This window comes from Sphingopyxis sp., from assembly GCF_035944815.1.
Lineage (GTDB): Bacteria > Pseudomonadota > Alphaproteobacteria > Sphingomonadales > Sphingomonadaceae > Sphingopyxis.
In genome coordinates this window covers 115,344-173,014 of the sequence record NZ_DASZAU010000004.1, presented here as the reverse complement: position 1 = coordinate 173,014, position 57,671 = coordinate 115,344, and the positions used below count along the sequence as shown (strand labels likewise).

Here is a 57,671-nt window from a genome sequence, read left to right as displayed (position 1 = left end):
TGGCCGCAGCCGACCGAGTTGCAGGCGATGACATGATCTCCCGGCACGAGCGACGTGACGCCGCTTCCGACGGCCTCGACGATCCCGGCGGCCTCGTGCCCCATGATCGAGGGACAGGGACTGATCGGCATCGAGCCCTGCTTGAAATGAAGATCGCTGTGGCAGACGCCGCACGCTGCAGTGCGCACGAGCACTTCGCCCGGGCCCGGATCGTCGACGTGCAAGGTTTCGATTTCGACCGGCTTCCCGAATTCGCGCAGCACGGCAGCTCTGGTGACGCCCATCGAATCTCTTCTCCCATTCGAGTCGCTCGAAGCAACTTCGTAATTTGGAAACACCTATGCTTCCAAATTATCATAGTCAATCGCCGTTTTTCGCTATTCCACAAATTATCGGTGCAGATTATTGGAAGCATATATGACCCCTGATAAAGCAGAGATCCGATCCTTGGCTGCGGCGCCGTGCGCGGCCCGCGACATCGCCGCCGAAGACGCTCCCCCCATCCTTGCCAACCGCGCGGCTTGCGCCCCCGCACCGTCTCGCCTTGCCGAGAGCAAGACGAGGGTGGCGGCCATCGAAATGAGTGCCACCGGCTCTCGCGGATCGCACGCCGAAAGAAGGCGCTCGACCCGTGCGCGCGCATTCGCTGCGGCCATCGAATGCCTGCACGAAGCCGGATATGCGGGCGCGTCGATGGTCGCGGTGACCCGCCGGGCGGGCCTCAGTCGCGGCGCCCTCGCCAAGCAGTTTCTGACCAAAGCCGATCTCTACGCGGCGCTGGTGGAACAACTGCTCGACGAGATGCGCGAAGATACGCTGGCTTATGTCCGCACCTTTCCGCCGGGCCTGCCAAGAGCGATGGCGCGGATCGATTATCTGTGGACGCTCTACAAGGAACCTAGGGCGTTCGCCTTTCTCGAGGTCATGCTCGGCTCGAGGGCCGATCCCGAACTGTCCGAACGCCTCGAGAAGGTCGGCGAATCGCGAAACCTCGTCGAGAAGCAGCTTCTCTCGCTCGAGTTCGATGACATGGGCATCGTCGACAGACGGGCGGCCGGCCTCGCCGGAATACAGATGCTGGCCACGGTGCGTGGGCTCGCGCTCGAACGGCTCCTCAACAAGAATGACGATCTGCTCGACGCGGCCTTCGCGCGGCAGCGCCGCCAGCTCGAAGACAGCTACCGTGCGCTCATGTCGGATTGACGCGGCGAAAGCCCCCGAGGGTTCGAAACTCAGATGCTGCGTCCCGCATCGACCCAGAAGGGATCGCGCAGCTTGCGCTTCATGATCTTTCCGGAATCCTCGCGCGGCAGGTCGAAGCGAAACTCGAAGCGACGGGGAATCTTGTAGCTGGCAAGCCTCGTCCGCAGGACGGCGCTCAGGGTGGCCGCATCCAGCGTCGCGCCGGGTTCGGGCTCGACCACTGCGCAGATGCGCTCCCCGAACTCTTCGTCCGGAATTCCGAACACCGCGCAATCTTTCACACCTTGAAGCGACAGGATTTCGCTTTCGATCTCTGCCGGGTAGATGTTGACGCCTCCCGAAATGATCATGTCCGACGCGCGGCCCGTCAGAAACAGATAGCCATCCTCGTCGAGATATCCCCGATCGCCGAGTGAAATGAGGCCATGGCGCTCAGCCGATTGCCGCTTGGCCGCGTCGCCGAAGTAAGTGAAATCGGGGAACAGCCGGCGTCGGCCGAATATCTCTCCCGTCTCGCCCGGAGCGCATTCGGAGCCGTCGGGGCGGAGAATGCGCAAGTCGACTTCGGGCATCGCATGCCCGACCGTCCCCGGGTGAGCGAGCCAGTCTTCGGACGAGCAGAAGGTGAGAACGCCGGATTCGGTTCCGCCATAATGTTCGGCCACGATCGGCCCCCACCAGTCGATCATCGCGCGCTTCACATGCGGCGGACAGGGGGCAGCCCCGTGCATGACGAAGCCGAGGCTCGAGAGATCGGCCGCGGCGCGGGTTTCGGCGGGCAGAGCCAGCAGGCGGACGAACATCGTCGGCACCGCGAGCATATGCGTAACGTGCTCCTCCTCGATGAGCTGCAGCGTGCGGGCGGCATCGAATTTGGGCTCGAGGACGATATTTGCCCCGAGTTTCAGATAGAAGCTGGTCCAGGCGGACGGGGCAGCGTGGTAGAGCGGGCCCGCCGCGAGTGCCACAATCTCTCCCGGGCGTTCGCGATGCGACCGGGCACCATAGGCCTTCATATAGCCCTCGAAGGTGGAACGCGCCTCCTCGGGGCGCGGCGGCTCGCGCCGCACGGCCTTCGGCTTGCCGGTCGTCCCCGATGTATAGATCATCGTGCCGCCCGAGGCGCGCGGCGCGATATCGATCGGCGTGAAAGCGGCGACCCACCCCTCCCAGTCGTGCGCGTGACCGGCGATCGGCCGATCGGCCGGCGGCAAGCCATATTCGCGGCGCAGTTCGGCGGAGGCGCGGACCGAAAACAGCTCGATGCCTTCGGGAACCGACGCCTCTATCGCCTGAAGAATATCGTCATGGACGACGAGGATCTTCGCGCCGCTGTCGGCAAGCACATAAGCGGCCTCGGCCGCCGTGGCGTGCCAGTTGAGCATCGTGACATAGGCTCCGAGATGCTGTGCGCCGAGCGAGGCCTCGAGGAACGCGAAGTCGTTCCGCAGGCAGATTGCGACGACATCCCCCTGCCCGATCCCGAGCATTTCGAAACCCGCGGCCGCTTGGCGCGCGCGCGCGCGGACCTCGGCATGGGACCTGCGTTCGCTCCCGATCTTCACCCACGGCTTCATCGGACATTCTCCTCCCGGCAATCGGATCTCAAACGGTGGCGACCGGGCTCACCGGCGAGCCGACCGCGCCCGGCAGGTTCAGCGGCGGCGCCGTCAGCAGAAAGCGCGAGCGCCCGGCGCTGCGGAGCCAGCGGGCAAGTTCGCCGAGCCGCCAAAGCTCGCCGAGCGGTATGCCGAGATGGAACAGGCACAGCTCATGGAGCGGCAGCGCGGCGCAGCAGTCGCCGCCATCGGCCGCGGGGAAGGCCTCGACCGCGAAATTGTCGGCGACGATCGCGACCACGCCCGAGCGCCGGATCCATGCCTTCAGCGCCGCGTCGCGGCCGTCGAGGACGGCGCAGGACGCGTGGAGCCGCGCGCCGTCGGGCGCGCCCTTCATGCCAATGATCATGTCGGCAAGGCCCGTGTGGAAACACATCATGTCGCCGGGCTCGACGGTCACCCGGTCCGCCTCCATCACCGCGGCGAGTTCGGCCATGCCGACGAGCATGCGCGCATCGCCGAAATGCGCGTGAAGATCGATCATCACAGCGCGCCCCTGAATCCGATGCTCGGCGATATGCTCGACCCCGAGGCGGCGCGCACGGGATCCCTCGAAGGGTGCCTCGCGCGCCGGATCGCAGATATGCTCGCCCGCCTTCCACCCATTGTAGTAGACCCTCTCGGCCACGCCGTCGCCGTCGGCGTCGAAATGTCCGCCGACATGCGAAAGCGCGTCCCACTGCGTCGAATATTGAAGCGTGAGCTGCGCGACATCGTCCGAGATGATGTCGGTCCAGCTTCCGCGGCTGCGTGGCAGCGACAGGTTGAAGGTCGGCTCGCCGCCGCGGTCGACCGCGAACAGGCGCGGCGGCAGCCGCCGCGGGTTGAGCGCGGTGCCGCCCGGCAGATCGAGGGGCAGCGACAGGAGAAAGGTCAGGCCCTCGCGAACCTCGCGCACACCCTTCAGCACCTGGTCGGGGCCAAGCTCGTTGAGCCGCCCCAGCTCGTCATCGGGGCCATAGTCCCCCCAGTTCGAGCCCTCGGGGCGGCGGCTCCAGCGCGGCGACGGACTTGCCGTCATTGCGCATGCTCCGACGGGGCGCCGCGCGATGGCGCGGCGGAGTCGACGAGGCCGCCGAACAGCTCCCAATGCGCGCCGTCGAATCGCATCATGCGGGTCGAGCTGATCGGGGCATGATCGGTGGGACTGATCGTCATCCTCACCCCGGGCAGCAGCATCGGAATCTCGACGTCGCGAAGGCTCTCGGTCCGCGCCATGATATTTTCGGCCGAAAAATCGTCGCCGCAGCGCGACAGGACCGCGACCAGGCTGCTCGCGGCCGCATAGCCGATCACGTTGAAGGCCGATTCCGGGTCGCCGCCCGGGTTCCATTCCGCCATGAAGCGCCGGTAGGCGATGAGGTCGGGCGAGCGCGCCCATGCCTTGTCACTGGGGTCTTTGAGCGAATGCGCCGAGATCAGCCCGCGCGCTGCCTCGAGCCCGGCAGGTCGCAGCACCTCGGCGAGCGAGGTCGAGACCGCCGACAGGTAGCGCCTCGCGCGCCAGCCCAGTTCGTAGGTCCGCCGGATAGCCTGCGCCGCGAACTTGGGCGTTGCCGCTATGATGAGGACATTGGCGCCGCTCGCCTTGAGCGAGCTGATGGCGCCGTCGATCGTGGCATCGGTGACGGCATAGGAGACCGCAGCGAGCCTCGCCGCCGCGCCGGGACCGAGGACCTCGCGCACGCCCGAAAGATAGTCGCGGCCGAAGTCGTCATTTTGATAGAGGAGCCCTATGCGCGCGCCCGGAACGGTCGCGAGCGCGTGGCGGGCATAGGTTGCGGCTTCCGACGCATAGCTTGGCCCCCAGCCCATCAGCCGGGGATAGCGGGCGGGGTCGTCCCACTTGGAGGCGCCGGTCGCGACGAAGAGCGTCGGTATTCCCCGTCTCGTGACATAGTCCGAGATCGCCTTGATATTGGCGGTCCCGGATTGATGAAACAGGAGATCGACTTTGTCGAGTTCGACCAGCCGGCGCGTGTGTTCCACCGTCTTCGAGGGACTATAGGCATCGTCATAAGTGATGAAATCTACGGGACGCCCATTGATCCCGCCCTTGGCGTTGATCATCCGGAAGAAGGCGATCTCGGTGCGCCCGATCGTGCCATAGGCCGAGGCCGGCCCCGAATAAGCGGTCGTGTGCCCGACGCGGATGCTGCGCCGCTCGGACCGGAAGCCGTCGAAGAGACTGCTGCGCGATGCCACCATCAGGGCGGCGGCGGAGATCACGAAGCGCCGGGTATAATCTTCAATCATGATCGATGCTCACATGCTGGCAACGGGGCACTTCAGTGCCGACCGAGCGCGTTCCGGTTCGAGAAGATGATCGCGATGAGAAGGAGGCCGTAGATCGCCCCCGCCAGCCCCTTCGATACGCTCTCGGCGATGTTCGGGACGAAAACCACGAACACGCCGCCGGCCAGCGCGCCGGGTAACGAGCCGATGCCGCCGATGACCAGACCCACGAGGAGCGCGATCGAAAGCTGGAAGGGAAAGCTGTCGGGCGCCACGAACTGCACGACGAGCGCGCAGAGGCTGCCGGCGATGCCGGTGATCATCGCGGAAATTGCGAAGGCGACCGCCTTGTAGCGCGATGTCGCAACGCCCATCGATGCCGCGGCCACCTCATTCTCGCGAAGCGCCTTCAGGGCCCGGCCCGTACGGCTGTCGGCGAGGTTGCAGCTCATGAGATAGAGGCCGAAGCCGATTCCCAGCGTGAGGAAATAGAGCCACTGATCGACGCCGATCGCCTGCTTCAGCACCGGGGGCACCGGCGGCACGCCGACGAGGATGCCGTGGACACCGCCGGTGACATGCTCGAAGATCGACAGCTTCACGATTTCGGGGATCGCGATGGCGAGCGCGAAGGTGGCAAGCGCCAGATGCACGCTCTTCAACCGCAGAGCGGGAAGCCCGATCAGATAGCCCGCGACGAGGCAGAGAATAGCCGCGGCCGGGATCGTCAGGAGATAGGGCATGGCGCCCGCCTCGAGCAGGATGGCCGTCGCGTAGGCGCCGAGCGCGAAGAAGGCGCCATGGCCGAGCGAGAACTGGCCGCTGATGCCGGTGAGCACATTGAGGCCGAGAATGGCGATCGCATAGATCAGCACCATGGTGAGCTGAAAGAGCGAGAAGCTGTCCACGGCGAACGGAAGCGCGAGCGCGACCATGGCGATCAGCCAGGGCCATAACGGCGCGAGCCGGCGGCGAAGCGACACACGGGCGACACCGGACGGGAGCGCATCTTCCATGATCATACCCTCTGCACGATTTTCTGACCGAGAAATCCGCTCGGACGGAAGAGCAGTACGGCGATGATGACCGCGAGCGCGATCGGCAGTTTGAGCTGCTCGCCGACCACGGGGACATAGGCCTCGACCAGCTTCTCGAATATTCCGACAGTCAGGCCGCCCAGCACCGCCCCCAGCGGACTGGTCAGCCCTCCGAGGACGGCCCCCGCGAACCCGTAAAGGAGGACCGACATCATCATTCCGGGGTCGAGGAAAATGATCGGGGCGATCAGCATGCCGGCCACCGCGCCGATCGCCGAGGCGAGTCCCCAGCCGAGCGCCCCCACGCGCTCGACAGGGATGCCGACAAGCCGCGCGCTCCGGGGATTGGCGGCGGCGGCCCGCATCGCAAGTCCCACCCGCGTGAGGCGGAGGAAAACCCACAGCGCCGCGACGAGGACGAGGGTGACCACGAGGATGCCGGCCTGGTGCTTTCCGAGCAGCGCGCCTTCGAACAGCGGTCCTTCGCCGAACGGCGACGGGACGCTCTTGACGCCGAAGCCCCAGATGAATCCCGCGGCGCTGTTGAAGATCGAGAAGAGTGCGATGAACACGACCACATGGCTGAGCTCAGACGCGCCGCGCAGCGGATGGATCGCGGCGCGTTCGACCGCATAGCCGATCGCGAAGGACGCCGCGACGATCGCCGGGAAGATGACCCAGTAGGGCAGTCCCCATTGGAGCAATTGCCAGGCGAGATAGGTCGAGAACATCGCCATCTCGCCTTGCGCGAAATTGAGATGGTTGATCGCCTGGTAGATCATGACCACCGACAGGGCCATGCAGGCATAGATGCTCCCAGCCGAGATGCCGTCGATCAGCTGCGTGACCAGTTGTTCCATCGTCAATGCCCCAGATAGGCGGCGCGCACGCCGTCGTTGCTGCCGATTTCGTCGGCGCTCCCCGAGAGGATGATTTCGCCGGACTCGAGCAGGCAGGCGCGATCGGTGAGTTCGAGCGCGAGCGCCGTATTCTGCTCGACGAGCAGCATGGCGGTGCCCGACCTGCGGATCTCGGCGAGGACGTCGAAAATCTGCCGCACGATGATCGGCGCGACGCCGAAACTCGGCTCGTCGAGCAGGATGAGACGCGGGCGCATCATCAGCGCCCGGGCAATGGCGAGCATCTGCTGTTCGCCGCCCGACAGCGTTCCCGCCTGCTGGGCGCGCCGTTCGCGAAGGCGGGGAAACAGGTCGAGGCAGCGTTCGCGGTCCGCGTTGATCGAGGCATCGTTCGCACGCGCCATCGCGCCGAGCGCCAGATTCTCGTCGACGCTGAGGCTCGCGAAGGTTCCGCGGTCGTCGGGAACATGCGCGATCCCGAGCCGGGCGATTGCCTCGGGCGCCGCGCGGTCGATCCGCACGCCGTCGAACCGGATCTCACCGTCTCGCCGCGAAATCCCGCTCAGCGCGCGCAGACAGCTTGTCTTGCCCGCCCCGTTCGCGCCGAGCAGCGCGAGCACTTCGCCTTCGCCGACCGTGAAATCGAGCCCGCGCAGCACGTCGATCTGGCCGTAGCCGGCGCTGAGACCCCGCACCTCGAGCAGCGGCTTCATGCCGCTTCCCCCAGATAGGCCTCGACGACGCGCGGATCGTCGCGAATGGCGGAAGGGATTCCCTCGGCGATCTTCCGGCCGAAGTTCAGCACGACGATGCGGTCGGATACGCCCATGACGAGGCCCATATTATGCTCGACAAGCAGGACCGAGACGCCGCTCTCGGCGCGCACGCGGCGCAAGAGCAGCGCCAGCTCGTCGACCTCGGCACGGTTGAGCCCGGCCGCCGGTTCGTCGAGCATGAGCAGCTTCGGCCCGCTTGCGAGCGCCCGCGCCATCTCGACGCGCTTGCGCGTTCCGAAGGGAAGATCGCCGGCGAGGATGTCCGCGACGGCGCCAAGCTCGAGCCACGCAAGTATCTCGTCGACCTTGCGATCGGCCACGGCCGTGCGGCGGCGCACCCAGGGGCCCCGGAGCGCGTCCGAGAGAGGGTCCGACCGCGATACGCTGTGCGTGCCGATCCGCACATTGTCACGCACGCTGAGGCCGTCGAACAGGGCGACATTCTGGAAGGTCCGCCCGAGACCAAGCGCCGCCATCCGGTGCGGCGGCAGCCCGAGGATCGAGCGTGTCTCGACGCGAATGTCGCCCGAGCTCGGGGTGTAGAGACGGCTGAGGCAATTGAAGAGCGTCGTCTTGCCCGCCCCGTTGGGACCGATCAGCCCGAGCAGTTCGCCCGGCCGAATATCGAAGGAAATGCCGTCGAGAGCGACGATACCGCCGAAACGGACCGTCACGTCGCGCACTTCGACGAGCGGCTCGGCTCCCGTCATGCGCGCCCCCTTGCGCTGCAGCTGCCGCGCAGCGGCAGCCGCGCCCCCCTCATGTCTGCGGCGTGAATTGCCCGTGCGCCCATTCCCATGCATCTCTCCCTTGCCGGTCTTCCCGGTCATTTTTCGCCATCGCGCCGCTCGGGCTAGTATCGCCCCCCGGTCACATGGAGGACTTCGCCGCTGATGTAGCCGGCGCACGACGACGCCAGGAATGCCGCCGCCGCCGCTATGTCCCCGGGCTCGCCCATGCGGGCGATCGCGACCGTCTTCGCCGCATTGTCGCGGATCGATTCGAAGTGAGGCAGTGCACGCACGGCCGGCGTATCGATGATCCCGGGCGCGATCGCGTTCACCGTGATCGCGTGGCGGCCGAGCTCGAGCGACATGGCGCGGGTAAATCCGATCAGCCCGGCTTTCGCGCTCGAATAATTGGCCTGTCCGGGATTTCCGAGATACGCCCGCGACGAGATATTGATGATCCGTCCCCCGCCCCGCGCCTTCATCGGCTCGACCACGGCGCGGGTGCAGTAGAAGGCGCCTTTCAGGATCACGTCGACGACCAGGTCCCAGTCGCTCTCCGCCATCTTCCCGATCCGCATGTCGCGCGTGAAGCCGGCATTGTTGACGAGAATGTCGATGCCGCCCGCACCCGCGGCCAGCGCTGCGACCGACGCTTCGGACGTCACGTCGCATAGTGCCGGCGCCGCGCTGCCGCCAGCGGCGCGGACGCGGCCGGCGGCCGCCTCTGCCGCCTCCCCATCAATATCCGCCATGATCACATGCGCGCCCTCGTCCGCAAGCAGGCTCGAAATGGCTTCGCCGAGGCCGCCGCCCGCGCCGGTCACAATGGCGCATTTCCCTGCCAGTCCCAGATCCATCCTGCTCTGCCGCTCCCGTCTTTCCTAAAAATGGAAATTATTTTCAGATTTTTTTGTTGTCAATGGAAATCATTTCCATATTTTGAGCGAGCAACGAAACGCTCGTCGCCGCGCGATGCGCGGGGCGAATAGGGAGGAGGCAAGCAAGCGGATGGACGCGACCGACGATATGGCCGCCCGAGCCTCGCGGCTGCTGGCTTGGCAGGTTCCCGACGCCGAAATGACCGTCACGCCGCAGCGCGCGGCGCTCTATGCGCTTTCCATCGGGATCGGCAGCGATCCGCTCGATACCGCAGCGCTGCGCTTCGTCGATCCCGCCCGGCGCGACTTCACCGCCTTTCCCTCGATGGCTCTGATCCTCGGCTATCCCGGCTTCTGGCTCGGCGAGCCGGCGCTCGGCATCGGTAGCGCCAACATCCTGCATATCGAGCAGAGCTTCGAGCTGCTGCGTCCGCTCCCCGTCGCCGGACGGGTCAGGGGGACGACGCGGATCGACGGCCTACGCGACCGCGGCGCGGGCCGGGGGTCCGTCCTCAGCAGTTCGCGCGAAATTTTCAACGACACGGGCGAGCTTGTCGCAAGGGTCAGCCAGAAGCATCTGCTGCGCGGACTCTCCGGCTATGCGCCGGGGGATGCCCAGCCGGCGGCACCCCGTACCGGCCCCGAATCGTCTGCCCTCGCCGCTTCATCCTTCGCGACCCGCAGGGACCAGGCGCTGCTCTACAGGCTCAACGGCGACATGAACGCGCTTCATGCCGATCCCGAGGTGGCGCGCGCCGCCGGTTTTCGCGCGCCGATCCTGCACGGCATGTGCAGTTTCGGCATCGCCGCCTGGGCGCTCGCCCGTCATCTTGCGCCCGGCGATCCGGCGCGCCTCGTCTCGATGTCGGCGCGCTTCACGGCGCCTGTCGTGCCGGGCGAGACGCTCGTCACCGAGATATTCGAGGAGAGCCGCTTCCGCACCCTGATCGGGGAGCGCGACGTCCCCGCGCTCGATGCGGGCCTCGCGCGCTTCGCGCCCGCAGCAGGAGAAACGGTCCAGTGACCAGAGCGGACATGATTTATGGCGAGACGCTAATCCCGGCGGCCCGTCTCACCGAGAGGGTGCAGCGCGCGGCGAGCGGGTTTCGTGCCCTCGGAATCGCCCCCGGATCGCGCGTGGGCTTGCTGCTGCGCAACGACCCCGTCTTCCTCGAGGCTTCGCTCGCAGCGCAGATGCTTGGAGCCTATCCGGTGCCGATCAACTGGCACTTCGAGGCGGACGAGATCATGCATGTGATCGATGACAGCGCTCCCGCGGTGCTCGTCGCGCACGCAGATCTTCTCGACAAGATTGCGGACCGGCTCCCCCCGGAGCTGTCGATCCTCGAGGTTGCGCCGGCGGAAGCGCCGAGCGGCGCCGGATCGCCCGAACGCGGCCGTGGCGCCCCTACCGGAGCGCCGCGCCGCGAACCGCAAATCTGGTCGGTGTGGATCGAGGGCCAGGAGCGGCACCTCGGCGAGCCGCTGCCGGCGACCGAAAGCCTCATCTATACTTCGGGCACCTCGGGCAAGCCGAAGGGCGTCCGGCGGGAACTCGCGACAGCGGAGGTTGCTGCCGCGGGCGATCGCATGCGATCGCAGATTTTCGGCATCGAGGCGGGCTCGCGCGTTCTCGTCCCCTCCCCCGTCTATCACACGGCACCCAACTTCTTCGCGCTTCGCGCGCTCAGGCTCGCCGAGCTGCTGGTCCTGTCGCCGAAGTTCGAGCCCGAGGCCTTTCTGGCCGATATCGAGCGCCACCGGATCACGCATGTCTACGCCGTGCCGACGATCTTCGTGCGGCTGCTCGAACTTCCGGCTGACACCCGCGCAGCCTATGATCTGAGCTCCCTGCGCTTCATCCTCCACGCCGGCGGCCCCTGTTCGCCGAGCGTCAAGCAGCGGATGATCGACTGGCTCGGGCCCGTGATCTGCGAATATTATGGGTCGACCGAACATGGACCGCTGACCTTCTGCGACAGCTTCGAGTGGCTCGGGCACAAGGGCACCGTCGGCAAGGCGGCTTATGGCGTGACGCTGCGGATCGAGGATGAAGACGGCCGCCCCCTGCCCACGCGGCAGATCGGCGAAATCACCGCGCGCAATGCCGCTCATCCGGATTTCACCTATCATAATCTCGAACAGGAGCGCAACGCGCTGCGCAGCGGCGACCTCATCCGGACCGGCGATGTCGGATATCTCGACGAGCAGGGATTTCTCTTTCTGTGCGATCGCAAGCGCGACGTCGTCATTTCGGGCGGCGTCAACATCTATCCCGCCGAGATCGAGGCGGTTCTCGCCGCCTGTCCCGGGGTACGCGATGCCGCGGTGTTCGGCATTCCGGACGAGACCTATGGCGAGGCGCTGGTCGCGGTCGTGCAGGCGATAGAGCCGGACTCGCTCGACGAGGCCATGATCGCGGACTTTCTCGCCGGACGCCTCGCCCGCTTCAAGCTCCCGCGCCAAATCGCCTTCGTGGCGGCGCTGCCCCGCGAGGAATCCGGCAAGATCCGCAAGCGCCTCGTGCGCGAAGACTATCTCGCGCGTCGGCCGGCAACGCAGGCCGGGCCCGACGGCAACGATCCCACCCTATCTGAACAGGAAAAAGCATGACCCGACACGCACGCAGCGCCATCCTGCGGACCTTTGGCGGTCCCGTCTCGATCGAAGAGGTCGAGGTCGACGACCCGGCGGACAATGAGGTGCTCGTCCGTACCTGTGCCTGCGGGATATGTCACAGCGACCTTCATTATCGCAACGGGGCGGTGACCCATTTCCCCGTCCCGAGCGTCATGGGCCATGAGGCGGCGGGCATCGTCGAGAAGGTTGGCAAGGCCGTCACCACGGTCCGCGAAGGCGACAAGGTCGTCGCCTGCAACTCGATCGCGTGCGGGACCTGCAAGCAGTGCATCGTCGGGCGCCCGCACCTCTGCCGCAACCGCTCTGCGGTGCGCCGTCCGAAGGGCTCGCGCGGCCGGCTCGCGCAGGGCGATGCGAAGATGCTCGCCTTCTCCGATCTCGGCGGCCTCTCGGAATATATGCTGCTCCACGAGCGCGCGGTCGTCCGGGTCGACGACGACACGCCGCTCGACCGGGCCGCGCTGCTCGGATGCGCCGTCCTCACCGGGATGGGCGCGGTTCTCAATACCGCGCAGGTGACCCCCGGTTCGTCGGTCGTCGTGTTTGGCTGCGGCGGGGTCGGAAGCGCCATCGTCCAGGGCGCGCGGATCGCGGGCGCGCGGACGATCATCGCGGTCGACGTCAACGCGGACAAGCTGGCCGCCGCACGCAAATTCGGTGCAACGCATGTCGTCGACAGCAGCCGCGACAATGCACTTGAGGCCGTGGCGGACATCAGCAGCGGAGGCACCGATTATGCGTTCGATGCCGTAGGCAGGAGCAGTCTGCTCGCCGATTGTTTTTCCGCCCTCGCCCCGCGCGGGCTCGCGGTGCTGGTCGGATCGATCGGACCCGGCATCATGCTGGAAATCGAGGCCCGCGGGCTGCTCGCCGAGAAGCGGCTCACCGGCTCCTTCATGGGTTCGAACCGCTTCCAGATCGACATCCCATACTATCTCGATCTCTACCGGCAGGGCCGCCTCGATCTCGACGGGATGATCAGCGAGCGCATCGGCCTCGACGGGGTCGAGGATGCCTTCCGGAAGATGGAGAAGAATGACGGCCTGCGTTCGGTGGTCGTCTTCGACTGATGCCCCTGCCGTTCTCTTTCACCGAATTGCCGGTCGGCCCGCCTGCCTATACGGTGCCCGCGACATGTCGCGGCCGCCGGCCTCGGCGGACGGATTTTGAGGAAGAGCAGACGCCATGACGACGACAGGACACTCGCGCGACAAGATGACCTCCGAGGGGCGGTCCGGTCCGAGGCAATCGGGCGATCTCGCGCTTCTCCCGGAGAATGAGGATCTCGACAATGATCCCCAATATATGAAGTCGCTCGGCCGCGCGCTCGACGTTCTGCGCGCGTTTCGCGCGGGCGACAGCCTGCTCGGCAATTCGGATCTGGCGGAGCGCACCGGCCTTCCGGCCTCGACGGTCTCGCGGATCACCTACACGCTCGCACGGTGCGGCTTCCTCCAGTTCAACCGGCGCTTCCGCATGTATGAGCTCGGGGCCGAATCCTTCGCCGTCGGGCAAGTGGCGCTCGCCAACCTCGACGTGCGGCGCCTCGCCCGCCCCCGTCTCCAGCAGTTTGCGGCCAGTGCCGGGTTCAACGTGGGGATGGCGACGCGCGACCGGACCTCGATGATCTTCACCGACGCGTTCGAAAGCGAGGCGCTGGTCGGCCTTCGGCTGTTTCCGGGCGCGCGGCTTCCGATCGCGCTTTCCTCGATCGGCCGGGCCTATATCGCCGCGCTGCCGGGCGACGAATATGCGGAAATTCTCACCGAGCTCGAACCCAGATATGCCGACTGGCCGAGGGTCGCGGAAGGGATCGAGAGCGCGAAGGCGCAAGTGGAGGAAAAGGGTTTCTGCGTGAGCCTCGGCGACTGGCAGGAGAATGTCTATGGCGTCGCCGCCCCCATCCGTACGCCCTTCGACGGCCAGCTGTTCGCAATCAATATCGGGGGGCCTTCGTTCATGCTCGAGGAAGAGCGCCTCTGGACCGAGTTCGGACCGGCGATCGCCGACATCGCGCGCGAGATCGAGGCGATGATGGCCGTTTCCTGACCGACCTGATGGTGCCGGGACCGCCCCGGGCCCGGTCCCCAACCAGAGGATTTCCGACATGGATGTGACGATAATCGGCGCCGCCTCGACGCGCCTGGGCAAGCATCTCGACCGAAGCGTGAAGAGTCTCGCTGCCGAAGCGATCGATCTTGCCCTCGCCGATGCCGGCATCGAGCGCGGCCGTATCGACGCGGCCTGGTTCTGCAACACGCGCCAAGGTGCGCTCGAGGGCCAGCACGGGGTGCGCGGCCAGGCCGCGCTGCGTGCCGCCGGCTTCTCGGGCATCCCGATCTTCAACACCGACAATGCCTGTGCCAGTTCGAGTTCGGGGCTTTTCCAGGCCTATGCCGCGGTCAAGGCGGGCCTCGCAGAGGTCGCGCTCGTCGTCGGCGCCGAAAAGATGAACTATCCCGAGAAACGCCAGGAGATGTTCGAGGCGTTCAAGGGAAGCTGGGACCGCGAGCTTGCCGACGAGCATATGGCACGCCTGCTCGCGATGGGCGACGCGCTCGCCCCGCCGCCCGACGCGCCGCCGAACGCCGCCGAGCGCTCGGTGTTCATGGATATCTATGCGGCGCAGGCCCGCTTCCACATGGCGCGCTTCGGCACCACCGCCCGCCAGATCGCCGCGGTGGCGGCGAAGAACCATAATCATTCGGTGCACAACCCCATCGCCCAATATCGCTTCCCGATGACGGTGGAGGAGGTCCTCGCCGACAAGATGGTGAGCTGGCCGGTGACGCGTGCGATGTGCGCACCGATGAGCGACGGCGCGGCCGCGCTCATTCTCGCATCCGAGGGCGCGACAAGGCGCATGCCGGCGGCGAGACCCGTCCGCCTGCGCGGAGTCGCGGTATCGAGCAGCAGCGACCGCGGCCCCGAGGACTATGACCGCCATCTGACGCGCGCCGCCGCCGACGCCTGCTACGCCCGTGCGGGCGTGTCGCCCGACGATATCGATGTCGCCGAACTTCACGACGCGTCGGCGATCGCCGAAATTCTGCACAGCGAGAATGTGCGCTTCTGCGACTATGGCGACGGCGGCCGGCTGGCCGAGAGCGGCGACAGCGCGCTGGGCGGCCGGCGACCGATCAATGTGTCGGGCGGACTCTTGTCGAAGGGCCATCCGATCGGCGCTACCGGCGCGATCCAGATCGTCGAGCTGGTCACCCAGCTGCGCGGCGAGGCCGGCAAACGCCAGGTCGAGGGAGCACGGCTGGCGCTCGCCGAAAATGGCGGCGGCTTTCACGGTATCGAGGAGGCCGCCTGCGTCGTGACCATCCTCGAATCGATGCGCTAGCTCGCCTCTCCCGGCATACGCCTGCAGATCGAAGGCTCTCCCGCGGCCCTCCCGCCGCGAAGCCGCCGTCCGCCGGGAAAGCGCAGAGAGGGGCGGTCGCCGGACCTATCCCACCGGTAGTGGCGGGCACGCCGGCCGGGCGCAAGGAGCATGATGGCAAGCTTTACGGGCGCCCTTCCCATCACGACGTCGGCGATGCTGGCCTTCAGCGCCGTTGTCGGAATCTCGGAATTCTTCGTGGGCAACATGGCCCTGTCGATCGGTGCCGCCGCGGTTGCGGGCAGCACCCTCAAGGACGTGATGCTCTAGAAGGATGTCGCAAAATCCTGATTGGCCGGCTGGCGAATGTCAGGTCTGAAGAGTAAATGTGGCGATAGCCGACATTCGCACACCGTCGCTCGCGCCGACCTTCACAGCGCCGCGCGGATTTTCATCGCGAACGGCTCGTTGATGAGGTCATGACTTGCGAGACGCGGGGCGTCAGGTCGCCGAACAATCCAGTGAACCCTTTGACGAATTCCGGTTGCACGGCCCCCTTCTTCACCCGTGTGTCTCCCACCTCGAAGGCCTGATGATCATATTCCCAGTCGTCCGCCACATAGCCTTCGTACCCGTTGGCTGCGGTCACCAGAATGGTGTGTTGAAAGGGAGATGTTTCCCGCACCGCCTTGCCGATGGACGTGACGACCTCCGCCGATATGCCTTGAAATGCGATATCCCCCAGCGTCAGCAATCGCAGTTTGTACGGCTGCTTCTTGCCAGCATCGATCGTGTCCACCAGCGCAGTCGCTTCTGCGGTGTGAATCTCAGGCGCGGTTTGGGTGGCCTCGAACCCGGCATTGGCCTTCAGGATATCGCGCACATGCTCATCGGAAAGATATTCCAAAATTGCCGATCCTGCACTTCCCAGCATCCTCCTGACCGGCTCTCCGTCCTTGATCGGGCCGGTATACTGCGTCATGAATCTCGGGTTCTGGTCTCCGGCCGCGGCCATGGTCCAAAGGACGACCGCATCGCCCCATTGCCCCTCGATCTTGGCGCTGGTCCTGCCGGCGATGTCGCCCGTAATCGGCGTTCCGATCCCGGAGAGCGACCCGTTCATCACGACGGAATGCACCGCATAGTTCACGATCAGCGAAATCACCTTTCCATTCAGGTCCTCGATGCGGACCATTCTGATCGTCTTGTCGCTCGGTCTGTCGAAATTGCTGCCGAGCTCGGACTTTTTGCCAACCACGATATCTCTGTTGACGTTGATCAGCGACTGGCCTTCGCCGTATCCATAGCGGGCGGGCACCATGTTGGACCGGGCTTTCGCGATGGTGGACACAAGCGTTCGCTTGATCTCCTCATACCATTTGCGACTTTTCCTTCTGTCGGCGGGGTTCGTGTAGTCGATGAGGGAAATAGGCGTCGTTCCATGGGTGTGGGTAGCGGAAATGAAGATGTTCCTGATCGGAATGCCGGTCTGTTGATGGATGAACTGCAGCGTTTCTTCGGCCTCGGGCACAAGGGTCATGTCCAGGGTGATGAACAGATACTGCTGTGTACCGTCCGACATCGCGAGAACCCTTGCGTAGACGGGGTCGTTGACCCACCTGAACTTGAGTATGTAGAGGAGCGGCATCGGCATCAGGTAGTCAGACGGCGTGATCTCTCCTCTTGCTGCCCCAGCCATGAATAGAGGCCCGGCAGGGATTGGACGCGAAGGTGACGCGACCTGTGCCGCGTGCGAACGATCGGATGTCGTTCCGTCCCCGCCGAACGCAAAGGCGATCGCGTTGATCAGAACGCTGACCACCGCCAAAGCGGAGAGGATCGCCAAGATCTTTCTCGGCCGCGTTCTTTTCTTCGACACGAGGTAAAGATTGACCAGCAGCAGCACGACGACGACCGCGAAGCAAGCGAATGGCCATTCCGCAATATAGAAGGTCCCATCCGAGAGATAGGGCAGGTTGCGGAAGGCAAAAATCGACAAAATGCTGATATATGCGCCCACTGCCCCGACGATGATCGTCGAGCGCCGAGACGTCAGCCACTTTGCGGTGCGGTCGCTTTTCACTCTCTGATTCCTGTCTTCGCGGCGCACCGTGCGCGGCTCATTTCCGATCACGCTTGACCGTTAGCCGCTTGCCCGTCAACTCGCATCGTTTCGGATTTCTCTCAACGCATCGGCGTGGCTGACCCCGGCGCCACATGGGCAGGCCAGACGCCTTTTAAACGACGGTAGCGGATGCTCGCTTCAAATGATCGCACGGCAGTCGAGAATGCCCGATGCAGTGCTCACGCGGAGCCAGCCGGCGCCGATCTCGATCCCGTCGGACCAGATACGATAGTCTGGCTGCACATCGCCGCTCTACTGGCGATCGCACCGAACCGCGATCGCGGCCTTGATCGATAGTGTTCGCAGCTGTCCGGAAAAGCCCCGATCGAGCGTTCCGTTGACGAGTCCAATTGCGGCCATTGCCATGCTCCTGCTCGCGCGGGCCGATCCCGGCGCGTGCCCCGCCCGGCGGCGGTGCATGAGGCCCGCGCGCACCTGGAGGGCCGAAGCGCAGCGGAGGACGGGCGAAGCCCGTTGCGTGGGCGGCGCACTGCCGCAGGAATAGGGGCAGCGGCGAGGACGGCCCCTTGTGCCGGGCCGGCCTGGATTGCTGCAAGGGCAAGCGGCTGCGCCGCGATCATGGCACTCTACGAGCTCTGGGAACTCTGCAGACGATGATCGACGGTGCCGCGCGAAGCGTGGTTCGACGGGATGCCGACGTCGTTGGCGGGATCTATCGCGGCATCACCGATGCCGCAGTGCTCGCCGTCCCCCGGGGTACGGCGACAGGCGCCTGGTTCCCGAAAGACAGCGAGGGCTCGCAGAGCTCAATAAACGCCCGAGGCGCCTTGCGCTCCTCGAGCGATTTTCGATCATGGGCGAGGGTCCGACCTCAGATCTGCAAGATCATGCTTGTTCACCTCGTCGATGATTTTTGCGTAGGCCCGCGTCGATGCTTCCAGTCCGGTGGCAGGAATGATGTCGGCGGTGTCCGCACTCGAATGATAGGGCCATGCGCCGGAAATTATCTGTACCATCGGAGCATCGCGCCAGATCTTGCCGACTTCGCCGGGCGCGTGGCCGTCGGGCTGGGCGAGAAGCGGTACGCCGAATTCGCGGAACGCCATCCAGCTTATGTCCACCATCTTCTTGCTGCCTCCGACATACCAGTTATACGGCGGAATGGCGTTTGACGGCCTGAGCTTGCCGAGGAAGTCCGAGGCCTCGACATAAGCGGTATGTTCGGCGTTGATGAGCAGCGCTGTCTTCGCGAAGACCTGCTCCCTGTTATCGTGCATCCACGCTGTTCCAAGATAATTCGGATCGTGATGCCCTGGCGTACCGACGAAGATCATCTTGCGGCGACGATCCTTCTGCGGCACCGCTGCATAATATTCGGCCAAACCGAGCATCGTTGCAACGCCCGAGGCGTTGTCCAGGCCGGCTTCGAAATAGCCATCGCGATGGGCGAGGACGTAAATCGTCTCGTCGCTCTCTCCGGGAAGTTCTCCCCAGACCTGATAGGTTTTGAGGTCGGAGCGCGTTTCGGTCACCAGCGAATAGTCGATCGAGGTCTTTCCGCTTTCGATCCTTTCGCGGACCCGGTCGCCGTCTTCCTTCCCGATAACGAATGCGGGGATTTTCTGCGTTTCAATCAGCAGATGACCAGTGATGTTGCCGGGCAAGCCGAAAATGATGAACACCGCGCTCGCGCCGGCGTTCTCGGCGCGGGTAACCGCTCCGTTGAGCGCGGCCGAGGTGAAGAATGAACTGGGTTCGGGAATGGCATATATGAAGACGGCCTTGCCCTTGACGTCGCGGCCCATGAAGTCCGCCGCTTCGCCAAGACCTACATAGACCGCCTCGGCCGATGCCTTGATCGGGTCTGCGCTGAAACGTGCGATCGGAAGCGCGCTCGCGAGGCTTGTGCGCGTTCCCGATCCGGCGATGTCGACCGACCATTGCTTCGGCATGATGGTTGTCGGCACATCGAATGGCTGGAGCCGAACATTCGAGAGCCCGAGCCTGCGATAGTGGGACGCAAGCCATTCTGCGCCGATAAGGTCGACCGACGTTCCCATGATGCGCCCCCAATATTGGTTCCCCTCGTCGCGGTAGTCGCGAGAGAGCTGCGCAAGTTCATCGACATAGGGCTTGAGCTTTTGTCCGTCGATGCGGCCATAGCGCTCCTCGCCTGGCGGAAGCGGCCAGCGCAACATGGAATCCTCGAGACGAAACGCCTCCTTGCCCGGCGCCATCACTTCGAGAATCCGCTTGGCCCGCGGATCGAGGTTTGTCCTCTCGCGGGGCTGGGTTTCGCCGTCCTGCGCCTGAACGGGCAGCGCGATGCTCATTGCGAGACCAAGGATGGCAGAAAGCCCGTAACCGATGGGGCCAAAGTGCCTTTTATTCATATCACCTCTCCTTCTGCCGTTCGCCACACGAGACGAATGGTCTGTTTATTTTCGGCCTCAAGCCGACGCGGTGCGGCCGTATTTCTCGCGCAGCGCCTTCTTGTCGATCTTCCCCACGCTGGTTTTCTCGAGAATGTCGGTGAAGACGAAGTCGCGGGGAACCGCATAGGGGGATATCATACCGCTCGCGGCGTGCTCCTTCAGCACGTTGCAGATGTCCGCCTCGGTGGGGCGCGGCCCTTCGGCGCGCGCAGCAACGATTGCCAGCGGCCGCTCGCCCCATTTGGCATCGGCAATCCCGATTACCGCAGCCTCCATGACGCCCGGACAGCGGGAGATGAGATCCTCGATTTCGATCGAAGAGACCCACTCGCCACCCGACTTGATGACATCCTTGATCCTGTCCGTGATCTTGAGGAAGCCATCGGGACCGACGACCCCGATGTCGCCCGTGTGCAGGTAGCCGCCGCGCCATAATTTTTCGGAGTTCTCTGGATCCTTGAAGTAGCCCTGGGTCAACCAAGGCGCCCGGACAGCGATTTCACCGGCGCTGCCGTCGTCGGGCAATATCCGGTCTTCCCCATCGAGGATCCGAAGCTCGACGAGCGGCAGAGGCATGCCGGCCTTGAGCCGGATCGCCAGCTGCTCCTCGCTGGACAGGGCGCACATTTGAGGCGTGAGCTGCGCGATCGTCATGATGGGACAGGTCTCGGACATGCCATATCCCGTAAACAGGTCGATCCCGCGGCCGATTGCGGCTTCCACCAGTTTTGCCGGCGTCGCGGCGCCGCCGAGGATGACCTTCCAGCGTCCAAGATCGACCGAGTTCGAGGGATCGCTCTCGAGGAGCATGTGGAGGATCGTCGGCACACAGTGGGAGAAGGTTACCCCCTCCTTCTCGATCGACCGGAGCAACCGGTCGGGTTCATAACGCCCGGGATAGACCTGTTTCATGCCGAGCATCGTGGCCACAAAGGGAAAACCCCACGCGTGGACGTGGAACATCGGGGTGATCGGCATATAGACGTCTTCGCGGTCGAACCTGCCCTGGACCCGCGCTGTCCCCACCGTCGCAGCAGCTGCAAGCGTATGGAGCACGAGCTGGCGATGGCTGAAATAGACGCCTTTGGGGTCGCCGGTTGTGCCGGAGGTGTAGAAGGTCGTCGCGCGTGTATCTTCAGGAAGGTCGGGGAACATATATTCATCGCCACCCTTTGCGAGAAGGCTTTCATATTCGCCTGCGATGGGAAGTTCGGAAGAGAGCGGACAATCGGTACCATCGCCGATCACGACGATCTTGACCTGACGTTTGATCCCGGAATGGATCGTCTCGACCAGCGGGAGGAAATCCACATGCACCAGCAGAAGATCATCGTCCGCGTGGTTGATCGTGTAGAGGATCTTCTCGGCCGATAGCCGGATATTGACCATATGGAGGACCGCGCCCATCCCGGGGATCGCAAAATAGCATTCGAGATAGCGGTGGCTGTCCCAGTCAAGCACTCCCACCGTGCTACCGCGACCGACGCCGAGCGATTCGAGTACGTAGGCGAGCCGAGCAACCCGCGCGGCGAACGTTCGATAGTCGTGCCGGACGTCTTCGCGGTAAACAATCTCCTGCCGCGGTGCCCGGCGAACACCCGACGCCAGCAGCTCCTTCAGCAGCAAGGGGCTGTCGTGCGCCGAGGGCGTGCGCTCAATCATGAAAGTCGCCGGGTCGGCAAGCGAAGTGGTCATCTGGATTCCTAATTTGCCGCTACAAGTGTCCGGGTGCGGCCGGTCCGGCTTCTGCCGGTGACCGGCCGCAAGGGTTTCCGGTCAGAAATTGACGCGGACAGAGGTGGAGAAATATCTCCCGACAATGTCGTAAAGATTGGGATTGGAGGGCGAGAAGGCGCCTAATGTGCCGGTGGGCGCATTGGGCGGCGACTGGTTGAAGAGATTGTTCACGGTCACGCCCCACTCGAACTGGTGGCCGTTAAAATCGATCTTCTGACTGATTGTCGCGTCGGTGTACCAGACGGCGCCGATCCTGTTATCGGCAATCGTCACGCCCTCGATCCTGCTCGCATCATATTTGCCTGGACCGATGTAGCGTTCCTGAAGGAACAGGCTGGTGCCCCCCTCCGTGCTGAACTGCAGATTGGCGGTAGCAGTCCACCGCGGCGACGCCGAAAGCCCGACCTCGCCGGTCCGCACAAGGGGCGTACCTCCCGCAACCTGCGTTGCACTCTTCATCAGATGGGAGACAATGCCCCTGAACGCTAGCCTGTCCGCTCCAATCGACGTGCGATAGTTGAGCTCGAAATCCATGCCGCGGGTTCTGGAGCGGCCCAGATTGAGCTGCGGCGCCCGGATGAGAATGATCGCGCCGGTCTCGTCGCGAGAGATGTTCGAACAGGCAACGGTCGTTCCCTGCGCGCATTGGTCAACTGTCTGTTGCGCGGTGAAGGAGGCAATCATGCCTTTCAGGTCGATATCGAAATAGTCGGCCGACAGACTGAAGCCCGGGAGGAACGACGGGCTGGCGACCGCACCGATCGTCCAGGTGTCCGCCTTTTCCGGTTTCAGGTCGGTATTGCCCAATGTACTTACGCGCGCGGAAAACTGGGCATTGCCTCGCTGCGGATCGGTCACATTGTTGATGCCCTGCACCGCTCCCGAATAAAGTTCGGCAATATTAGGCGCGCGAATATCTCTCGACCGGGAACCGCGGAACCGCAGGCCATCGACCGGCTCGTACACAAGCCCGAGCTTCCACGTGGCGACACCGCCGCTGGTGCTGTAATCGGTATAGCGCACCGCGCCATTGAGTTCGAGCATCCGGGCAAAACCGACATCCCTCGCGAGCGGCACGAGCGCCTCAGCAAAGGCTTCCTTCACATTGTAGGAACCGGCCACCGGCTGAGCATTCGTCATCAGGAAACCGCCCGGCGCCGTCGTGAACCGCGACGGAAAGCCCCGAATGCCGATGCCTGCGTTCAGGCGCTGCGATATGGGGTCCGAGACCTGCCGTACCGACAGCTTCCGCCATTCGCCACCGATGCTGAAGGCAACCGGGCCAGCCCATGTAGAAAAGGGTTCGCCCCGAAGCGATACCGCAGCAACATCCTGTTTCACCCGTGTCACATATTGGGCGGTTCCGAACGCATAATCGACGGCGGCATCACTCGGCGAACCGCTACCGAAGGGGTTGAGCGGTACACATCCCGGATAGAGTTCCGGGTTTGTCAGTGTCACGCGGCAGACAGGCGTCCCGTCGGGTCCCTCCACGGCGTCGAAGGCCGCATAGATATTCTCCATGACAGGATTGTTTTCGGTCCGGATCCGCTGGCGCGTCTGGCCATGACCATAGTAGGCGTCAACGGACCAACCGCCGCCGAGTTCACCGCTGATTCCGGCAGTGACATCCCACGACCTGCTACTGGCGTCAGCCGTCACAGGATCGAGGTCGCTGAACAGTCTTCCCATCGTGAAGGTGGGAATGGCTTGTGCGGTCATGACGTCCTGCACGGCTTCCGGAAGGAACGGGTTGCCGCTGAATATTGTAATCGGATTGTAGACAGCGAGGTTGAAGGGCTGAACCTGTGCATAGCGGTTGTGGACCGAGCCGTAGCCACCCTGGACGTAGACCTCGAGACTGTCGGTAACGTCGTAGCCCACCCGGCCGAACAATGCTTTCGAGTCCACGAGGGCGCGAATGTTGGTCTCGAAGAAGGCGCCGTCACCGCCTGTCGCCGTAAAGGCGCCGACATTGGTTCCGAAGCTGTAAGGTGCCGTTGTCCCGTCGGGACCGAACTGGATGCCGCGAAGGGGACCGGGCGAAGTGATGACGCCTCCGGCGCTCATATTCGGAGAGTGCACGTCGGTGGTGATGATCAAGAGCGCCGGATTTGCAGGATCGTTGACCGTGCCGCGGCGCTCACGGCCCCATGGCCGCGACGAGACATTGCTGATGGGCTGGACATTGTTGTAGGTGCCGCTGACGACGATGCGGCCGCGGCCATCGCCGAACCCGGTGCCTGCGGTAACCGAAGCCTTGAAGGTTCGGCCATCGCCGTAATTGGAAATCCCCCCGACGACCTCGCCCCGCAATCCTTCAAACCGCGTATCGAGGATGAAGTTGACCACGCCGGATACGGCGTCGGATCCGTACGCCGCAGACGCGCCGCCGGTCACGACGTCGACGCGCTTCACAAGGTCCTGGGGAATGAGATTGGTGTCGGTCGCGCCGATCACCGACGACGGGGCAATGCGGCGGCCGTCGACGAGAAGCAGGGTCCTTTGCGGCCCGAGGTTGCGAAGGTTGAGAAAATTCCCGGCGCGCGGTTCGTTCGACGATACCGTTCCGGTCGTCGAGTTCGTCGACCCGCGGAACACCGGGAGTTGTTGCAATGCCTCGCCAATCGGCCCCGGCGACGCCTGCTTCAGCTGATGGGACCCGATCACCGTCACCGGCGTCGGCGCGCGCGTCCCGTCGTTGATGGTCCTCGACCCTGTCACGATGATGTCGCCCGCCCCCGCGGCATCTTCCGGCGCTTCGGCCGCCTGATCGGCTTCCTGGGCATGAACCGAAAGCGGGACGGCGATCATGCTTATCAGGCTGACACCATACAGATATGGCCGCACGGTTCTTGCGAAAGGACCTTTCATCTCATCTCTCCCTAAAGTCCCGGCGATTGTTCGCCGATGATCTTGCAGCTTCGCTGGGCCCGCGGCCGTTCCGCAGCCGAGCGATCTCGTCCCGCAAAGCGCAGGAAGATGCCGGCTCGAATGGCGGTCAGACGCTTGCGGAGTCGCGAAGCCCAATAAAATTCAGTCAGGCCTGTCTCAATGTCAAATCTTATTTATTGACGGATGAATGAATATATTGGAAGGCTCGACAACGCGGCTGCTTTGAAGGATGAGGAACGATGGCTTCGACAATTCCAGACGAGACACCGCCGCGGCGAAGGTCGCAAAAGGAGCGGCGCGAGGAGACATCGACCCGCATTCTCGACAGTGCCGAGAAGCTGTTCTCCGAGCATGGGCTCCACGGCGTGACGCTCCGCGACGTCGCCTATGAGGCAAAGGTCGATACATCCCTCGTGCACTATTATTTTTCGAACAAGGACCAGCTGTTTCGATCAGTGTTCACGCGGCGCGCGAGCGAGGCCAATGTCGCCCGCATCAAGGCGCTTGATGACTATCTCGAGAAAAGCGGCGACAATCCGACGCTGCACGGGATTGTTGATGCCTTCACGACCCCTGCCCTCCGCCTCGTCGGCAGCGGGGATCCGGGGTTTCGGAACTTCGGCGCATTGGTGGGGATCGTGAACAACACCCCCGGCTGGGGCCAGGCGATGATGTCCGAGTTTTTCGATGACGTGTCGAGGCGCTTCCTTGAGATATTCAAACAGATCCTGCCCGGCGCGCGTGAGGAGGATGTTTATTGGTGCTACCATTTCCTGACAGGTGCCTTCACTTTCTCCCTGGCGCAGACGGGCCGCATCGACAAATTGTCTGATGGGCTGTGTCACTCCACCGACATGGATTCGATCGCCGAGCGTCTTCCCATGTTGTTTGCTGCCGGCATGGCCTCGATTTGCGAAAAGCGGCTGGCCTCCGCTCAACCTTCTTGAGTTGGAACTCGCCGAATATAGCCGCGCGACAGAGAACGCCGAAGTTGCAATCCGTGACCATCGCAAAGCCAGCAAGGACCATCGACCTGTCTGGCAGGATGTGACCGGTAAACGCCTTCAAGCGCTACGGAATAAGGGGCGTGCTTGTGACCGGCGCATCGCCGATGGGCGCAGACGCTAGCGCTCGCTCAGTAGTTTGCGGGGTTCGGTTTCGTACTAATGAGACGTCTTGGCGGACCAGCAACAGCGCGTCCGGGGCATCGGGTTTGCTCTTCGTGATCGTCGCCCGAGCCTGGCGACTTTGAATTCGGGGGGCCACCAAACGACATTCTGGTCAGCGAGATGGTGGTAATGGACTGACTTCATATAGAGCACGTCACAGGTCGCGGCGTCTACGCCGCAGCCTCATGCTTGTGGCCTCCGGAGACGAGAACAGCGGCGGGGCGGCCAGGACAGCGCGGTCCGACACGACGGCAGTTTCGAGGTTGCGCTTCCCATCTGCAAACCCGTCTCGAGTGCTCCAAGCCTTGTCCAAAAGCCTTGCCAGCCGGCCGAAGCACGTTATCCTTGGCGTGTGGAAACCAGACCAATGCAGCCCTCATCTATCCGGCCGGCCAAGCTCGCCGATGCGATCGCAGAGCATATCCAGCAAATGATCCTTGAGGGCGCACTCTATCCGGGTGAACGCCTCCTACCGGAACGCGAATTGTCGGCGCGGCTCGACGTTTCGCGTCCCTCGCTGCGCGAGGCCCTCGACAAACTGGTCGGTTCGGGACTGCTGACGACCGATGCGCGCGGCGTCGCGCATGTCAGTCAGGATATCGGAAAGAGCCTCCGCGACCCGCTGTCGATGCTGATGGAAACGCCGGAAGCAAGAGTGGATTTTCTGGAACTGCGCTCGGTGATCGAAGCGGCGGCATCGACCCTCGCGGCCGAACGCGCCTCGGAAATAGACCGCGACACACTCCGGTCCTGTTACGAGGCGATGGTTTCGGCGCAGCAACTCGAGGACGCAGATGCCTTGGCGCGCGCAGATGCAGAGTTCCACCTGGCAATCTATGAGGCAAGTCATAATCAGATGCTTCTGCATCTGATGATCAGTCTCGAGAACATGTTGCGTTCCAACGTCTACCTCAACCGGAGAACCTTGTATGAGAAGGCTCCGCGGAAGGAGGCGTTACTCGGAGAGCACAAAGCGATACTCGACGCGATCCTGGCACGGGACGGTCTGGCGGCACGCGAGGCCGCCTCGCACCACATGACAAGCGCGATGCACGCACAAAAAGAGATCTACGACGCAGAGCGACGACACGAAGCATCGATCCGTCGCTTGTCCCGCTCCGATCTCGTCGCGTCGCGAAGCCAGCGCAGCAAGGCCTCCTGACACTCTTTGCGATCAGGCGGAGAACGCGCCGTTCATCGCGAATTCGATCACTCCCAATGGCCCGAAATCGGCGCGATAACTGCCTGCTTGCGCGCGAAGGACACCTCCGAGCGCACCCGTTATGACGAGGCAGCCCTTGGCGAGCCTACCGCGACGCCGAACGGCATTGTTGACGATCCAGAGGAGCGCATCCCACTGGCCACCGAAAGTTCCGCTGGCCGACGCGCTATGGATTTCCTTACCATCGCGCGACAGGCGAACCGTGATGGCGTCGACATCGAGGTCGCTGGAAAATCGGCGCGTTCCGACAATCTGACAGCGAGCCAGTACATTGGCCGCTATCAGATCCCGGGAAGTAAAGGACGCATTGCGCTCGAACATATTGTCCGGCAGTTCGATGACGGGCCGAACTCCAGCAATGGCACCGCGCAGACCTTGCATGTCGAGTTCATTCGATACGGGTCTTCCGAGCTCGAAGCCAATCTCGGTTTCCAGCACCAGCTCTCGATAGGCATCGAGATCGATCGCTACTCCCGATCGCATCGTTCCCGACGGTAATAGAGCACCGAAGAATGGGCCGCCTCCCAAGCGCGACTGGCTTGCGGCGGTCATCCCACCGCCCTTGATCCCGGCAATCTCAGATCTGCCGGCCAGCCTGCGCACGACGGCGTCCTGATATTCATAAGCACGATCCTCGCTCATGGCGGGCTCGAACGATGTTGCCAGCGCAACGCGCCTGCGATTCTTGACTGCGGAGGCGACCAGTTCGGCGAATTGCTCGGGCGGTGCCGGGCGCGATGTCGCCGTCGCCTTGGAAGACATGAAAGCGAACGGCGCAACGCCAGCCCACCCCAAGACGTGACGCCGCGTCACGGACACTTCGGCGACCCCTGCGTCACTCTGCCGACACTTCATGGTCATGCTCCTCATTCACGAAAAGTCTCGCATGGCTATTAGAATGATCCAAACCAGCCTAGGCCCTGCTTTGAGACCACCTCACTAAATGCCTTTAAAATATAGACTTTAGTCCGACAACGCTCAAGGCCGAACGATTGCCCCGCGAGATGATTGACTTGCCTTCCGCTCTTGGTCAATAGATTTTACCAAAGCCACCCAGAGTGGCATCATCAGGGAGAGTAGCATGGAATATCGAGGTCTTCTCCAGGCGTCGCTGATCGCGTTGGCTTGGGCCGGGAGCGCCGCCCCCGCGTGGGCCCAGGACCCCGGGTCACCAGCGCCCGCAACGGATGCCAGTCCGGAGACTGTGTCGTCCGACTCGGAGATCGTCGTCACCGGCAGCCGCATCGGCCGCTCCACCTTCGACACCGCAACGCCAGTCACCGCGGTATCGTCGGAGCAGCTGCAAACGCGCGCCGCCGCAAGCGTCAGCGATCTCCTCGTCAATATCCCGGCAGTTCGCCCCAATCAGAATGCCGCGATATCGGCGAATGTCGGCATCAGCACATTCGACCTTCGCGGTCTCGGCGCCTCCAGGACACTGATCCTCCTTAACGGACGACGCCTTCTCTCGACCTCCCCCTTGTCGGGCTTCGACATCAACAGCCTTCCGGCGCAGATGATCAGCCGGGTGGAGGTCGTGACTGCAGGTGCATCCTCGGTCTATGGTTCCGACGCGGTGAGCGGCGTGGTCAATCTGTTCGTCGACGAAAAGGCACGTGGCCTGCGGCTCGAAGGCCAGGCGGGAATCTCCGACAAGGGCGACTATGCCCAATATGCCCTGAACGCGACCTACGGCACCACCTTCGCGGGGGGACGGGGACAGCTGCTCGTCGCGGGATCCTATTTCACTCGTCCCGACATCCTGTTCCAAGGCTCTCGCGACTGGGGATCCAAGGGCTACACCCTGATCAACAACACCGCCTACACGCCGTCCAACGGCCAGCCGCAACTGCTGATCGTCCCTAATGTTCGGCTCTCGCGGATGACCGAGGGCGGCCTCATCACAAGTCCCGGCCCCCTGCAATATATCCAGTTCGGCGAAAACGGCGCCCAAAGCCGCTTCACGCCGGGGACGAATGTCGGCAGCATCTGGATGCAAGGCGGCAGCGGCCTGATGACGCAGCCCGGCTATGGCGCAATTGCACCTGCATCAGAGCGGGGCAATGTCTTCGCACGGCTTGGCTACGAAATTTCACCCTCGGTGGAACTGTTCCTCGAAGGCCTCTACAACAACAGCGTCGCGAAGCTCACGAACGTCCCGAATTACAACAACGGCGACATCACGATCCGGCGCGACAACGCGTTCCTGCCCGACAATATCAGTCAGATCATGATCGCCAACAACATCCAGTCGTTCAACCTGGGCCGGCTGAACTCCGAGCTCGGAGTCAATCTGAACCGGACGAAGTATGATTATTTGCGTGGCGTGGCGGGGCTGCAAGGTACGTTTTCCAACGGGCTCAAATGGGACATCGCCGGCGTCGCAACACGTTCGATCAACATAGCGACCACTGAAAACAACAGGCGCAATGCCGCCTTCACGGCCGGCCTCGACAGCGTGATCGGACCTGACGGAACCCCGATCTGCCGTTCGACCCTCACCAATCCCGCAAACGGCTGCGTCGCCATCAATCCGTTCGGTGTCAATGCGATTTCAGGCCCTGCAACTGCCTATGCCTCGGGGACGTCCTGGGCGCGCACCGAACAGAAAGGGATCGATCTTACCGCTAATCTGCGCGGCGACCTCTTCACCTTGCCGGCAGGACCGGTCGGCTTCGCCGCCGGGCTGGAATATCGCCGCGAGACCGTACGGGTGACGACGGATCCGCTTTCGGCAACGGGCGGCTGGCGCCAACGCGCCTCGCAGCCATATGACGGAAAGATCGAAGTCAAGGAAGCGTCCGCTGAACTGGCGATCCCGCTCCTGTCGGATACGCCGTTCTTCCAGCGTCTGGAACTCGATCTCGCGGGACGGGTCGTTGATTATAGCACGAGCGGATCGACCTTCGTCTGGAAAGCCGGCGGCACGTGGGCGATAAATGATGGCATAAGGCTGCGCGCAACCTACTCGCGCGATTTTCGCGCCCCCACCATCAGCGAACTGTTTGCCGCCCCGGTCGTTGCCGCCGGATCGACAGTCACCGATCGTACCACAAACTCGACGGTCGTGATCCGAACCTCGAGCGGCGGAAATCCGTCTCTCGACCCCGAAGTCGGCAAGACGTTCACGGCCGGGGTCGTCTTGACGCCATCTTTTGCGCCGGGACTGAAATTTTCGGCCGACTATTATGATATCCGGATCTCCGACGCGATCACCAATCTCTCCGGGCAGGAGATTATCGATCGCTGCTTTGCCGGTGATACGGCACTGTGCGCCGCGGTCGAGCGCGACGGCGCGGGGATCATCCAGCAGATCAACACCTCGCCCTATAACGCCACCCAGCTTTCCACGCGGGGAATTGACTTCGAACTCTCCTACAGAATGCCGGTCGGCCGCGGTACCCTCGCCTTCTCCGCTCTCGCAAACTATGTCGATGAAATCATCGTCTATCTGAATGGCGTTCCGCAAGACAAGGCAGGCCAAGTTACCAGCCGCACACCTGCGGGAAGTGCGACCGTCATTCCGTCTGCACCGCACTGGAGAGGATCGACGACGCTCACATACACCGACGAGGCGACCACGCTCCAGCTCCTTGGCGACTTCATCGGCAAGGGCAAATATGACGCCACCTATACCACCGCCATCCTTCCGCAGAACAATATCCCGGCCTATTTCTTTCTGGGCGCATCCGCTCAGTTCCGCGTCGGCGACGGATATGAGCTCTTTACGCGAATTGACAATCTGCTCGACACGGCTCCGCCACTTCTCGCAGAGAATACGATCATCAGGGCCCAGGCGTCGGTGAACTACGGCGTTGCGCAATATGATCAGGTCGGCAGGCGCATTACGGTCGGCGTCCGTCTCAAATTCTGATCTTCCGGACTGCCCGTCAAAAAAGAGGGGCCGGAAGTTCTTCCCGACCCCTTCTTCTTGTCGATCGCGACAGCGCGTCCTCTCACGGCGCTGGCGGAAAATCCATCAGAAGTATGCCGCGGCCCGTGCCGGACTCATCGCTGGCATAGCCAAATTGAAACGCCACGAGCTTCCCGTCCGGGCTAACTGTCGGATTGGAGAAACGATAATTTCCGAAATCCTGCGCAAAAGTGATGCGCGTGTAGCGAGGATTTCGAGGGACGAGTTCGAGCAAGCAGAGATCCAACCCTTCGGTGTGCTTGTTGCCACATTCCACGAATGCCCGCTTCCCATCGGGAAATACGCCTTCGACCTCGCCATATTGATCCGCCGGGACAGGATAATCGGTGACCCTGCCGTCGGCGAGCGCGACAGAGAGGACCTTGTGCCCCACGAGCGAGCCATCATTGTTGTAGCAGGGCAGCACGACGGCGGCATCGCCCGGCAGGAAGTCCTGCGCCTCGAGAACGCACTCGTTGAACTGCCGCGACATGAGCGTCCGAGCCCCCGCAAGCCTGGCGCGGCCATTTTCCACGACGACTTCGCCCACCTTCAGCGTTGCGGTACCTTGAGCATCAGGTGACAGCGGGTACACATCCCGCGGCGTGTTCTCGGTCCAGGCGATCCGATTGGAAATGCGGCTCGTCGCAACACCCTCGAAGACAGGCTGCCCGAGGGGCTGCAGCGGTCCAGACGCCTGAGCATCAAGCCAGAAGAGTTCGAGCTTGGTCCGCCGTGTCTCGCGCGGCGAAGCTCCCAGTTCCCTTGGCGCAACGATGAGGTAGCTGCCGTCGCTGAGATAATGAATGCGACTAATGCCCAGGTGCGGCGTGTGCGCCGTAACACTTCGCGTCGTGCGGCTCGCGATGTCGTACTCGAAAGCATTTCCGAGAAAATGGTCCACGAAAACGAACTTGCGCCCGTCCGGCGAGATGACCGCGCGCTCGCCGAACGCCGTCGCCAGACGGACACCCCGGGGCAGGTGATCGAGAGGACTGCCCTCCTTTGTTCCGATCACGAATCGTTGCGGCACTGGGGTGCCGGGCATTGAAACCGGCTCAAGCGCCCCTGCCGACAGCGGCGACAGAATGGCGCCCGCGGCAGAAATCAGCATCAGATAAGTCTTGGTCCGCATTCTTGTCTCCCGTTAAGTCTCTTCGTCCCAGCTCAAGACCGGGCGGCTCAGTGGCGCCCCCGCCTGCTAACAGATTCCCCGCTCGCTATGGTTAATTATTTTGTCCAAAAGACACCAGACCGTTGACCGCCCTTGCAGAAAATGGCCGAATACCGTTTCAATGAGCCGAAATGCAGTCAGTATTCTGGAGCAACAATCTTACCAGACCTCAATTGCGATGTGTTCCGACGCGCGCACGGACGCGGCTGCGATAGGCCTGGGATTTATTGGCGAGCCTTGCGTCGAAACTTGCTCCCCGGCGCCTTCTGCCGAGGAGTGGACGCCTTAAAATCCGGTGCTCGGGAATCGAGGGGGATGCGAGAGAAAGCCCGGCAGCTGATCTATTCCAGCGCCGAAGCTCCCGCGTCGGTCGGAGCAAGTGCGGACAATCTCGCCCCCCGCAGGTCGGTTCCTTGTCGCCGTGACGATGCTTACAGATAGCGGACCGGATCAGAGCCGTCCCAGTCGCGTGCAGCCTCGCGCGTAACCGTGGACATGCCGAGCGACCCCGGTGCCGAGCACACGATTTCGAGCATTGTACCGTCACCGCCATGGGTATCGAAATATGCCCATTCGGCGCCGCGATAACCGGCTTCGTGAAGGAGGGTGAAGCCATTGTCGATGCATTGGCGACGTGCGGCGGCAAAGTCGCCCACGACGATGCAGACATGGTGCACCCCCTCCTTTCCTCGGGCGCGCCAGTCCGAGTAGATTGTGCGTGCATCACTCTTTTGACGGATGATCTCTATCTGCATATCGCCCCAGTTTCCGAGCGCGACATCGAGCGTGAGGTCAATGCTCTCACCATAAGCGCGGCACCAGTCGGACGTCTTGTCGAGCAGCACGAAAAATGGTCCTGCACCCATTTTCAGCCAATATTGAAGCGACGCCTCGAAATCCTGCGGCACGAAGGCCATCTGCATGATTTCGCCCAGGGCGGTTGCCTTCGCGATCTCGGTCATGTTGGGTCTCCCTTCCGGTGCGGACGAAGCCGCTAATTGCCTGGCAGCGCAAAGGCGACATAGGCCGTTCCTTGCGGCCCCTTCGAATTGCGCGCATTGCTCGTCGCGATGAGAATGAACTGCCGCCCCTTCACGCGATAGGTGATCGGGCTGGCCATCCCCGCAAACGGGAGCGCCGTTTCCCAGAGCCGGGTGCCTGTCGCCGTGTCGAAAGCCCGCAGCTTGCTGTCGAAGAGGGTCGCGCCGATGAAGAGCAGCCCGCCCGCCGTCACGAGCGGCCCCCCGTAGTTCTCGGAACCCGTATCGCGCATCCCGCGCGCGGCCAGTTCAGGATATTCGCCGAGCGGAACCTGCCATAGGCGGCGGCCGCTGTTCATGTCGATAGCGCTCAACGTGCCCCACGGGGGCGCGATCGCAGGATAGCCTTCGGGGTCCAGAAACTTCTGGTAGCCAGTGAAGCGATAACGCGCCTTGCCCTCGGCATCCTCGCCGCCGACCTCGGTGCGGGCCTGGGGCGCCTGCGCCGGGGCAGCCCCCGCGAGATACGCCGCTATCGCGCTGCGGTCCGCCTCGCTGAACTGAGGAAAGCCGGGCATGCGGCCCACCCCCCCCTGTATCACCGCCGAAATCTGCCCGATCGTGAGGCGCGAGCCGATATTGCGAAGGTCGGGAAAGGCTGGTGGGGAGCCGCTTCGATCGTCGCCGTGACACATCGAGCAGCTGTCCTGATAAAGCGTCTGGCCGCTGCGGACACCTTCGGCACCCGCCGTGCGGACCGCGAGCGCTCCGCGCCAGGCCATTTCGTTGCTGTTCACATAGAGAATACCTTGCGGGTCTACTGCCGGCCCGCCCCACTCCGCCCCGCCGTCAAAGCCCGGAAAGATGAGCGTCTGCTGTCCGATCGTGAGCGGCGTGAACGGCCCTTCGTGACGCATGGCACGAAAGGCCTCGCGCGCTGCCGCTGCCGCGGATGGCGTCCGCGTCGTCAGATCTGCCTCGGTGAGCGACTGGCGCGCGAAGGGCGCAGGGAGCACGGGAACGGGCTGCGTCGGCCACGAACTTTCGCCGGGAACGTCGCTGGCCGGAACCGGCTTCTCGTCGATTCGGAAGAGGGGTTTTCCGGTTTGCCGCTCGAACAGAAAGACATAGCCCTGCTTTGTCGTCTGGGCGACAGCATCGATACGGCGCCCCTTGTGGGTGACCGTCATAAGCACCGGCGGCGAGGGAAGGTCCCGGTCGAGGATGTCATGATGCACGATCTGGAAGTGCCAGAGCTTCCTGCCCGTCCGAGCATCGAGTGCGACCAGACTGTTGGCGTAGAGGTTCGCGCCGGGGCGATCGCCGCCGTAGAAATCCGCGACCGCGGAACCGGTCGGGACGAAAACAATCCCGCGCTTCTCGTCGACCACCATTCCGGCCCAGTTATTATAGCCACCCGCCTCGCTGTTCCGCGATTCCTCGCCTACGAGGTCGAAACTCCAGCGCAGCTGGCCGGAGCGGACGTCATAGGCCCGAACCTTACCGGGGGCGGCCGGGCGCGACTCCCCAGTTCGGAAACCGGTGATGATGACGTCGCCGAAAACCACGCCGGGCGATGTAAGATAAACCGGAAGCTTGCCCGACCTGTCTCCAAAGCCTTCCCTCAAATCAATGCGCCCGTTCGTGCCGAAGCCCGGGGCTGGCCGTCCGCTCGCGGGGTCCAGCGCAATGAGGTCCGACCCCTGGCTTGCGAACAGACGCCTTTCGCGGCCGCGAACCCAGTAGGAAAGCCCTCTCACGGGCTGGGTGCCGGCAATCGCAGCGGCATGTTTCCAGAGAAGCCGGCCCGTAGCCGCATCGAGCGCCACGACATCCTGCGTCGAGGTCATCGCGTAAATCTTGCCGTCGATCGCGAGCGGTGAGGTCTGCAGACTCCCCTCGCCGCCCTCGAACCGCCATATCTCGCGCAATCGCCCGACGTTCCGCCGATCGATCTGGGCAAGCGGCGAATAACGCTCTCCGCCCGGAGCACCGCCGTACACCGACCAGTCGCGATCCTGTTCTCCGGCATCGCGAACAAGATATTGCGAGCCGATCCCTGCCGCCACGAGGCAGGTGGCGAGCGCGCAAATCCCGACCATACGCATCGTCATTCTCCTACCCTCGCCGCGGCAGTCCCCGAGCAATTGCATCTCCGCCACTCCGGCAAATGGCCATGGTTCATCTACGACCGCCCTTCTCCGCGATCGCCGCGTGCAAGGCCTCGACGACTTCTTCGGTTCTTGCCGTTGCCGCGCGCTCGAGGATCTTCGAGATGCTGGGAGACGCCTCGCGGCCAGTAACCCGAAGGACCGGCGCGTCCAGCCAGTCGAAAAAACGCCGCTGGATTTCGTCGGCGAGCCACCCGCCATAGGAAGTCCCAATCGCGCCCTGCTCTACGAGCAGGACGCAATTTGTCTTGCGGATGCTGGTCTCGATCGTTTCCCAGTCGAGGCTGGCTCGATCGAGCCACCGCAAATCGACGATCTCCGCGTCGATCGACGACTGCTCGACAGCTTCCAGGCTGTGCGAGACCATGGACAGATAGGTCAGCACCGTCACCGCTTGTCCGCTTCGGCGAATTGCCGCGCGCCCGAACGGGAGTTGGTAGTCGAGATCCGAAACCGGGATTTCGCAATCGCGGGCATAAAGATCGACATGTTCGATGATCAGAACGGGATCGTCGAGCGCAATCGCTGTGTTCATGAGGCCGACATAGTCGAAGGCCGTGGAAGCGGCGGCTATTCTCCAACCCGGTGCCGTGGCGAATATGCCGGCCGGGTCCATGGAATGCTGGGATCCATAGCCGGTTCCCATGGCCACCTTGGTACGAAGGACCAGCGGAACGCCGTCGTCGCCGCCGAACATGTGCCTTGCCTTGCCGATCTGGTTGAAAACCTGGTCTGCGGCGACCCACAGAAAGTCGGGGTACATGAATTCGACGACGGGCCGGCACCGCCCGTCCATCGCAGCGCCGCCCGCGAGACCGACGAAGGCGTTCTCCGAGATCGGTGTGCCAAGGATCCGGTCGGGAAAGCGCTCGGCCAGTCCGCGGGTTGCGCCATTGGTGCCACCCTTCAGACGGTGGACGTCCTCTCCGAGGACGAACACGCGCGGGTCGGTTTCCATGCGCCGTCCCATCACTGCCGATACGACATCGATGAACTTTCCCGCTCGCACGATGCCATTATATGTATCGCGCTCGCAGATCGCGGCGCCGGCCAGCTCGGCCAGATCGCCGCGAACCCCCACATCTGCAAAGCCCGGGTCGGGCCAAAATGCCGGCCGTATGCGGCGCTTTCCGCCCTGCGCAGGGTCAAGTTCGACCAATGCCGCCTCGGCGCGGGCCATCGCCTCGGCGCATGCAACGTCGAGCCGATCGAGCTCATCGCGCGCCGCGAGATTGCGTACGAGGAGACTATGCTCGACCATCGCGATGGGATCGCGGTCCTTCCAGGACTGCTCTTCCGCCTTCGGCCGGTACCCGAATGCACTGCCGGGGAGAGGACCGTTCTGGTGAAAATAGCGGTATACCTCGGCCTCCACGATGGTCGGGCCTCCACCCGCGCGCATGTGGGCGACAGCAGCCTCCATCGCCTTGTAGACCGCGAGACTGTCCATCCCGTCCACTTGCCACGACGGAATCCCGAAAGCGAGGCCGCGAGCGGAGAGACGATGCTCTGCGGTTGCCTCGTCGACGGTTGTCGATACCGCATAGCCATTATTCTCGATGAAGAAGCAGACCGGCAGTTTCCACGCCGCCGCAAGATTCATCGATTCCAGCACCGACCCGATGTTGACGGCGCCGTCGCCGAAATAGCTTACGGAAACCGCATCGCTTCCCGACCATTTCTGCGCCCAGGCATTGCCCATGGCGAGCGGCACCCCGCCACCGACGATCGCGTTCGTCCCAAGTGCCCCCGCAGCCTTCCACTGGAGATGCATCGAGCCACCGCGACCCCGACAATAGCCCGGCGCGAGTCCGAGAATCTCCGCAAGCGTCTTGTAGAGGATCTCTTCGACCCTGAGACCAAATGGTTGCGCCGGGTCGAAGCCACCCGGGAGCGCAAAACCGAGAGCCTTGGCAAGAAACTGGTGATGCCCCCGGTGCGATCCGTTGACCGCATCGTCAGGGCGCAGCGCGAGGATCGAACCGACGGCCCCGCCTTCCTGCCCGATACTCGAATGCGCCGGACCATGCACAAGGCCCTGCCCGGCAAGTTCGAGCACCTTCTCCTCGAATGCTCGTATCAGACGAAGCTGGACAAGCATCGTGCGAAGGAGCTGCGGATCTGCCTCTTCCCAGTCACTGCCCGAGGCATCGAGACGAACCCATGGCGCCGCCGGCAAAAGCTGGTGAACGGTCGTCACATGATGCTCCGGAGCGTTTGCGCGGTCGACGACTGAAGCACGCTATTCATCCTCTTTTCGATTCAGCAGACCCTGGCAGGAACACCCGACCGGGGCATCGATTGTATACATTGATTCCAAACTTCGGCAATCCCGTCTCGTGCCAGAAGATTGGGATGCCCCATTTTTCGATCTATATATTTGTTATATCATGGTTTTATCCGACCTTGCCATTTCCCATTCCGTGGCATCGCCTTTTCCCTCTCGGCATTGCAAGCTTTAATGTATCCATATATGACGCTGCGGCAATAATGTAGAGTGAACCACGGGAGATGGAGATGACAGGCAGTCTTGGTACGCGACGGGCGCTGGTGACGGGTGGCGGCAAAGGGCTTGGACGGGCCATCGGTGAAGCGCTGGCGGGTGCGGGCGCTCGGGTTGCTGTCCTCGACCTCGATATCGGCGCCGCGGCTGAAACGGTCGCGGCGATCGGCTCGGCCGCCACCGATTCCTTTGCCATCGAAGGCTCGGTCAGCGATCCCGACGGTCTGTCCGATGTGTTCGCGGCTCTCGACGCCCGATGGGGCGGGCTGGACATTCTCGTGAACAATGCAGGGATCAACATGAACCAGCCGACGCTCGACCTCAGCATCGAGGACTGGCGGCGAACGGTGTCGATCAACCTCGACGGAACCTTTTTCTGCGCCCGCGAGGCTGCGGAGCGGATGCGCGGCACGGGCGGCAGCATCGTCAATCTGAGTTCCATTTACGGCATAGTGGCCGCGCCGAACCGCGCGGCCTATTGCGCGACGAAGGCGGCGGTATCCATGCTGACGCAGTGCCTGGCGATCGAGTGGGCCGAACTCGGGATCAGGGTGAATGCGGTCGCACCGGGCTATGTTCTGACGCCGGCGATCGAGACGCTGAGCGGCCAGGGAAAAGTCGACCTGGCGGCAGTGCAGAATCGAACGCCCCAGAAGCGCCTCGCCGAACCTGCAGAGATTGCCGACGCTGTATTGTATCTTTGCGAGGATCGTTCCCGCCACATCACCGGGCAGACGCTCGCGGTCGATGGCGGCTGGACCGCCTACGGCTATCTGTGACCGGCAGATCAGCGGCATTGGCCAGCGGTCCGCACGATCATGACACGTCCGGCGCGCCGCGGCGGCGGTGGCGCCATTCGAGCCCTCGAACCAGTCGGCTGTGAAGCCGGTGGTCGATCGGATAGGCCCAGATCGCGATCGCGCTCGCGGCGAACAGCAGGAGCGGTCCGGCGGCGTAGAGGAGGACGATGCTGCGAAGGGCTGCATCTGACTGCGGGACGTTGGCCACATAGCCCGACAGATCGAGGAAAATCCCGATCATCCCGGTGCCAAGTCCGAAGGCAACCTTCTGCGCGAAGCTGATCATGCCCACAACGGCACCCTCGCTGCGTACCCGGCTCTGCCATTCGCCGAGCTCGACCGTATCGGGAAGCATCGACCAGAAAGTCAGGACGAACGCTGAATTGCCGATTCCGGTCAGGATGATGAGCAGCCACAGCGCCGCCCCTTCCCGCGGCGCAAAGAGCAGCAGCAGGGCATAGGCACACATATTGACACCGACCCCCGCCAGCCAGACGAAACGCTTGCTGGTTCGCCGGCTGATCATCATCCAGGGAATCAAGGCCAGAGCAGCCGACGTCAGGAGCAGTACGAGGCCAAGCGTGACCGCCGCCTCCGAGCCAACCCAGTATTTCATGTAGTATACCAGAGCCTTGCCGGCCATCGTATAGCCGGTGGCGCCGACGATCGTGGCCACAAGCAGCATGAGAAATGGCCGGTTCCCCGCCAGCGACCGCAGCATCTCGGCAAGGCTCACAGCGGGTCCGGTCTCGAGTTCGCCGGGCTCCCGGGTCGTCGCGAAACAAAAGAAGAGGATGATCGCCGCAATGCCGGCATAAATGAGCGTCACGACGAAAAAGCCCTCCCGGCCGCCGCCGAGGAGCCCTGCAAAGGGTAATGTGACAGCAGCGATCAAGAGACCGCAAAGGATCGCGAACATCATCCGGACACCGGCAATCTGTCCCCGGACCTCGCTGTCGCGGGTGATTTGCGCCGAGAGCGAGACGAATGGCACCTGAACGAATGTGAAGAGCGTCCGGTAGATAATATGGGTCGCGAAACAATAAGCGACGAGCCACGATCCCGTGAGCGCCACTGGATAAAACATGGCGATAACGCTGAGTGTGAGCGGGATTGTACCGAACAGAATATAAGGGCGGTACCGCCCCCAACGCGATCTTGTCCGGTTGGCGATCACCCCGACCAGTGGATCGCTCACGCCTTCCCAGACAAGCGCTACCATGATGATCATGCCGGCGGTCGAGGCCGGAAGCCCGACGATATCCGTGTAATAATAGAGCAGGTAGAGCGAGCAGAGCTGAAAGCTAAGGCAAAAGGCGAAATCCCCCACCCCGTAGCTGACGATCTGGCGCCAGCTCATTCGGCTATCCGTCTGCATCAATGATCCTGTCTTTCAAGCAGTGGCCGGGGCCCTGGACGTGGTGGCGAGGCAGGCTATGCGCCATGCGCCGATGCGCCGCGGGAGGAGAATATCCGTCTCCCCCGGCGGCAATCGCGTCAAAACCTGGCGTCGAGCGAAATACCCCAGCTGCGATTCCAGTCGAAGCTCGGGCGGGCGATGTAAGAACTGCCGCCCCCGCCATTGAAGCGGCTGACCGAATCCGGCTGGATGAACGGATACGCCTTATCGAGGAGGTTCCGCCCGAACAGGCTCACGCCATATCGCCCGTCGGACGTGCGAACCCCGATGCGACCGCCGAGCATCCACTGCGCCCCTGTCCGGGTGACGGGGTTCGGCGTTGGCGAGAAGTCGAAACCCGATTGGAAAGCAAGATCCGACTGGATGAACCCGTCCAGCGAGGACGAGAGACCATGGGTGTATTCACCGTTCAGCAATACGCGCCACTCGGGCGTGTTTGCCAGCTGTCCCACCGGAGCCGTCGTGCCGTCGGCCGAGCAGGTACCGACACCGCGAACCTGTTCCGGGTTACACGCCACGAGGAAATCCTTGGCATATTTCGCCCGGTTGTAGACGATCCCGCCATTCAGCGTGAGGCCGGGCAGCGGCCGTCCGGAGAGGCCGAGTTCGAAGCCCTGCGACAGGACGTGCGACGCATTGCCCTGTGCAAAGCCCGGGGTAGGATTGGTTGCAGTGGCGGGGGTGAAGACGGCCGTCTGGAAGTTCTCGATCTTGTTGCTGAAAAGCGCCAGCGTCATCAGCATCCGGCCGTCGAGCAGCCCGGCCTTCAGGCCGAGTTCGAAATAGAGCGGCTTTTCCGGTTCGATCACGAGGCGCGTGAGCGGCGGGCTTGCCGTGTCATTGACAGCCGGCCCCTTGTAGCCTTTCGATGCCGTGAAATATGCCATCAGATCATTGTTCGGCTTGTATTGAGCGCCCAGTTTCCAGGAGAAATTGTCAACCTTTACCCGTGCGAAAGCATCGGAGATGGCAAAGGCCGGCGTATAGAGATCGAAACCGAAATCCTGAACGCTCGGAAGGGACGGATTGAGCGGATCGCGGTTCTTGAGCGCCACCACCTCGTCGCGCAGCGTCTCGTGCGTGAAACGCCCCCCGGCGATGAGCGAGACGGTGTCGCTGACGTGGAACTCCGCCTGGCCGAAGGCCGCATAGCTCTTCTGATCAACGTCCGTGGTCCAGACTCGCCCGATGCGGGCCGTTGCCGGCAATCCGAACAGGGTACCGAGGCCGCCGAGCGTACCGCCCTGGATCGATGTCACATTCTGTCGCGCGTCCTGATAGTAGAGGCCAGCGACGAAGGAGACGAACTGGTCGTCGGGCGATGTGAGGCGCAGTTCCTGGCTGAACGTGTCATAGTCATATTTGCCGGCATTGGTGCTGAGGATGTCAGCGGGCAGGAGATCGGTATCGCCGCCCTTGCCAAATTCCGGACCGACGGTGCGCCAGCGGCGGGCCGTGATCGACGTCAGGACATAATCGCCTCCGAGGTCGTAGTCGATCTGCGCGGATAGCCCGCGCGCGCGATCCTTCGCAAAATCCTTCGACACACCCTCCGAGCAGTTTTCGCGGTTCGTCGGGCTCGCCACAATTCCGCAAGCCGCGATTGCGTTGCGCAGTGCGTCGGTCTTCACGACTGCAAATGTACCGGGCGTTGCGAAGCTCCCGAGGCTGCCGCTGTTACCCCCGATACGATCATAATCGCCGATAATATTGATGGTCAGGCGCTCGGTCGGTTCCCAGAGGAAGCGCGCGCGGCCACCGAAGGAATAATTCTTGTTCGTAAAGTCGAGCAGCGTGTTGCGAACGAACCCGCCATTCTGATCATAATGACCGCTGACGCGGAGCGCGGCCGTTGAACTGACCGGGACGTTAAGCGTCGCACGCTGCCTCAGATATTTGTAGTTCCCGAAGCTGGAGTGGAAAATGGCTTCGAATTTGGAGGGATCCGGCGCCTTGGTGACGACATTGACCACCCCTGCCGAGGCATTTTTTCCGAAAAGCATGCCCTGAGGACCGGCCAGAACCTCGACACGTTCGAGATCGAACAGGTTCGAGATCTGCGCGCGCCCGAGCACCACCCCGTCCAGAACGACCGACACCGATGCCTCGGACGATTGCGCAAAGCCCGCGGTCGATATGCCGCGAATGCCGACGCTGCCATTACTGCTGCCGGCAAAGTTGCCCGATGAGCTGAGCGCCGGAACCGACCGAGTAAGCTCCGATATCCCCGACACATTCTGCCGTTCGAGTTGCGCCGCCCCGACCACCGTGACGGACACCGGAACGTCTTGCAGCTTCTCCTCGCGGCGCTGGGCCGTGACGATGATTTCGCCCGCCTGGACATTGGACACTCCGTCCACCGTGTCCGCTTCCTGAGCCAGCGCCGGCGCCGCAGGAACGATCGCAGCCGCACAGGTGGTAAGCAGCAGCAAGGCCTTTCGTAACGTCATGGTCAATCTCCCAATTGATTATCTTGTCGTTTTTCGTTCGGTGTTCTGGTGGCGCCCGCTCAATCGGCGGGCTTGCCTGGATGCCAGAGGCGGACCGGGGAACCGGTCTCGTAGCCGCGCCCTCCCGGATAGCTTACGAGTTCGAGCTGCATTCCCCAGGGGCTCAAAAAATAGACCCAGGTCTGCCCTGCGTTGGGGCCGCTTTCGCGCAGCACTGGCTCGCCGAGTATCCGCAGCTGCTGGCCGCGCAAATAGTCGAGCGCGACGCCGAAATCATCGACATAGAAGGCAAGATGAAAGCCGCCGACGTCGCTGTTGGCCGGGATGTCGCGTCTCTGGGCCGGCGCGTCATACTCGAAAATCTCGAAGTTCGACCCGTGACCACAGCGCAGGAGGCGGATGCGACAGGTCGCGCGCGGGTCGACATTGAGCTGGTCATGCATCCAGCTCCCCGTGGCGTCCGATATCGGCGGGAGATCGCAGACGAGATCGCATCCCAGGACCTCGACAAAGAAGTGCGTCGCCTCGTCGAGATCGGGCACCGTAAACCCGATGTGATCGGTCCCCTTCAGGCCAGGGAGGCCGCGCTGATTCGCCATTTGTATCCATCGCCCATCAATTTTGCCCGTGCATACCCCGATTACGCACAATTGCCAAGTCGTATGTATACATTGATGCCGATATCGCGCCAACCCGCGGGATAATCGCCCCGGTCGTATGCAACCCTACTCTGTCACTCCGAGAAATCGCGCAATGAGCGCCAGTTGGTTCTCGAGCATCGCCTGCCCGGGATGGATGGCGAGGCCTTGCTCGCGCGCGGCCTGCAGAAGGGCCGTGATCGGCGGCTGCATGATGACCTCCGCAATCAGCGCGTCGCGCCGCGCGCGCGACACGTCGAAGGGATGCGAATCCTCGGACTTGAGCCCGGCGGACGTGGCATTGACTGCGATATCCGCGGCGCCGAGCCCCTCCTCTCCGACGCTGATCTCCAGCGCAGGAAAGTGACGCGCCAGACGCCGCGCCAGCACTTCGGCCTTCTCCGGGGTCCGGTTCGCGATGGCAAGACGAGCAATGCCCGCGGCCGCCAGTGCGAACGCGATGGCATTCGCCGCGCCGCCGGCCCCCGCCAGAAAGACGGATTGCCCCTCGATCCTGTGACCGGACGCCCGCAGCCCGCCCACAAAGCCGAGACCGTCAAAGATTTCGCCCACCAGGCTGCCATCGGCGTCGCGGCGGATGGAATTGACGGCACCAGCCATCGACGCCTGTGCCTCCAGACGATCGCAGAGCGCGGCCGCGCTCACCTTGTGCGGGGCCGTCACGACAAGTCCCGCAAGCGATTGCATACCCCGCAACCCCTCGAGCAGGGCGGGAAGCCCGGAAGAATCCACGTGGCAAGGCACCATCACAATGTCCCGGCCACGCTCTGCTGCGATTGCGTTCAGCGCCTGCGGGGTCTTGACGTGGGCAACGGGGTCGGCGGCGATAAGAAGGACGCGCGTCGCGCCCGTTATCTCAATCATGAGGATATCCTTATTGGGTGATGCTGTGGTGACGCCGCGCCAGGCGCTCGACTTCGCCGAGCCGCAGACGAACGCCGGTTCCCGGCTCGGTCGGTGGATGGAGACGTCCTTGCCGGACCCGGTCGAAGGGCGACTGCTCGATGATCCGATGCACCTGGTCGAATGGGCGGTCGGTCGGAAACATCTCGACATGATCGGCGATGCCGAACCCGAATACGCAATGCTCGTGCGTCTCTGGATGTTCATGATGCGACACGCGGATCTTCTTTCGGCGAGCAGCGGTCGCCAGCTGCTCAAGAGCGGTGACGCCGCCAATCGCCGTTGCATCGACGCGTAACAGATCGACCGCTTCAGTCTCGACGAGGCGGAACAGGTCCGCGGCAGAACTGCATTCGTCGCCGCACCCGATGGCAAGATCGGTCTGCCGCCTGAGTGCGATGTAGTTCGAGGCCGCGGAACTCGGAAACGGATCCTCGATCCACGCGATACCGAGGTGCCGGATCGCATCGAGCATCGCGAGATGCGGCTTCGACTGCTTCCACGACCACGCAAAATCGAGCACGATATCGGCGGATTGGCCGACTTTCTCCCGGAGTTTTTCGAGTCGCCCGATAAGATCTCGTGGCTCGGCATAATGACCGGCTTCGAGCTTTATCATCGAAAAGCCCTCGGCGACGCGAGCCGCCAGCCGATCGACAAAGGCCTCGCCCACCTCATCAGGCAAGGCATAGCCCTCGACGATCAGGACGGGAACCGGTTCGGGGCATCCGCCGCCGAGATGGCGCCACAAGGGCAGCCCCGCCGCTTTCGCGCGCAGGTCGTGAAGGCAAATATCCAGCGCAGACCAGGCCCGGCGAACAGCGCCCTCCGTCTCGACCGCGGTGAGCTCGCGCTCGATATCTGTCCAGATGGCGCGATGCTCGAAAATGTCGCGCCCAATCAGACGCGGCGCAAGCAGGTCGGCAACGATGACGTCGAGCGGAGAGCCGCGGCTCTGCGTCACGCAGTCGGCGACCAGATCGCCCGCGCGCATGCGCACGACGAGATGCGAGCGCCGATGTACGAGGAATCGTCCAAGGTTGATCGGTTGGGGCAGAGGCAGGTCGCACGCCCACACCTCAATCTTGTCAATTTTCAAGCCATCCTCCTCACCCGTACGAAGCGCGTCGCAAGCAATGTATCCATTGGGCGCAGGAATGCCAGATTTTTCTGCCGAAGACCCACTAATCGGATACATTTTAGCGCGCGAAGGATGTTCGTACGTCCGCCGCCGAGGCTTGCGGGACTAGTCGCCGCCCATGATGAGCGGATGATCGGCGAGCGCGAGCCGGGTACGCCGGATATGAACGGTAAGGAGGCTCGCCGCAGTTTCGGCATCCCGGCGCTTCATGCTTTCCATGATGAGGCGGTGCTCGTGATTGATGACCCATCGCCCTTGCGGCCCGATCATACGGGTGTAGGCGCGGCGATATTGCTGGGTACGATTCCAGTAGCGCTGGATCAGGCGAACAAGCTCGGGCATTCCCGCAGCGACGTAGCTGCCGAGATGGAACTCGCGATCGAGGCGCAGGAATTCCTCGATGTTGCGCGCCAGTTCGATGCGCTCGACGAGGCTCTCCAGCGCCGAAAGCTGGTCTTCATCGAGGTGCGGAACGCTTTCGGCCAGCGCCAGCGGCTCGATGCGCTCGCGTATCTTGTAGACCTCGATACATTCGGCATAGTCGAGCTTCGCCACCCATGCACCGCTGTTCGACTTGAGCGTGACGAGCCCGTCCGATTCCAGGTAGCGAATGGCTTCGCGTATCGGGATCCGGCTCATGCCGAAGCGGCGAGCGAGATCTTCCTGGAGGATACGCTCCCCCGGCGCCAGTTCACCGGACAGGATGAGGTCGCGGATCTGGTCGATCACGCGCTGACTGGCGACGCCGTTCAATCGTTGTTCCGCCTCGGGCTCTTCATTCATCTTCATTCTGCTGACTTAGCAGGATGTCGCTCCACGTAAACGGGGAGCATCGGACCGCGAAAGGATGCGACCCTGTCATTGCAGATTGCCGATCGGCAAATCGAGGACAATCCCGTCGAGCGACAGCCGCGCCGAAGTATCTGACAACGGATTGCGATCAAAATGCGGAAAATTGCTCGACTGGAGCAGGAGCCCCAGCCGATGTCCGGCCTCGAACCTCCATGCAGTGTCCGCAAGTGCGATTTCGGCGCGTCGAGGCCAGCGCGTGCTGGCGCTGGTATCGCCCGTGCTGACGCGGATGTGGCCGTCCGTGACGAGAAGTTCACGTCCGTCGGGGTAGATGTCGAGCAACTTTGCGAAGACATCGCAGCCCGGCCGATCGCAATCGAGATCGAAGACGATCCTCGTCTGTCCGGCTACCAGGATCGGTTCGGCGAGCTGATCGCCGATGGCCAGCGACACGCCGGCATGGCGCGATGCCGCGCGCTGGTCGAGCGGTCCGGGGGTGAGACCGGCCAGCGGCATGGTGCGGCCACCGACCGTGCGCACGGGATCGTCGAACCGGTACTCGAGCCGTGCTGACCCGCCCTCGCCATCTTGAACCAGTCGCCCCTCGCGCGGCGACAGCAGGCGTCGCTCGGCGTTGACCGGCCAGCGCGAAGCTGTTCTCCAACCGGCCCGGGGCATTTCGAAAAAGCGGACGGGGGGAACCTCGCTTCCGCCTTCTCTCAGATAGCGGTCGAAATAGGCGATGTGTTGAGCCGCCATCCCGGCGCCTGCCGCGGACCCTGTCAGACCGAAATTCAGATCCCCTTGCGTGGGGCCGGGCTGGCCGCTGTGGGCCCAGGGGCCAAGGACGAGATGGCGGGGAGACGTGCCTTCTGTTCCCGCCGCGATCGACGCGCGAAGATACATGTCGAACCAGCCGCCGATCGCAAGGATCGGCATCGCGACTGATGCGGGCGACACCGCAGGCGTAATCGGATCGCGGCTCAGCCGGTCATGGGTCACCGGGAAATCGGGGAGCGCAAAAATCGGCGCAGCCGACACGGGGTGACTTTCGTGAAGCGGCGCCGGCTCGGAAAGCCAGCCAGCGAACATATTCGCGGTGTCCGGCCGGCCATTCTCGAGAGCCCAATCGATACCCACGGCGCACAACCATCCGAACAGATGGTCGAGCCAGAAAGCGCCACCGGTCTCCGCGATTTCGCCTTGGGCTACCCCGGTCATTGTCGGCGCGATGGCGCGCAGCGCAGGAGGAGAGAGAGCCGCAGCGGCGAACTGAACGATGCCAGCATAGGATGTGCCTGCCATGCCCACATTGCCGTCGCACCAGGGCTGGCTTGCCAGCCATTCGATGCTGTCGAAGCCGTCGAGCCCTTCCTGTTCCCAGTCCAGCGGCGTCCACTTGCCCCCGGACGCAAAACGACCCCGCGTATCCTGCACGGCCACTGCAAACCCGCTTTCGACCAGTTGCTGGGGGCGGATGAAGTCAGACGCGAGACGCGATTTGTCATATGGCGTCCGGATGAGGATGGCCGCCACAGGCTGTGCATCGTCGGGCAGCCAGAGGTCGGTCGCGAGCGCGACCCCGTCACGCATCCGGCAAGGCTCGTTCCGCCGGACAGAATATCCGGCCGCGTTCACGACGGCCGCGTCGGGGCCATGATCGTCGAAAACTTCTCCGGACGGCCGGTGCGGGGCCCTTCCGAATAGCCGTCGATCATGCCCAGACCATACCAGTGCTGGAAGCCGGCAAGTTCCAGAAGCTCGGGCGAAGCCCCGGCGATCACCTCCGGGCGGAGTGAAACCGTGTGGTTTTCCTGAGGCCTCAGGAACGGCGCGCAGTAAGCGATTATCATCCCGTGCCTTGGCGTGTCGGTCACATTCTCGCCCGTTCCGTGCCAGAGGCGGCCGTCCCAGACCATCAGCGTCCCGCGCGGCCCGGTCGACGCCACTGTCGCGATCTCGTCACCCTCGGCGGGCCAGCTGCGAAGTTCGTGCGTTTCAGGGACAACCCGCGTGGCGCCATTGTTTTCGGTGAAATCGTCGAGCATCCACATCGTGTTCGCGATAAGCGGAAACGGCGTCTCGGCGGGTGCGAACACCTGATCACCGTGCAGCCGCTGCGCCATCCCGCCGCGGCGTGCGATGTTGGCGGTGCTGGAGAACAAAAGATGGGCCGGCCCGACGATGTGGCCGGCGAGCGCGCGCGCCGTCTCGTTAAGGGCGAAGCTGGCAAAAATATCGCCCTTGTTGAGCAGGTTCCACACGCGCTGATTGGCAGCCTGCTCCGTCGCAGCCGCCGTATAGCCCGAGTCCGTGTGGGCGACGCCCGCCTCGGCCTCGCCCGCCGCCTGCTCGACAAGCCGCGCGCGGGCGGCCTCTATGTCGGCCATTGATGCTGCGCCGGACACGCGGGTCACACCGTAGCGAGCGAGATCCTCTTTCGCCTCCTCGATGCTGGCGCGGATGGGCGGAAGTACTGGCTGACGCCCCGCTTGGGTGACCGACATATCTATCCTCAATTCCCGTCACGGCATCGCAGCGGTGGCCGAAGATTTCTCCGGGCTCGCGGGCCGCATATGATAATCGACACCGCCGCTGCGGTGCCGCCCTCACGAAGAGGACAGCGGCATATGGATACATTGGACCGGAATTGTCAATCCAGAACGGCAATTATACGCCTAAACTCGCTATATATGTATCCGATTGAAGTATTCTCCGCGCGGCATGGCAGCTCGCAGCCGCTCAATCGCTTCCATGGACCGGACATAATCACCTCTATCATGCAGGAACGGCACGCCGTCGAGAACTGTCGCGCGAACGGCTGCGAGCTGCGCCGCATAGCTGCTCGGTCCAGCGACGGTTTCACTCGTCGTCTTGCCGTCGATCTCGAGCGTGAGCATGTGGCCGCGCTGGGGCACGAGCGGATTGACGACGGACATTACCCCGGAACTTCCCTCGACGCGCAATCTGACAACAGGCGCCTCGGCGACCATCGTCGATGCAAGGCGAGCCGTTAGCCCGCCTCCGAAGTCGAGCGTGGCCTCGAAACTCTCGTCGACCCCGTCCCGCATGTGCGCGTTCATCGAGACAATCGAGAAATCCTCTCCCGCGATCCTGCGCACCCAAGCCAGTGGATATACGCCAAGGTCCATCAGCGCCCCGCCGCCAAGTTCGAGCCGCCACCGGATCGGGTCGCCTGGGTCGATCGGCGCGTCGAAGACCGCGTCGATATGCTGCAGGGACCCAAGCAGCCCGCTGTGCACGATGTCGAGAATGCGGGAGAACAGCCGATGATGCGGCGAATGCATCGCCTCGAAGACAGGGACCCCGCGTTCGGCGGCGAACAGCTCGACGCGCCTCGCGTCCGCAGACGTCAGCGCGAACGGCTTCTCGACGAGCACGGGCTTGCCCTCCCGGATCGCGGCCATTGCCTGATCGGCGTGCAGCAGCGGAGGTGTCCCGATATAGACAAGATCGATATCAGGGTCGACGAACAGTGCCTCATAGTCGGGCAAGACCCGCTCGATCCCGTGCTCGGCAGCGTAATCGCGGGCTCGCGACGGATCCCGGGCCGCAACGGCGGTCACTTCGACGCCTTCGATCTCGCGCGCTGGCGCGATGACCGCATAAGTGGCGACGCGCGACGCCCCGACGAGACCGATACGAAGTTTCTTCACCTCAAATTCTCCCTTATCAGATTGCGTCGCACCCGTACTTTCCACGCAGCCATGCCATCTGCGCAGCCTCTCTCAGCCGACGTCAAAGCCGACCCCGCGCATCGCGGCAATTGCGGCGTCCTGATCCTGCTGCGTGGTCCCGCCCGATACGCCGATAGCCCCCACCACCATTCCCCCCGAACGAAGCGGGTATCCGCCGCCCACCGCCACGACCCGCGGAAGGCGGGCCAGAGGGGCAAATGCGGGATCCGCCGACAGCTGGTTCCAGACATGGCTCGGATAACCAAGCGATACCGCCGTCCACGCCTTTCCGATGGCGATGTCGACCGTCAGAAACGGCGCCCCATCGGTGCGGGCGAACGAACGAAGCACGCCCGCATTGTCGACAACCGCAACTGAGGCTTCAAAGCCCCCGTCGAGCGCCGCCCCGATCGCAGCCTCGACCAGACTTGCAGCCGCGGCGCCGTTCACCGACGCAGCGGCGCGCACGAGCGCTTCAGATCCGCTCATTGGCTTGCCTCCCCTTTTGACAGCCGCTCATTGGCCGATCGATACGGCCATGGCGCGCGCGAGAACACTCCGCCGTCGACGCAGGCCCATCCGATGAGTTCACTCGTCCTTCTCCCTAACCTCGCGCCAGCGGATGATGGCCGCGACAAGCACCCTTGTACGAGTTCACATCTAACGGTCAACAATGCTTGCAAATAATGTCCGGTTACGGGCGATGCTGGTCAGGCATTGCGGCGCTGCGATGCCGCCGCGCGGATTGAAACGCGGCGCCGTGCCAATTCGGACCGATAACCGATCAGACCTGCTGCCTTCTGTCCATCCGGGAGGATAGATCAGGCAGCCGCGCCCGCGCGGAGGATGGCGCGCTCAATGCAAAGCTCCACCGCTTGCGATCTTCCAACTTGTCGGGCGATGCCCACCAAGCTGCCGACAGGTGACCACAACAAGCCCGATCTGCGGATGAGACCGACGCAGCACGACGCGTGTCGATCGACACGCCGGCCTTTACGCGCCGGACATTGGACTGGGATAGCTCAAGCCGGTCGAGCTGGATGTCGCGCGACGGGTTGAGGGTGAGTTTTGGTGCCAGTTTGGCCATGGCCCATACTCCGGGCGGAACCCGGAAGACGCTCTCCCGGTTTCATTCCGCCGCAGGAGCCCCGCTTGCCTTTTCCTCTATCACGCCCGCCCACCGGCCTCCCCGGTCACCGCATCGGCCAGCCACCGGGCAGGCATGGCGCGACGCGGGAGCCGCGCTGCGGCGCGGCCCTGCCAATCATGGGGAAGCCCGCAATCGGCTACACTCCGGAAAACTGGTCGCACACAGAGCGAGCGACCGCCAAATTTCAAGCTGGTCTGAAAAGCAACGGCGCACCGGCCGTGCACTGGCCGCAAGGACGCCCTTGCCTCCCTCCCTCCCAACGGGTGAAGACAAGGGCGTCGCTGCAGATCTTCTGCCCGGAGGGTCGCGTTCCGGGCCGTCAGACGCTGGACGAGCAATGCCCCCCACCCGGGCAAGGTCCGGGCCAGCGGCGGTCTTCATAGCATCGGGACCGGGCCATGCGAGTCATTAACGGTCCAGCTTGACTGTAACTTACCGGATTTCCCGCCGGGTGCGACTTTGTTGCATCACATCGTTTCAGCGGTGACCATCTCGGTCCGGCCGGTAGCGGACGCACGCCTCGCGGGAACGCAAATAGCGAAGGGGCCGTGTCGCGCTTTGCGACACGGCCCCTTCTCTGACTTCACTACAGAAGCGCTGCGCGCTCCCGATCGACTAGAATTTGAAGTCGACCGTCGCGCCAGCGGTGAGGCCGCGGGCAGGTGCGATCCAGTAAGACTGGCCGCCCCCGCCATTGAAACCGGTGAGCGGGTCGCCCTGCAGGCGCGATTGGTCGGTGCCGAGCAGGTTCTTTGCGAAGATCGACGCAGCCCAGCGGCGATCGGTCGCCCTGAAGCCCACCCGCGCGTTGACGATCGTCTCTCCATTGATGTCCAGAAGCGGATCGGGAGTCGTGCCGGAGAAGCGGCTGCTTTCATAGGTGGCGTCGGCCTGGAAGAACACGGTCAGTCCGCTTTTCACTTCGGTCGCATATTCGCCGTTCAGAAGCAGGCGCCACTTCGGCACGCCGGCAAGCTGCGAAACCGGCGTCGTCAGACCGGCCGCGGAGCAGTCGCCGACCCCGGGGGTCGCGCCCTGGGCGCAAGCCACGAGGAAGGTGTCGGCGTAGGTTCCCTTGTTGTAGAGCAGACCGGCATTGAGCGTCAGCTCGTCGGTCGGACGCGCGAAGATGTTGAGATCGACGCCGCGACTCTTGATGAAGGGTGCGTTCCCGGTCGCGAAGCTGCCCGCAGGGTTCCCTGCCGACGGCGGAACATAGATCGACGTCTGGAAATCCTTCACCTTGTTGTGGAAGAGCGCGAGAGTGACGAGCACGCGGTTGTCGAAGAACGCGCCCTTCATACCGAGTTCATAGTTCATCGGGATTTCGGGCCGGATGATCGGGATCGCGATCGGCGGCGCTGCCTGATCGTTCACCGACGGCCCCTTGTAGCCGCGCGTCGCCGTGAAATAGGTCATGAGGCTGCGCGAGAATTCATATTGCGCGCCAAGCTTCCACGAGAAGTTGTTTACCTTCACGCTCTGGTTGACCGGCGCGAGGAAGAAGGCCGGCGGCACTCCCGGCGCAAAGGGGTTAACCACGAAGGAATAGCCGTAGCTTCCCAGTGTCGGCGTGGTCGTCGGGGTCAACGAGCGAGATACGTCGCTCAACTTGTCTTCGGTGTATCGCGCCCCTGCGATAAGCGAAAGCTTATCGGTGACATGGAGAGTCGCCTGACCGAATGCAGCATAGGCCCGCTGATCGATGTCGAGAAGCGTAACGCGTCCGATAATGGCGGTCGGCGGCAGTCCGTTGACGAGCCGGAGCAGAGCGCCCAGGTCCCCCAGCTGCCCGGCCTGAATTACCGAGTCCTTCTGATTCTTATCGAAATAATAGAGCCCCAGCACATATTCGAGCGTCTGGTTCGACGGCGAAGTCAAGCGGATCTCCTGGCTGAAGGTCTGGAGATCTTCGGCGGTCAGGTTGGTGTCGAGGATATTTTCCGACAGGAAGTCGCTGTCGCCGCCAGGGCCGTTATAGCCGAGATCGCCGATCCGGTGACGCCGATAGGCAGTGATCGAGGTGAGCGTATGATCGCCCAGCGCGAGGTCGACCTGCCCCGAGAAGCCATATTTTTCGTTGCGCGCCGTGATCTTGTTCACGCCGGCGGGGCAGTTTTCGCGGTTGTTCAGGCTCGCCGTAATCCCGCAGGCCGCGAGCCGAGCCTGAAGCGAGGCCGTAGGTGCGATCGCGTAGGCGATATCACGCAAGGAATTGCCGCCGCCGCGATTGTAGTCGGCAATGAGGTTGATCGACAGATTATCGCTGGGCTCCCACAGCAGGCGGCCGCGGACGCCGCGATCCCAGAATTCCGGGCGCTCGCCGGTCAGCGTGTTGCGGACGATACCCTTGCTCTGGTCGTTATGGCCGCTGACGCGCAGCGCCATGTTCGCACCGAGAGGGACGTTGACGGTCAGTTGCTCGCGATGGAACCCGAATTCCGCCACTTCGGCGCGGCCGCTCACCTCGAACTTGGTGGGATCGGGCGCCTTGGTGACGACCTGGATCACGCCCGCCGAGGCCGTCGTACCGAACAGCGTCGCCTGCGGGCCGCTCAGGACTTCGATGCGCTCGACGTCGAAAAGATTGCTGATCTGCGACTGTCCGACGACGGGCGGGCCAAGGTCGACGCCATCAAGGAGGACCGCGACCGCGCCTGCCGACGAGCGCGCGGCGCCCGTGGTGGAGATGCCGCGAATGGCGCCGGTCGAGCTGACAGACGGCACGGCGGTCGAAAGATCGTTAAGCGAATAGACGCGCTGGCGATCAAGCTGGTCGCTGCCGACCGAATTCACCGAGACCGGAACATCGATAATGCGCTCGCTGCGCTTCTGCGCCGTTACGACGATTTCGGCGGCATTGCCTGCGTCGGCGGCAGCCACATCGTCCTGCGCCTGGGCCACTCCGGCCTGCGCGGCGAATGCTACGGCGAGCGCGCTCGTCGCCAGACGAAGCGATAGAGAAAATCCGGTCATCAATCCCTCCCATGTCGGGCCATGTTAGCCCAAGGCGGAGCGCCTGCGCGCCCTTCACCAGTTTCCGCCCGGGACAGCGGGCCCCGAACCTGTTTCTGGATAGAGCGCGGCCCGCATATGTCAACGCAAAAACAATCTTGTCTGTTTGTTTGTTGCAATATTGCTGGTTTGAGAGCCTTTTCGAGCCGCCCGGTGGCGGCCCTGCGGCCGCCGCACTAGCGCAGCGCGCGCACGGACAGGCCGATCGGCTCGATTCAGGCCCGGCAGAAGCGAATCGGACGACATGTTATAAGCAATCTTGACTGTTTTATATTTTCACCTCTACCCTCTCGCTCAAGGGCAGACCGATCGCAGTGGACGACCGGTCGCCCAAAAGTCCGCAGGGATGAGGAACGACGATGACACGCGCAGGATCTGCCAACCGATGACGGGCGCTGCAAAGGCCGCGCCCGGGCCCACTGCCGACGACAGGCCGCGCGGCCGACGGTCCCGGCAGACGCAGGCCGAGCGCAGCGCGGCGACGCGCGGGGTCCTTCTCGACGCCGCGATCAAATGCCTCTTCGAACATGGCTATGCGACAACCACGACGACCCTTGTCGCACAAGTGGCCGGGGTCAGCCGCGGCGCTATGCTCCACCAGTTCCCTTCGAAGGCCGAGCTCATGACCTATGTGGTCGAGGCCGTCTTCGCGGAGGATGTCGGGCTCTACGGAGAGATGCTGCGGGGAATCGAGGGCTCGCGCGACCGGCTGCTCGCCTATCCCATGGCGGTCTGGAAGCTGATGGGTCGCCCGGCGGGCGTCGCAACGCTGGAGATATTCCAGGGCTCGCGGAGCGACGATGTCCTCGCTGAAATGCTGCGCCCCGTCCAGGAGCGGATCGACGCCTCGGCTGTCGCCGCGCTCGAGGCCGAACTGCACCGCGCGCCCTCGATCCCGCTGATGCAGCTCATCGTCGCGGTCGGGCGCGGTCTCGCGATCGGCGGCGTCATTTCCCCGACCGACAGCGATGGCCGCGCCGCCGTCGAGCTCTTCGAGGATCTGGTCGCAGCGGGGATCGATCGCGGGATCCTGCTCAAGGAAGAGCTGGCCGCGATGCGCGAGCAAAGCTAGCCGCTTGCCGTTCCCGCCGCGCTGCGGGGCGGCGCGCTGCACGACGGGAAAGCCCGAGCATCTGCGATGGCCCCAGCGTCATGCGTTCCGGCCGGCCGCGGGCGGACGCTGCCCAGGAAATGGAGCTTGATTGGACGCTAGCGGGGTCAGCCGACGATCGCGGCGCGCGCCGCATTCTCGAAATCGATCGATGCGCCGAAGGGCGCCGGGTTCATCTGGATGAAGTAGACGCCGGCGAGATCGAGCGCAGGCTCGACCCAGCTCTCGGTGCCATAGGCCCCGCCCCAGCCATAGCCCCCGACGCTTCGCCCGCTCGGATTGCCTTCCTCGGCAACGCGAACGGCGAGCCCGAAACCGCTGTTCCCGGTCACCGAGGGCAGCCAGTCGGCGAACAGCCGCCCGACGGCATTGCGGCTCATGAGCGCGAGCGTCTCTGGGCGGAGGATGCGTCGGCCGTTGAAGCTCCCCTCGCCGAGCAGCATCAGCTCGAAATTCATGAAGTCATGGACCGTGCTGCGGATGCCGCCGCCGCCCGAGATCATTCCAGGCGGCAGCAGCTCCAGAATGTCCGGCGTCTTGCTGAACTTGCCGTCCTTTGCAGACCAGATGTCGACGAGCCGGTCACGCTTTGCCTCGGGCACGTGATAATAGCTGTCGACCATCCCGAGCGGAGCGAAAATGCGCTCGTGCATATAGACATCGGCGGGCATGCCGGAGACGAACTGCACGATATAGAGCGCGGTATCGAGCGCATCGGTCGGCGAATAGGAGAATTTCGTGCCTGGCTGGAACTGCAGGATCGCGGTGCCGAGCCGCGGGATATAGGATTCCAGCGTATCGTCCGGACGATATTCGAGCGTGTTGACAAGCCCTGCTGGGCCCGCGGCCGGATCTCCTCGCCCGCTGGTAATCCCCGAGGTGTGCGTCAGAAGGTCGCGGATCACGAGCTCGCGATCGGCGGCAACGATCTTCACCTTCGCGGGATCGGTGTTTCCGGGCGGGGAGACGGCGACGCGCGGATTGGCGAAGGACGGGATATATTTGCTGACCCTGTCGTCGAGCGATATCCGGCCCTCGTCGACGAGCGTCAGGACGGCAAGCGCCGTCAGCGGTTTGCTCGACGACATGACGCGAAAGATCGCATCCTTGCGCATCGGAGTTTTCGCGACCGGATCGGCGAAGCCCTGCGCCTCGAAATGGACGAGCTTGCCGCGGCGGGCGATGGCGCTGACCGCGCCGCCGATGATGCCCGCATCGATCTGCTTCTGGACCGCCGCCCGCACGGCGGCGATGCCAGCCTCGCTCATCCCGGCTTCGGCGGGCGGCCGCAAGGTCCAGTCGAATCGGGCCGGCGCGCCCGCGGAGGAAAGTCCGCGCGGCGCACACGCCCCGAGCGCCGCCAGCGCCCCCATCGACAGCAGCGACCGGCGGCTCAGCGCCGTCCTTTCGCCTTGGCCCGCGAGGTTCCGATACATGTCTCTCTCCCTGGCTGGCGGCACGCTCGCGGTGCCGCTTCGAACCCGATATATTTTCGCCGCCTCAGACGATCCCCGCGCCGAGGCCGACCGGCCGCCGCTCCTGCGCCTTGCGGCCGCGCCAGGCGCTCGCGCGGTAGACGCCGATATAGTCCACCGCGCCGCCCGCCTCCGCGCGCGCCATCGCGAGGATCGGCCCGACATCGACGTCATAGGCATCGCGCAGCGTCCGGAACGCGAGCATCGCGTCATCGGCTTCCTGCGCTGCATGGAGACGTCCGCGATCGACAACGAGCGCCTTGGCATAGGCGGCGACGATCGCCTCGGCCGACGACATCATGCTTTCGACCGGGTCGGTGACATTGTGCGACTGGTCGATCATGTACGCCGGGTTGAACCCGTCGCGCGGATTGAGCTCGGCCTCGATCAGTTCGTTGAACACGAGGAAGAGCTGATGCGGGTTGATCGAGCCCGAATCGAGGTCATCATCGCCATATTTGCTGTCGTTGAAGTGAAACCCGCCGAGCTTGCCGAAGCGATGGAGGCGCGCCACGATCTGTTCGATGTTCACGTTCGGCGCATGGTGACCGAGATCGACGAGACATTTTGCCTTTGGCCCGAGCTGCTGCGCCGCGAGGATCGAACTGCCCCAGTCGGCGATCACCGATGAGTAGAATGCAGGCTCGAACATCTTGTGTTCGAGCAGCATGCGCCAGTCGGCGGGCAGCGCGGCGTAGATTTCGGCGGCCGCTTCGAGATAGCGGTCGAGGCTCCGGCCAAGGTCCTGCTGCCCCGGGAAATTGGTGCCGTCGCCGACCCACACGGTGAGGTCCTTCGAGCCCAGCTGCTGGCCGATCGCGATGCATTCGATATTATGTTCGACCGCTTGCTCGCGCGTGCGCCGGAGCGTCGAGGCGAGCGAGCCCGAACTGTAGCTTCGCTGCTGCCCGGGCTGGTCCTGGAAAGTATTCGAATTGACGGCGTCGAACCCCAGGCCGAGCGCCTCTGCCTGCTCGCGAAGGGCGCGATAGTCGCTGACCTTGTCCCAGGGGAAATGCGGGCTAACCCGCGGCGTCGCCCGCGAGAGCTGGTTGACGACCGCGCAATCCTCGAGCTTCTCGTGAATATTCGTGGGCTCGCCTGGGATCGGGAATTTGGCGAAGCGGGTGCCGCCGCGCCCGGCGCCCCAGCTCGGGATCGCGACAGAGAAGTCGAGAACGCGCTGCTTGATCCCCCCTATGCCGATGCCGCGCCGCTCCAGCTTGCGACCCAGCGCCGCATATTCATCCTCGATCGCCGGCATGAGGCGCGCGTTCGCCTCGGCAATCAGCTCTTCCGAAATCGGCATGGTCATTGAGCGTCTCCCGTCTCAGCGCGTGAAGGCCTGGGCATTGCCCGCATCGACATTGATCATGTTGCCCGTCGACTTCGCCGACATGTCGCTCGCGAGGAAGAATACCGCCTCGGCGATATCCTCGGGCAAAACATCGCGCTTCAGCATCGA

General features: G+C 63.6%; 45 protein-coding genes (2 of these 45 cut by a window edge). 12 read left to right on the top strand and 33 right to left on the bottom strand.

Going from position 1 to position 57,671, the window contains the following annotated elements:
* Window positions 1–263 carry the start of a Zn-dependent alcohol dehydrogenase gene (locus VGU00_RS06215; RefSeq protein ID WP_327466595.1) on the bottom strand. The gene continues 811 nt to the left of window position 1, outside the view, so the window shows 263 of its 1,074 coding nt (coding positions 1–263); the start codon lies at window positions 261–263; the stop codon falls past the left edge of the window.
* Between the two features lie 301 nt (window positions 264–564).
* Here VGU00_RS06215 and VGU00_RS06210 point away from each other — a divergent pair, with 301 nt between their 5' ends.
* Window positions 565–1,203, top strand: coding sequence for a TetR/AcrR family transcriptional regulator (locus VGU00_RS06210; protein WP_327466593.1), 639 nt, complete (start codon window positions 565–567; stop codon window positions 1,201–1,203).
* A 29-nt stretch (window positions 1,204–1,232) separates the two neighbouring features.
* Here VGU00_RS06210 and VGU00_RS06205 read toward each other — a convergent pair whose 3' ends face one another.
* The 8 genes from VGU00_RS06205 to fabG all read right to left on the bottom strand — a co-directional run bounded on the left by VGU00_RS06205 (window position 1,233) and on the right by fabG (window position 9,318).
* Window positions 1,233–2,780: an AMP-binding protein gene (locus tag VGU00_RS06205; protein ID WP_327466591.1), complete on the bottom strand. Its 1,548-nt coding sequence runs from the start codon at window positions 2,778–2,780 to the stop codon at window positions 1,233–1,235.
* A 28-nt stretch (window positions 2,781–2,808) separates the two neighbouring features.
* Window positions 2,809–3,843 (bottom strand): cyclase family protein, encoded by a 1,035-nt coding sequence (locus tag VGU00_RS06200; protein ID WP_327466589.1) that lies wholly within the window; start codon window positions 3,841–3,843, stop codon window positions 2,809–2,811.
* Complete coding sequence (locus VGU00_RS06195) at window positions 3,840–5,078, bottom strand: ABC transporter substrate-binding protein (protein WP_327466588.1); 1,239 nt, start codon at window positions 5,076–5,078, stop codon at window positions 3,840–3,842. Before VGU00_RS06195 ends, VGU00_RS06200 begins: the two co-directional genes overlap by 4 nt.
* 32 nt (window positions 5,079–5,110) lie before the next feature.
* The gene (locus tag VGU00_RS06190) at window positions 5,111–6,073 is read right to left on the bottom strand and encodes a branched-chain amino acid ABC transporter permease (protein ID WP_327466586.1); all 963 of its coding nucleotides are present in this window, start codon (window positions 6,071–6,073) and stop codon (window positions 5,111–5,113) included.
* Between the two features lie 2 nt (window positions 6,074–6,075).
* Complete coding sequence (locus VGU00_RS06185; RefSeq protein WP_327466584.1) at window positions 6,076–6,954, bottom strand: branched-chain amino acid ABC transporter permease; 879 nt, start codon at window positions 6,952–6,954, stop codon at window positions 6,076–6,078.
* A 2-nt stretch (window positions 6,955–6,956) separates the two neighbouring features.
* Window positions 6,957–7,667: an ABC transporter ATP-binding protein gene (locus VGU00_RS06180; RefSeq protein ID WP_327466582.1), complete on the bottom strand. Its 711-nt coding sequence runs from the start codon at window positions 7,665–7,667 to the stop codon at window positions 6,957–6,959.
* Complete coding sequence (locus VGU00_RS06175) at window positions 7,664–8,440, bottom strand: ABC transporter ATP-binding protein (RefSeq protein ID WP_327466580.1); 777 nt, start codon at window positions 8,438–8,440, stop codon at window positions 7,664–7,666. Before VGU00_RS06175 ends, VGU00_RS06180 begins: the two co-directional genes overlap by 4 nt.
* 143 nt (window positions 8,441–8,583) lie before the next feature.
* Window positions 8,584–9,318: a 3-oxoacyl-ACP reductase FabG gene (fabG, locus tag VGU00_RS06170; protein ID WP_327466578.1), complete on the bottom strand. Its 735-nt coding sequence runs from the start codon at window positions 9,316–9,318 to the stop codon at window positions 8,584–8,586.
* A 151-nt stretch (window positions 9,319–9,469) separates the two neighbouring features.
* On the opposite strand from fabG, the gene VGU00_RS06165 reads away from it, so the two are divergent.
* From VGU00_RS06165 to VGU00_RS06140, 6 genes are all read left to right on the top strand, one after another.
* Window positions 9,470–10,363 carry a MaoC/PaaZ C-terminal domain-containing protein gene (locus tag VGU00_RS06165; protein ID WP_327466576.1) on the top strand — a complete coding sequence of 298 codons (894 nt, stop codon included), beginning with the start codon at window positions 9,470–9,472 and terminating at the stop codon, window positions 10,361–10,363.
* Window positions 10,360–11,952 carry an AMP-binding protein gene (locus VGU00_RS06160; RefSeq protein WP_327466574.1) on the top strand — a complete coding sequence of 531 codons (1,593 nt, stop codon included), beginning with the start codon at window positions 10,360–10,362 and terminating at the stop codon, window positions 11,950–11,952. The genes VGU00_RS06165 and VGU00_RS06160 overlap by 4 nt, the downstream gene beginning before the upstream one ends.
* Window positions 11,949–13,049, top strand: a complete 1,101-nt coding sequence (locus VGU00_RS06155; protein WP_327466572.1) for a Zn-dependent alcohol dehydrogenase — start codon at window positions 11,949–11,951, stop codon at window positions 13,047–13,049. Before VGU00_RS06160 ends, VGU00_RS06155 begins: the two co-directional genes overlap by 4 nt.
* Window positions 13,050–13,164: 115 nt before the next feature.
* The gene (locus VGU00_RS06150) at window positions 13,165–14,028 is read left to right on the top strand and encodes an IclR family transcriptional regulator (protein ID WP_327466570.1); all 864 of its coding nucleotides are present in this window, start codon (window positions 13,165–13,167) and stop codon (window positions 14,026–14,028) included.
* A 58-nt stretch (window positions 14,029–14,086) separates the two neighbouring features.
* A complete protein-coding gene (locus VGU00_RS06145; RefSeq protein WP_327466568.1) occupies window positions 14,087–15,328 on the top strand; it encodes a thiolase family protein in 1,242 nt (413 codons plus the stop codon).
* Between the two features lie 150 nt (window positions 15,329–15,478).
* The gene (locus VGU00_RS06140; protein ID WP_327466567.1) at window positions 15,479–15,637 is read left to right on the top strand and encodes a hypothetical protein; all 159 of its coding nucleotides are present in this window, start codon (window positions 15,479–15,481) and stop codon (window positions 15,635–15,637) included.
* Between the two features lie 121 nt (window positions 15,638–15,758).
* Here VGU00_RS06140 and VGU00_RS06135 read toward each other — a convergent pair whose 3' ends face one another.
* The 4 genes from VGU00_RS06135 to VGU00_RS06120 all read right to left on the bottom strand — a co-directional run bounded on the left by VGU00_RS06135 (window position 15,759) and on the right by VGU00_RS06120 (window position 24,379).
* Entirely contained in the window at window positions 15,759–17,390 is a 1,632-nt protein-coding gene (locus tag VGU00_RS06135; RefSeq protein WP_327466566.1) for a hypothetical protein, read from the bottom strand.
* 854 nt (window positions 17,391–18,244) lie between these two features.
* On the bottom strand, window positions 18,245–19,786 hold the full coding sequence (locus VGU00_RS06130) for a M28 family peptidase (protein ID WP_327466565.1): 1,542 nt from the start codon (window positions 19,784–19,786) through the stop codon (window positions 18,245–18,247).
* Window positions 19,787–19,843: 57 nt separating this feature from the next.
* A complete protein-coding gene (locus tag VGU00_RS06125) occupies window positions 19,844–21,523 on the bottom strand; it encodes a fatty acid--CoA ligase (RefSeq protein ID WP_327466564.1) in 1,680 nt (559 codons plus the stop codon).
* 81 nt (window positions 21,524–21,604) lie between these two features.
* Window positions 21,605–24,379, bottom strand: a complete 2,775-nt coding sequence (locus VGU00_RS06120) for a TonB-dependent receptor plug domain-containing protein (protein WP_327466563.1) — start codon at window positions 24,377–24,379, stop codon at window positions 21,605–21,607.
* Between the two features lie 320 nt (window positions 24,380–24,699).
* Between VGU00_RS06120 and VGU00_RS06115 the strand changes: the two genes are divergently transcribed.
* Both VGU00_RS06115 and VGU00_RS06110 read left to right on the top strand, forming a co-directional pair.
* The gene (locus VGU00_RS06115; protein WP_327466562.1) at window positions 24,700–25,407 is read left to right on the top strand and encodes a TetR/AcrR family transcriptional regulator; all 708 of its coding nucleotides are present in this window, start codon (window positions 24,700–24,702) and stop codon (window positions 25,405–25,407) included.
* A 589-nt stretch (window positions 25,408–25,996) separates the two neighbouring features.
* Complete coding sequence (locus tag VGU00_RS06110; protein WP_327466561.1) at window positions 25,997–26,791, top strand: FCD domain-containing protein; 795 nt, start codon at window positions 25,997–25,999, stop codon at window positions 26,789–26,791.
* A 12-nt stretch (window positions 26,792–26,803) separates the two neighbouring features.
* Here the strand turns inward: VGU00_RS06110 and VGU00_RS06105 are convergent, their stop codons facing one another.
* Entirely contained in the window at window positions 26,804–27,613 is an 810-nt protein-coding gene (locus VGU00_RS06105) for a hypothetical protein (protein ID WP_327466560.1), read from the bottom strand.
* A 319-nt stretch (window positions 27,614–27,932) separates the two neighbouring features.
* On the opposite strand from VGU00_RS06105, the gene VGU00_RS06100 reads away from it, so the two are divergent.
* Window positions 27,933–30,725 carry a TonB-dependent receptor plug domain-containing protein gene (locus tag VGU00_RS06100; protein ID WP_327466559.1) on the top strand — a complete coding sequence of 931 codons (2,793 nt, stop codon included), beginning with the start codon at window positions 27,933–27,935 and terminating at the stop codon, window positions 30,723–30,725.
* A gap of 82 nt (window positions 30,726–30,807) precedes the next feature.
* Here VGU00_RS06100 and VGU00_RS06095 read toward each other — a convergent pair whose 3' ends face one another.
* The 4 genes from VGU00_RS06095 to VGU00_RS06080 all read right to left on the bottom strand — a co-directional run bounded on the left by VGU00_RS06095 (window position 30,808) and on the right by VGU00_RS06080 (window position 37,289).
* A complete protein-coding gene (locus VGU00_RS06095; RefSeq protein WP_327466558.1) occupies window positions 30,808–31,899 on the bottom strand; it encodes a hypothetical protein in 1,092 nt (363 codons plus the stop codon).
* A gap of 470 nt (window positions 31,900–32,369) precedes the next feature.
* On the bottom strand, window positions 32,370–32,900 hold the full coding sequence (locus VGU00_RS06090; RefSeq protein ID WP_327466556.1) for a VOC family protein: 531 nt from the start codon (window positions 32,898–32,900) through the stop codon (window positions 32,370–32,372).
* Window positions 32,901–32,932: 32 nt separating this feature from the next.
* On the bottom strand, window positions 32,933–35,032 hold the full coding sequence (locus VGU00_RS06085; RefSeq protein ID WP_327466554.1) for a PQQ-binding-like beta-propeller repeat protein: 2,100 nt from the start codon (window positions 35,030–35,032) through the stop codon (window positions 32,933–32,935).
* 67 nt (window positions 35,033–35,099) lie between these two features.
* Window positions 35,100–37,289 (bottom strand): alpha-ketoacid dehydrogenase subunit alpha/beta, encoded by a 2,190-nt coding sequence (locus VGU00_RS06080; protein ID WP_327466552.1) that lies wholly within the window; start codon window positions 37,287–37,289, stop codon window positions 35,100–35,102.
* A 317-nt stretch (window positions 37,290–37,606) separates the two neighbouring features.
* On the opposite strand from VGU00_RS06080, the gene VGU00_RS06075 reads away from it, so the two are divergent.
* On the top strand, window positions 37,607–38,371 hold the full coding sequence (locus VGU00_RS06075; protein ID WP_327466550.1) for an SDR family NAD(P)-dependent oxidoreductase: 765 nt from the start codon (window positions 37,607–37,609) through the stop codon (window positions 38,369–38,371).
* 37 nt (window positions 38,372–38,408) lie between these two features.
* Here the strand turns inward: VGU00_RS06075 and VGU00_RS06070 are convergent, their stop codons facing one another.
* The 12 genes from VGU00_RS06070 to VGU00_RS06015 all read right to left on the bottom strand — a co-directional run bounded on the left by VGU00_RS06070 (window position 38,409) and on the right by VGU00_RS06015 (window position 53,581).
* Window positions 38,409–39,752, bottom strand: coding sequence for a glycoside-pentoside-hexuronide (GPH):cation symporter (locus tag VGU00_RS06070; protein ID WP_327466548.1), 1,344 nt, complete (start codon window positions 39,750–39,752; stop codon window positions 38,409–38,411).
* 137 nt (window positions 39,753–39,889) lie between these two features.
* A complete protein-coding gene (locus VGU00_RS06065) occupies window positions 39,890–42,262 on the bottom strand; it encodes a TonB-dependent receptor (RefSeq protein WP_327466546.1) in 2,373 nt (790 codons plus the stop codon).
* 59 nt (window positions 42,263–42,321) lie between these two features.
* Window positions 42,322–42,861 (bottom strand): VOC family protein, encoded by a 540-nt coding sequence (locus VGU00_RS06060; RefSeq protein ID WP_327466544.1) that lies wholly within the window; start codon window positions 42,859–42,861, stop codon window positions 42,322–42,324.
* A 126-nt stretch (window positions 42,862–42,987) separates the two neighbouring features.
* Entirely contained in the window at window positions 42,988–43,785 is a 798-nt protein-coding gene (locus VGU00_RS06055; protein WP_327466542.1) for a hypothetical protein, read from the bottom strand.
* A 10-nt stretch (window positions 43,786–43,795) separates the two neighbouring features.
* A complete protein-coding gene (locus VGU00_RS06050) occupies window positions 43,796–44,923 on the bottom strand; it encodes a mandelate racemase/muconate lactonizing enzyme family protein (RefSeq protein ID WP_327466540.1) in 1,128 nt (375 codons plus the stop codon).
* 147 nt (window positions 44,924–45,070) lie between these two features.
* A complete protein-coding gene (locus VGU00_RS06045) occupies window positions 45,071–45,754 on the bottom strand; it encodes a GntR family transcriptional regulator (RefSeq protein WP_327466538.1) in 684 nt (227 codons plus the stop codon).
* A 69-nt stretch (window positions 45,755–45,823) separates the two neighbouring features.
* Window positions 45,824–47,350 carry a CocE/NonD family hydrolase gene (locus VGU00_RS06040; RefSeq protein WP_327466536.1) on the bottom strand — a complete coding sequence of 509 codons (1,527 nt, stop codon included), beginning with the start codon at window positions 47,348–47,350 and terminating at the stop codon, window positions 45,824–45,826.
* Between the two features lie 41 nt (window positions 47,351–47,391).
* On the bottom strand, window positions 47,392–48,264 hold the full coding sequence (locus VGU00_RS06035) for a phytanoyl-CoA dioxygenase family protein (protein ID WP_327466534.1): 873 nt from the start codon (window positions 48,262–48,264) through the stop codon (window positions 47,392–47,394).
* Window positions 48,265–48,444: 180 nt separating this feature from the next.
* A complete protein-coding gene (locus VGU00_RS06030; RefSeq protein WP_327466532.1) occupies window positions 48,445–49,434 on the bottom strand; it encodes a Gfo/Idh/MocA family oxidoreductase in 990 nt (329 codons plus the stop codon).
* Between the two features lie 72 nt (window positions 49,435–49,506).
* Window positions 49,507–49,944: a heme-binding protein gene (locus VGU00_RS06025; RefSeq protein ID WP_327466530.1), complete on the bottom strand. Its 438-nt coding sequence runs from the start codon at window positions 49,942–49,944 to the stop codon at window positions 49,507–49,509.
* Between the two features lie 295 nt (window positions 49,945–50,239).
* Complete coding sequence (locus tag VGU00_RS06020; protein ID WP_327467470.1) at window positions 50,240–50,542, bottom strand: hypothetical protein; 303 nt, start codon at window positions 50,540–50,542, stop codon at window positions 50,240–50,242.
* 678 nt (window positions 50,543–51,220) lie between these two features.
* Window positions 51,221–53,581, bottom strand: a complete 2,361-nt coding sequence (locus tag VGU00_RS06015; protein ID WP_327466528.1) for a TonB-dependent receptor — start codon at window positions 53,579–53,581, stop codon at window positions 51,221–51,223.
* 424 nt (window positions 53,582–54,005) lie between these two features.
* On the opposite strand from VGU00_RS06015, the gene VGU00_RS06010 reads away from it, so the two are divergent.
* On the top strand, window positions 54,006–54,692 hold the full coding sequence (locus tag VGU00_RS06010) for a TetR/AcrR family transcriptional regulator (protein WP_327466526.1): 687 nt from the start codon (window positions 54,006–54,008) through the stop codon (window positions 54,690–54,692).
* 146 nt (window positions 54,693–54,838) lie between these two features.
* Here VGU00_RS06010 and VGU00_RS06005 read toward each other — a convergent pair whose 3' ends face one another.
* The 3 genes from VGU00_RS06005 to VGU00_RS05995 all read right to left on the bottom strand — a co-directional run.
* The gene (locus tag VGU00_RS06005) at window positions 54,839–56,167 is read right to left on the bottom strand and encodes a serine hydrolase domain-containing protein (protein WP_327466524.1); all 1,329 of its coding nucleotides are present in this window, start codon (window positions 56,165–56,167) and stop codon (window positions 54,839–54,841) included.
* 64 nt (window positions 56,168–56,231) lie between these two features.
* Window positions 56,232–57,521, bottom strand: a complete 1,290-nt coding sequence (locus VGU00_RS06000; protein ID WP_327466522.1) for a TIM barrel protein — start codon at window positions 57,519–57,521, stop codon at window positions 56,232–56,234.
* A 15-nt stretch (window positions 57,522–57,536) separates the two neighbouring features.
* Window positions 57,537–57,671, bottom strand: partial view of a bifunctional rhamnulose-1-phosphate aldolase/short-chain dehydrogenase gene (locus VGU00_RS05995; protein WP_327466520.1) — the 3' end only. 1,977 nt of this gene lie beyond the right edge of the window; 135 of the gene's 2,112 nt are visible here — the last part of the coding sequence; its start codon lies beyond the right edge, outside the window; its stop codon occupies window positions 57,537–57,539.

Excerpts from the sequence above, each read along its gene's own strand:
- VGU00_RS06090 (WP_327466556.1), bottom strand. The coding sequence starts at position 32,900 with ATGACCGAGATCGCGAAGGCAACCGCCCTGGGCGAAATCATGCAGATG.
- VGU00_RS06085 (WP_327466554.1), bottom strand. The coding sequence starts at position 35,032 with ATGACGATGCGTATGGTCGGGATTTGCGCGCTCGCCACCTGCCTCGTG.
- VGU00_RS06165 (WP_327466576.1), top strand. The coding sequence starts at position 9,470 with ATGGACGCGACCGACGATATGGCCGCCCGAGCCTCGCGGCTGCTGGCT.
- VGU00_RS06145 (WP_327466568.1), top strand. The coding sequence starts at position 14,087 with ATGGATGTGACGATAATCGGCGCCGCCTCGACGCGCCTGGGCAAGCAT.
- VGU00_RS06185 (WP_327466584.1), bottom strand. The coding sequence starts at position 6,954 with ATGGAACAACTGGTCACGCAGCTGATCGACGGCATCTCGGCTGGGAGC.
- VGU00_RS06035 (WP_327466534.1), bottom strand. The coding sequence starts at position 48,264 with ATGTCGGTCACCCAAGCGGGGCGTCAGCCAGTACTTCCGCCCATCCGC.
- VGU00_RS06130 (WP_327466565.1), bottom strand. The coding sequence starts at position 19,786 with ATGAATAAAAGGCACTTTGGCCCCATCGGTTACGGGCTTTCTGCCATC.
- VGU00_RS06195 (WP_327466588.1), bottom strand. The coding sequence starts at position 5,078 with ATGATTGAAGATTATACCCGGCGCTTCGTGATCTCCGCCGCCGCCCTG.
- VGU00_RS06200 (WP_327466589.1), bottom strand. The coding sequence starts at position 3,843 with ATGACGGCAAGTCCGTCGCCGCGCTGGAGCCGCCGCCCCGAGGGCTCG.
- VGU00_RS06015 (WP_327466528.1), bottom strand. The coding sequence starts at position 53,581 with ATGACCGGATTTTCTCTATCGCTTCGTCTGGCGACGAGCGCGCTCGCC.
- VGU00_RS06000 (WP_327466522.1), bottom strand. The coding sequence starts at position 57,521 with ATGACCATGCCGATTTCGGAAGAGCTGATTGCCGAGGCGAACGCGCGC.
- VGU00_RS06070 (WP_327466548.1), bottom strand. The coding sequence starts at position 39,752 with ATGAGCTGGCGCCAGATCGTCAGCTACGGGGTGGGGGATTTCGCCTTT.
- VGU00_RS06005 (WP_327466524.1), bottom strand. The coding sequence starts at position 56,167 with ATGTATCGGAACCTCGCGGGCCAAGGCGAAAGGACGGCGCTGAGCCGC.
- VGU00_RS06105 (WP_327466560.1), bottom strand. The coding sequence starts at position 27,613 with ATGTCTTCCAAGGCGACGGCGACATCGCGCCCGGCACCGCCCGAGCAA.
- VGU00_RS06045 (WP_327466538.1), bottom strand. The coding sequence starts at position 45,754 with ATGAAGATGAATGAAGAGCCCGAGGCGGAACAACGATTGAACGGCGTC.
- VGU00_RS06155 (WP_327466572.1), top strand. The coding sequence starts at position 11,949 with ATGACCCGACACGCACGCAGCGCCATCCTGCGGACCTTTGGCGGTCCC.
- VGU00_RS06190 (WP_327466586.1), bottom strand. The coding sequence starts at position 6,073 with ATGGAAGATGCGCTCCCGTCCGGTGTCGCCCGTGTGTCGCTTCGCCGC.
- VGU00_RS06120 (WP_327466563.1), bottom strand. The coding sequence starts at position 24,379 with ATGATCGCCGTCCCGCTTTCGGTTCATGCCCAGGAAGCCGATCAGGCG.
- VGU00_RS06020 (WP_327467470.1), bottom strand. The coding sequence starts at position 50,542 with ATGGCCAAACTGGCACCAAAACTCACCCTCAACCCGTCGCGCGACATC.
- VGU00_RS06100 (WP_327466559.1), top strand. The coding sequence starts at position 27,933 with ATGGAATATCGAGGTCTTCTCCAGGCGTCGCTGATCGCGTTGGCTTGG.
- VGU00_RS06075 (WP_327466550.1), top strand. The coding sequence starts at position 37,607 with ATGACAGGCAGTCTTGGTACGCGACGGGCGCTGGTGACGGGTGGCGGC.
- VGU00_RS06010 (WP_327466526.1), top strand. The coding sequence starts at position 54,006 with ATGACGGGCGCTGCAAAGGCCGCGCCCGGGCCCACTGCCGACGACAGG.
- VGU00_RS06175 (WP_327466580.1), bottom strand. The coding sequence starts at position 8,440 with ATGACGGGAGCCGAGCCGCTCGTCGAAGTGCGCGACGTGACGGTCCGT.
- VGU00_RS06140 (WP_327466567.1), top strand. The coding sequence starts at position 15,479 with ATGATGGCAAGCTTTACGGGCGCCCTTCCCATCACGACGTCGGCGATG.
- VGU00_RS06025 (WP_327466530.1), bottom strand. The coding sequence starts at position 49,944 with ATGAGCGGATCTGAAGCGCTCGTGCGCGCCGCTGCGTCGGTGAACGGC.
- VGU00_RS06040 (WP_327466536.1), bottom strand. The coding sequence starts at position 47,350 with ATGCGTGACGGGGTCGCGCTCGCGACCGACCTCTGGCTGCCCGACGAT.
- VGU00_RS06205 (WP_327466591.1), bottom strand. The coding sequence starts at position 2,780 with ATGAAGCCGTGGGTGAAGATCGGGAGCGAACGCAGGTCCCATGCCGAG.
- VGU00_RS06180 (WP_327466582.1), bottom strand. The coding sequence starts at position 7,667 with ATGAAGCCGCTGCTCGAGGTGCGGGGTCTCAGCGCCGGCTACGGCCAG.
- VGU00_RS06055 (WP_327466542.1), bottom strand. The coding sequence starts at position 43,785 with ATGATTGAGATAACGGGCGCGACGCGCGTCCTTCTTATCGCCGCCGAC.
- VGU00_RS06125 (WP_327466564.1), bottom strand. The coding sequence starts at position 21,523 with ATGACCACTTCGCTTGCCGACCCGGCGACTTTCATGATTGAGCGCACG.
- VGU00_RS06095 (WP_327466558.1), bottom strand. The coding sequence starts at position 31,899 with ATGCGGACCAAGACTTATCTGATGCTGATTTCTGCCGCGGGCGCCATT.
- VGU00_RS06065 (WP_327466546.1), bottom strand. The coding sequence starts at position 42,262 with ATGACGTTACGAAAGGCCTTGCTGCTGCTTACCACCTGTGCGGCTGCG.
- fabG (WP_327466578.1), bottom strand. The coding sequence starts at position 9,318 with ATGGATCTGGGACTGGCAGGGAAATGCGCCATTGTGACCGGCGCGGGC.
- VGU00_RS06150 (WP_327466570.1), top strand. The coding sequence starts at position 13,165 with ATGACGACGACAGGACACTCGCGCGACAAGATGACCTCCGAGGGGCGG.
- VGU00_RS06110 (WP_327466561.1), top strand. The coding sequence starts at position 25,997 with ATGCAGCCCTCATCTATCCGGCCGGCCAAGCTCGCCGATGCGATCGCA.
- VGU00_RS06060 (WP_327466544.1), bottom strand. The coding sequence starts at position 42,861 with ATGGCGAATCAGCGCGGCCTCCCTGGCCTGAAGGGGACCGATCACATC.
- VGU00_RS06115 (WP_327466562.1), top strand. The coding sequence starts at position 24,700 with ATGGCTTCGACAATTCCAGACGAGACACCGCCGCGGCGAAGGTCGCAA.